This is a genomic window from Streptosporangium sp. NPDC049046 (assembly GCF_040649155.1).
Taxonomy (GTDB): Bacteria; Actinomycetota; Actinomycetes; order Streptosporangiales; family Streptosporangiaceae; genus Streptosporangium.
Map to the genome: position 1 here is coordinate 115,343 of NZ_JBEZEZ010000010.1, position 57,671 is coordinate 173,013.

The window sequence follows — 57,671 nt, forward strand, 5'->3', positions numbered from 1 at the left end:
CCTCGGCCTGCCGGTGACGCTCCTGCTCGCCGTGCTGGTCAGGGACATGCCGGAGACCAACGCGCTGAGCTGGGGCGTGGCCGTCGCGCTCTGGACCGTCTGCGCCGGACCCGGTGTCGAAGGCCCCAGCCGCCAGATGAGACGTACGCTGGCATCACTGCTGCCGTCGCGCGGCGCGGCCATCGTCGCCGCCGTGGGACTGGCCGCGGTGGCGGCGCTGATGGTCTTCCTGGCGATCGGCACCGTGGGAGACGCGGCACGACGAGCGGTGTGGACACCGGTCGATGTCGGAACGGTGGTGCTCGAACTGGAAGACCTACGAAAGAAGGCGGCGTGATGACCGGCGACACGCGGGCGCCCGAGCGGCTGGGTCCGTACCGCCTGCTCAGGAAGATCGGCGAGGGCGGCATGGGCGTCGTCCACCTCGGGCTCGACGAGGACGGGCGCGAGGTGGCCGTCAAGGTCCTGCACCCGCACGTGGCCGCCGACCTCAAGGCGCGCGACCGGCTCACTCGCGAGGTGGAGACCATGCGGCGGGTGCGCAGCCCGCACGTCGCCGAGGTGCTCGACGCCGAGCTGACGGCGAGGCAGCCCTACATCGTGACCAGGTTCGCCCCCGGCCGCACGCTGGAGGAGACCGTCCTGGAGGACGGCCCGCTCCCCGCGGACCAGCTCATCCGGCTGGCGCAGGGCATGTGCGCGGCGCTGGTGGCCATCCACGCCGCCGACGTCATCCACCGCGACTTCAAGCCGTCCAACGTGATGATCGTCAACGGTGACCCGCTCGTCATCGACTTCGGTATCGCGCACCTGGTCAACGCGACCCGGCTCACCCAGACCGGCATGTTCGTCGGCACCCCCGGCTATCTCGCCCCGGAGATCATCCGCGATTCCGAGATCACCCAGGCGGCCGACGTGCACGCGCTGGCCTCGACGGTCTTCTTCGGCGCGACCGGCAAGCCGCCGTTCGGCACGGGCAGCTTCGAGGTCGTCTGCTTCAACATCATGGAGGGCAGGGCCAACGTCGACCTGGCCCCCGCGTGGCTGCGGGGCTGGCTCAGGCGGGCCCTCGCCGTCGACCCCACCGCGAGGCCGTCCGCGCCGGAGCTGCACAGGATGGCCCGCGCCCTCGACCCGAGGGTGACGGCCTTCCACGAGACGCCGCCCACCGCCGTCCTCGACGGCGGCACGAAGGTGCTCAACACCGACGGCACCAGGGTCCTGGACGGTGCCCCGCCGCCGCCCCCGCCCCCGCAGGGCACCCGGGTGCTGCCGCAGGACGACGGTTACGCCGACCTGCTCCCGCCGGTCGAGTACGCCAAGCCGGAGCGGCGCGAGCGCAGGCCCAGACAGGAGCAGGGCCAGGGATCCGCTGCGACGGCACCGCCCCCCTACGTCCCGGCTTCCAAACCGCCGCCCTACGTCCCCGCGCCGCCCTCGGCGCAGGCGAGGGCCGCCGCACCGCCGCCCTTCCCCGACCAGCGGGTGGCCGGATATCCGGCGCCGCCGCCCACCGGTCAGGCTCGGCCCTACCCGCCGCCGGTCCAGGCGCGGCGTGAGGCGCCGACCCAGGACCGGCCCGCGCCCCGCACCCCTCCGCAGGAGCGCTACCGTGCGGGCCATCCGCTCGCCGCGGCGCTGCTGCTCACGATCCTGGTGGCGCTCGCCTGCATGCTGCCCGTGGTGGTGAGCGTGTTCGCGCTGGCCGCCGCGCTCTGCCTGCGGGTGGGCGAGCACCTCTTCGGCGAGCTGGCAGAGCGCCGCTCCATCCGGGGCAGCAGCCCGAGTGACCCGCTGCTCGCGGTGCTCGGCACCCCGTGGGCGTTGATCAGGTCCGCGTTCGGGACGCTCACCAGCGCGGTGCTGTCCGCGATGTTCGGCATGTGCGTGTGGGGCTTCCTCGTCTACGCCGGAGACATGAACAAGAACTTCGCGGCCGCCTACGCCGCGGGCGCCTTCGTGGCGGGGTTGTTCGTCCTGCCCGGTGGCGGCAAGCCGCGCAAGGCCGTCGCCCGCGCGCTGAGCGGGGTCATCCGCAGCCCCGGCGCGGGCATGGTGACCACGATCGTGCTGGGCACGCTGGCGTTCTTCGCGGTCATGACGGCGTGGAGCGTGGTCCCCTCCTTCTCGCCGTGGCAGCCCCCCACCGAGGTGGTCAAAGACCTCACGGCCCAGTGGCGGCAGACGGCGAACGAGGGCACGATGGGCGTGCTCGACCTCGTCGGGGGTCTTTTCGACGACCTGATGACCAGCCTCGGCCTTGGCTTCCTCACCTTCTGGAGATAACGGCACGTCGGGGCCGTCGGCGGGTTTTTCCGGCCGGTGAACCGGTGCGCGATCGTCTTCTCTGCTGCACGATGGAGGTGACCGGCCGGAAGGAGTCGCATGGTCGCGACCGACGGTGAACGTCTTGGCCCCTACCGCCTGTTGTCGCGACTGGGCGCCGGAGGTTTCGGCGAGGTCCATTTGGCGCTGGATCCCAGGGGACGCACGGTGGCGGTCAAGATCCTGCACCCCCACGTCGCGGCGGACGAGACGGCCTTGACCAGGCTGGCCCGCGAGGTGGAGACCATGCGGCTGGTCCAGGGGCCTCGGGTCGCCGAGGTCCTGGACGCCTCCCTGGAGGGGCCCCGCCCCTATCTGGTCACCCGTTATGTGCAGGGCCGGCCGCTCAGCGCGGTGGTCGCCGCCGACGGTCCCGTCGTCGGCGACGATCTCGTACGCCTGGCGCGCGGCCTGGCCGAGGCCCTCGCCACCGTGCACGCCGCCGGGGTGGTGCACCGCGATCTCAAGCCCGCCAACGTGATCCTGACCGACGGCGAACCGGTCGTGATCGACTTCGGCATCGCCTCCGCGCTCGACTCGCCCTCGGTCACCGCCTCGGGGGCCGTGCTCGGCACCCCCGGCTATCTGGCGCCCGAGGTGCTGGAGGGCGCCGAGGCCGGCCCCGAGGCCGACGTCTTCGCGCTCGGGGCGACGCTGGCGTACGCGGCCACCGGGCGGCACCCCTACGGCACGGGGCCGGCGTCGGCGGTCGGCTACCGGGTCGTCCACCACTCTCCCGACCTCGACGGCGTTCCCGGATGGCTGGAGCCGACGCTCGGCAGGTGCCTGCTGCGCGTTCCCGCCGACCGGCCGTCCGCGGACATGATCGTGGAGCGGCTGGACGGTACGCCGGTCGCAGGCCCGGCCGGACACCGCCACGAGGAAGTCGGCGCGAGGAAGAGCGCCCGGGGCAGGGGCGTGCGGCGGCGGAGGGTCGGGTTCCGTGACCCTTCGCCGTTCGTGGAGGCGGACCTTTCTGACGCCGGGGCCCGGCACCGGGACGTCTCGGTGCCGGAGAGCAGACGACCGGCCGACACCGGGATGCAGGATCTCAGCACCCGGGAGTGGCGGCCGGGGGAGCCGCGCCGGGCGGCGGGCAGGCCCTCGCCGGAGGAGGCCTTCGCGCGCCGCAGGGTCGTCCTGCACCGTCGCTGGGTCGTCGGCACCGGTCTGTTCGTCTCCCTGCTGGCCGCGACCGCGAGGGAACCGCTGCCGGAGGTGGCGCTGCTGCTGCTCACCGGGTACGGCTCGGTGATGCTCGTCGACGCGGGCATCGCGCTGTTCGCCCGCCGCGACCGTGGGCGCATGATCCTCGACCTGGCGGCGGGGGCCGGGGCCGTCGCGCTGGGAGCGGTTTTGAGCACGTTCTTCAGTACGCTCACCCTGGCGCTGGTGCTGGGCACCGTCGTCTTCGTCCTGGTCGGGATCCTGGTGGCGAGCTGAGCGGGCGAGGGCCGTCCCGCTGTGTGGAACCCGCCCGCGAGCACCGGAACATAGCTCGGTATGGTAGGGGCGTGTTCCTCGGGGAAGGTTACGGCTGCCCGATGTGAGCCGTGCAACCTGGTGGTTTGCACCTAAGCTACTCGTGGGTAACATAATTGAGGGAGGCCGGGGCGGGCACGTACCGACCGGGCAACCCACTGCCACGCCGCCCGAGAGCATTTGGCAGTCTTGGCAGCGCGTGCACGTACCCCGCGTGCACGTACCGCATTCGGCGTCAACCGCAGCGACGCGGTGGCGTACGCGAACACGGGAGGTCGGCCACCGGCCATGAACATCGTCGTCTGCGTGAAGCAGGTCCCCGACACGGCGACCGAGCGCAAGCTGAGGTCCGATGACAATACGCTCGACCGCGACGCCGCCGACGGCGTCATCAACGAGCTGTGCGAATACGCGGTCGAGGAGGCACTGCGCCTGAAGGAGGCCCACGGCGGTGAGGTGACCGTCCTCACCATGGGCCCCGCCAAGGCGAGCGACACCATCCGCAAGGCTCTGGCCATGGGCGCCGACAAGGCCGTCCACCTGGTGGACGACGCGCTGCACGGCTCGGACGCCCTGGGCACCTCACACGCCCTGGCACAGACCCTCAAGAAGATCGGTTTCGATCTGGTCGTGCTCGGCTCGGAGTCGACGGACGCCCGCACAGGCGTCCTCGCCGCGATGCTGGCCGAGCGCCTCGGCGTGCCGCAGCTCACCTTCGCCAACCAGGTGCAGGTCGACAAGGGCGCCATCTCCATCCAGCGCGTCACCGACTACGGCTATGACAAGGTCGAGGCCTCGCTGCCCGCCGTCGTCTCCGTCGTGGAGAAGATCAACGAGCCGCGCTACCCGTCCTTCAAGGGCATCATGGCCGCGAAGAAGAAGCCGGTCGAGAAGCTCGGCGTCGCCGACGCCGAGATCGACGCCTCCCAGGTGGGCCTGGCCAACTCGTGGAGCGAGGTCGCCGAGTTCGCGGTCGCCCCGCCCCGCGCGGCGGGCACGGTCGTCAAGGACGAGGGCGACGGCGGCGTGAAGGCCGCCGACTTCCTCGCGTCGAAGAAGTTCGTCTGAGAACGGGGGTTAGGTGAAATGTCCGAGATTCTCGTTCTGGTCGAGCACGTCGAGGGCCAGGTCAAGAAGGTCACCCTTGAGCTGCTGACGCTCGCCAGGAAGCTGGGCACCCCGGCGGCGGTCTGGACGGGAGCGGGATACTCTCCCGAGGCCCAGGCCAGGCTGGCCGAGCACGGCGCGGAGAAGATCTACGTGGCCGACTCCGCCGAGGTGAGCGACTACGTCGTGGCCCCCAAGGCGGAGCTTCTCGCCCACCTGGTGGGCGAGAAGTCGCCGGTCGCGGTGCTCGTCGCCGCGACGGCCGAGGCGAAGGAGATCGCCGGCCGTCTCGCCATCAAGATCGACTCCGGTGTGCTCACCGACGTCGTCGGCATCGAGGACGGCCTGGTCGCCGACCAGTCCATCTTCGGCGGCGGCATCAACGTCCGCTCGCGGGTGACCAAGGGCATCCCGATCGTCGCGGTGCGCCCCAACGCCACTCCTGTCGAGGCCGCCGCGGGCGCGGGCGCCGAGGAGCACGTCGCCTTCACCGTGTCCGACGCCGCCAAGGGCGCCAGGATCGTGGAGCGGGTCAAGGAGGAGAAGGGCGCTCGCCCGGAGCTCACCGAGGCCGCGATCGTGGTCTCCGGTGGCCGGGGTGTCGGCTCCGCGGAGAAGTTCTCCATCATCGAGGAGCTGGCCGACTCGCTCGGCGCGGCCGTCGGCGCCTCCCGCGCCGCCACCGACGCCGGCTGGTACCCGCACCAGTTCCAGGTCGGCCAGACCGGCAAGACCGTCTCGCCGCAGCTGTACATCGCGGCGGGCATCTCCGGAGCGATCCAGCACCGGGCCGGCATGCAGACCGCGAAGACGATCGTCGCGATCAACAAGGACCCCGAGGCGCCGATCTTCGAGCTCGCCGACTACGGCGTCGTGGGCGACCTGCACCAGATCGTCCCGCAGCTGACCGAGGAGGTCACCAAGCGCAAGTGACCCGCTCGGGTCACTCGCGTACGACAGGCAGGAAGACGGGAGGGGCCCGCACGTCGTGTGCGGGCCCCTCCCGTCCTTCTTTCCGGTTCTCTCGGAGGGCTCCCGGACCGGAACGGCCCGCGAGGCGCGAGACCCGCGAAGCCCCGCACCCATGGCGCGTGGTTCGTCGGCCCGGCCCCGTTTTCGGGCGGAGGCCGGGACGAGGTCAGGCCGCCATGGACAGCTCGCGCCTGGGGCTCTCCAGCGGGACGGTGACCGCGCGGGAGCGGGGCAGGAACCACGCCGCGGCGGCGATCAGGACGCCGAGCACCACGGCGATGCCGAGGCCCACCCTGAGCGTGACCAGGTCGGAGAGGAAACCGATGATCACGGGGCCGAGCAGCAGCCCCGCGTAGCCCATCGCACCGGTCTGGGCGATGGCGGGTCCGGGATCGCCGGTCGCGCCGCCCGCCAGGGACATCGCCATCGGCGAGACCGTCGCCACGGCCACGCCCACGAACAGCATCGCCGACAGGGCGATCGGCGCCGTGGGGGCCGTGATGACCACGGCGAAGGTCGCGGCGGTGGCCAGACCCGAGGCGACCATCATGCCGCGGGCCCCGAAGCGGATCCGGACCCGGTCGCCGGCGAGACGTCCGGCGAGCATGCCCGCCTCGAAGATCGGATAGCCCAGGGCGGCGAGCGCCTCCGGCGCCCCCAGCACGTTGCGCAGGTACAGGCCGTTCCAGTCGGCGACCGTGCCCTCCACCATGAACGCGCAGAAGGCGATCACGCCGAGGAGGTAGACCACCGGAGGCATCCGGCGCCTCGCCGTGCTCCGGCTCCCGGCCGAACGGCCCGAGGGCGCCGGAGGGTCGGGCAGGTAGGAGCGGCTGAGGAAGACCGTCACGGGGAGCGCGAGCAGCGCGACCAGGGCGAGGTGGACCGTGATCGAGAGCCCGGCCACGATCGCCACGGTGCCCAGCAGGCCCGCCGAGATCGCCCCCACGCACCAGCCGGCGTGCATGCCGTTCATCAGCGGGCGGTCGTAGGCGCGCTCGACCGCCGACCCCTGCGCGTTCATCGCGACGTCCACCGCGCCGAACGCCATGCCGAACAGGCCGCTCGCGACCAGGACAAGGGGGAACGAGGGCGCCACCGCGAGCAGCGCCAGGGTGATCGCGGTCAGGGGGGCCGCGACCCGCAGGATGCTCCGGCTGCCGAAGCGTGCCATCACCCCGCGCATCGACTGCATGGTGATGAGCGCTCCCAGCCCCCACACGAGGAGGGTGACGCCCACCGACGCCTCGGACAGGCCGAGTTTGTCGGAGAGCGCCGGAATGCGCACGGTCATCGATCCGCACAGCAGCCCGGCGAGCACGAATGTGAGAACCGCCCCGGTTCGGGCCGCCCTCAGGTCGCGGGTCATGACGTAATCCCTTCAATAAATGTTTTGACAAACCGGGGAGCGGGCATGCCGAAGACGGTCGCTTTCGCACGCGAAAGCGACCACCAGTTTTTAGGGGCCTACCTGCTCGGTGAATGATCGGAATAGACGCCCACCGATCGGCGCGTCAGGGCGCCAAAATGATCAGGTGGGCAGGGTGTTCAGGCGGGCGGGGTGCTCAGGCGGGCAGCAGGGCGAGAAGGCGCTCTTTCAGCCCCTCGAAGTGCTCGGCGTCGTAGAGATCGGGGTCGTGGCTCGCCACGTCCCACAGTCCCTCGCAGGCCAGGCGCACGATCTGCGCGGCCCCCGGGTCGGGCTCGCGGTCGAGCCCCTCGCGGTGCCAGCGGGCCATCGCCACCCGCAGCGGCGCCAGAAGATAGAGGTTGCCGGAGGCTCCCGTCACCACGGCCCAGCGTCGCAGCCTGCCGCTCTGCACGGCGGCGAACGTGGCCGCCAGATAGTTCTTGGTGTAGGTGTCGTGTCCCTGAGCCGCGATGAGCTCGTCGAACTCCTCGATCAGCCGCTCGACCATGCCCTTGATCAGGGCTTCCTTCGTGCCGAAGTGATAGAGCAGACCGCCCTTGCTGCATCCGGCGCGCTCGGCGACGGTCGCCAGGGTGAGCGCCTGAGAGCCCTGGTCGCAGAGCAGATCCTCTGCCGCGTCCAACAGCTCTTCCCGTCTCATGGCGGTTACTGTACCGTCTGGACGGTTTAGTAGTCAACTCGGGGATCAGGTCCCGGGCGGGCGCGGATACCCTTGGAAGGTTGACAGCGAGTGGGGGAGGGGAATGCGGCCGTGAAGCCCGCCTATCTCGATCATGCGGCGACCACGCCGATGCTTCCCGAGGCGATCGAGGCGATGACAGCCCAATTCGGCCGGGTCGGCAACGCGTCGTCCCTGCACGCCGCCGGTCGCCGCACCCGCCAGGTCGTCGAGGAGTCGAGGGAGACCATCGCCGCCGCGCTCGGCGCCAGGCCCAGCGAGGTCGTCTTCACGGCGGGCGGCACCGAGGCCGACAACCTCGCGGTGAAGGGCCTGTACTGGGCCCGTCGCGCCGGGGGCGCCGACAGGATCCTGATCAGCGCGGTGGAGCACCACGCCGCCCTGGACCCCGCGCACTGGCTGAGCGACCACCAGGGCGCGACCGTCGAGCTGCTCGACGTCGACGAGGTCGGCCGGGTGCACCCGCAGACCCTCCGCGACGCCATCGAGCGTGACCCGGCGAGCGTCGCCCTGGTCAGCGTGATGTGGGCCAACAACGAGGTCGGCACCATCCAGCCGGTCCACGAGCTCGCCGCGATCGCCCGGGAGCACGGCATCCCCTTCCACACCGACGCGGTCCAGGCCGTCGGCCAGCTTCCCCTGGACTTCGCCGACTCGGGGGTCGACGCGCTGACGATCTCCGGGCACAAGGTCGGCGGCCCGATGGGCGTCGGCGCCCTGCTGCTCGCCAGGGGCGTCGACCCGATGCCGGTGCTGCACGGCGGCGGCCAGGAGCGCGACATCCGCTCCGGCACGCTCGACGCCCCCTCCGTCGCCGGTTTCGCCACGGCGGTGCGGGCCGCGGTGGCCAGGCAGGCCGAGACCTCCGCCCGGCTGACCGGGCTCCGCGACGACCTCATCCACCGGGTCCGCCAGGCGGTGCCCGGCGTGATCCTCAACGGCGACCCGGTGAGCCGCCTCCCCGGCAACGCCCACTTCTCCTTCCCCGGCTGCGAGGGCGACGCCCTGCTCATGCTGCTGGACGCCAAGGGCGTGGAGTGCTCGACCGGTTCGGCCTGCTCGGCCGGGGTGGCCCAGCCCTCCCACGTGCTGCTCGCGATGGGCGCCGACGGGGTGCGGGCTCGCGGCTCGCTGCGCTTCTCCCTGGGGCACACCTCGACCGAGGAGGACGTGGACCGGCTCGTCGAGGTCATCGGCCTCGTCGTCGAGCGCGCCCGCCGTGCGGGGATGAGCTGATCCGACGGGGATGGGCGCCCGGCGCGGGTAGGCTCAAGGGGTTATGAGTCTTCGTGTGCTTGCCGCCATGTCCGGTGGCGTCGACTCCGCAGTGGCGGCCGCCCGCATCGCCGAGGCGGGCCATGACGTCACCGGTGTCCACCTCGCCCTCTCCGCCAACCCCCAGTCCTATCGGACCGGCGCCCGCGGGTGCTGTACGGTCGAGGACTCGCGAGATGCCCGCAGGGCCGCCGACGTGATCGGCATCCCCTTCTACATCTGGGACATGGCCGAGCGGTTCCACCGGGACGTGGTCGAAGACTTCGTCAGCGAGTACGCCGCCGGACGCACGCCCAACCCGTGCCTGCGCTGCAACGAGAAGATCAAGTTTGAGGCGGTGCTCGACCGGGCCCTCGCGCTGGGCTTCGACGCGGTGGCCACCGGGCACCACGCGCGGATCACGGACGGTGTCCTGAGCCGCAGCCCCGACCAGGGCAAGGACCAGTCGTACGTCCTGGGCGTGCTCACCAGGGAGCAGCTCTCTCACGCGATCTTCCCACTGGGTGACTCCACCAAGGCCCAGGTCCGTGAGGAGGCCGCGCGACGTGGCCTCATGGTGGCCGACAAGCCCGACAGCCACGACATCTGTTTCATCGCCGACGGCGACACCCGAGGCTTCCTCGCCGACCGCCTCGGCGCGGAGCACGGCCCGATCGTCGACGAGTCCGGCGAGGTCGTGGGTGGCCACGAGGGTGCCTACGGCTTCACGATCGGCCAGCGCAAGGGCCTGCGCATCGACCGCCCGGCCCCCGACGGCCGCCCGCGCTACGTGCTCTCCATCGAGCCGGTCTCCAACACCGTCACCGTCGGACCGCGCTCGTCCCTCCAGGTCACGACCATCGTCGCGGAGCGGCCGGTCTGGAACGGCCCGGTGGACGAGCCGCGCGAGCCACTGTCCTGCACGGTCCAGCTCCGCGCCCACGGCGAGGTGTACGGCTGCCGTGCCCAGCTCTCCGGCCGGGAGGTCCACATCACGCTGGACGACCCGGCCACCGGGGTCGCGGCGGGGCAGGCGGCCGTGCTCTATCTCGGCGACACCGTGATCGGCTCGGCCACCATCACCTCGGCCTCCTGAGGCTAGGGCAGGGTGACCGACTCGCCGGGCTTGAGGCGGCGCATGTCGGCCTTCTGTTTGTCCGACTCCATCTCCAGCCACATGTCGACCAGCCGGAGCCCGATGTCGTTGATCAGGCCGTCGTGGGTGGAGAAGGCACGGGCCGGACGGACCTGGCGGAGATACTCGACCATCTCCGTCGCCTTCATCCACGGCGCGTTGGTCGGTACCAGGAGCGTGGGCACCTCGACACCCGGAGGGGTGAACGCGTCACCCGGGTAGAAGACCTCCTCGTCCACCAGGAAGCCGACGTTGCGCACGATCGGCAGGTCCGGGTGGTTGGGGGCGTGCCACTCACCGACGGCCTTCACCCCGAAGCCGGCCGTGTCGAAGGCGTCGCCGTGCCGTACCACCTGGATCTTCGCGGGAACGTCGGTGAGCGTGGCGGCCACGCTCTCGTTGGTCCAGATCTCCAGGGCCGGGTTGGCCTCGGCGGCCCGGCGCAACCGGTCGGCGTCCACGTGGTCGAAGTGCTCGTGGGTGATGAGTACGGCCTGTGCCCCGTCGAGCGCGGACTCCTCGCTGAAGGAGCCCGGGTCGATCACGAGGACGGAGTCGTCCTTCTCCAGGCGGACACACGCGTGTCTGAATTTCGTGAGTCTCATCCCCTCACTCTATGAGGAGCCGAGATCACGGCCCCTCGGGGAGGGAGGGCGGAACGCGCGCGGGGGCTGCCGGGAAGGCGGTGCCCCCGCGCGGTCCGATCAGTTGATCACGGGCGGTGCGGTACCGCGGTCACCACCCCACACGTCCTCGTCCTCGGTCAGCCAGGTGGAGCGTTCGCGGTCCTGGTCTCCCTGGCCCGCCGCGCCGCTCATGGGCATGAACGGCATGCCGCCCATGCCCATGCCGCCACGGCCGTCGACCCTCGGGCCGCCGACCCCACCGACGCCGCCGAAACCACCACCGGTCCCGGTGGTGCCGCCGTTGCCGACCCAGGAACTCGGCCCCGCGGGACCGTTCTGGCCGAACACGGTGGGACCCGCGCCCCCTCCACCGCCCCCGGTGTAGGGGGGCAGACCGGTTCCGGGGCCGAGCCCGGTACCGGGACCGGCTCCCGTGCCGGGACCGAGCCCGGTTCCGGGGCCGGGCACGGTGGGCTCGAAACCGGCCAGCTTGGTGTTACGCGGATCGTTCGGATCCAGGCCCGCGCGTGGGTCGTTCGGGTTCAAAACCGTCGGGTCGGTGTATCCGGGCGGAAGGTTGCCGTTCCCCGGCAGGCCCGTGCCGGGAACACCCGGACCGGGAAGACCCGTGCCGGGAACACCCGTACCCGGATTACCCGTGCCGGGACCGCCGGGACCGCCGGGATAGGCCGGGACGGAGGGTTGGGAGACGCCGGGATAGTCGCTCCCGCTCGGATAGCCGCTCCCCGGGCCTCCCGGATAACCGCCCGAGAAACCGGGCAGCCCTCCGACGCCACCCCCGCCGTAGCCGCCGGGTATGCCGCCGCCCCCGGGGTAACCCCCGCCTCCCGGGTAGCCTCCCAGGCCGCCGGGGTAGTTCTGGTTGGTGAGCGCGGGGTCGGCCGCGCCGCTCAACTGGGGTAGGTCCTTCTCCACGGTCGCGGGAATGCGCTCGTAGAGGTTGACCAGCTCCTGGTTGAGGGCCATCAGGTCCTCGCGGGCGAAGTCGTTCGTCGACTTGTTGGTGAAGAGATACGTGTCACCGACCTTCCCGACGGCGATGTCGTCTCCCGGAAGGAAGTCGACCCCGTCGAGGAAGCCCATCGAGGGCCTGCTGTTGGCGTACTCGATGTACTTGGGAAGGACCTCCCTGCCGTAGTGGGTCAGTGGTGGCCCGAGCTGGCCGCAGCGGGTGGACAGCTCGTTGACCGTCTTGTGGACCAGTTGGAGCGCGTTCTGCGCCTCGATCGAGGCGTCACCGCTCCAGACCTGGGCGAGTTCTCCGGCGATCTGCCGGATGAGGGTGTGGCTGGCGCGCAGTGTGGACGCGGCGGAACTGTAGGCGTGGCCCGCGTCCTCGATGGCCCGCGGGTTGGTGTTCTGCAACATCACTTTGATCTCTTCGGCGCTGTAGCCGCTGTAGTGGCCACGGCTGCCGATCCCAGGGGGGCCCTCACCGTCGAACTTGATGTGGTGAAGCGCGTGGTCGTTGCCCATCGCGTCTCACCCCGCCTTGTTCGTGGTGCTGGCCTGCTCGGCGTCCTGGTAGTTGTAGGCGGCGACGCGCAGCAGTTCGATCGCGGCCCGGTATTTGACGATGGTGTCCTGGTATACCGTGCCGACCTTCATGTGGGCCTTGCCCGCGGTCCTGGCGACGTCCTTGGCGGTGTCCCAGGTGCCGAAGTGGGCCTCGGTCAGGTTGGTCATGGCCCGCATGTCCTGCAGGGCGCCCTCGTTCGAGCCCTCAAGGCGCGCGACGTCCTCCTCAAGGGCCTTGAGGAGCTGCTTGATCCGGTCGCGCTTGATCTCGACGGCCGGACGGTCCTTGTCGAGGCCTGGCCAGGGGGGCGCGACTCTGTCTTCGGGAGGTAACATGCCTCTCTCCCCGTTACTGAAGGGGCCGCGGCGACGCCGCGACCCGGTTGGCTCTCCCCGGTGACGTGGGCCGCGGCAGCGCCGTGACCCGCCCCGTTCGCGGGGTCAGCGTCCGTCGAACATCGTGACGTTGACCTTCTCGGTGTTCGCGAAGTTCTCCCTGCCGATCTCGATGACGCCACCGAGACGCTGGAGCAGCGCGGCCATCCGGCCGGACGCGGCGTCCCACTGCGCACGGGCGCCGTAGTAGGCCGTGCGGGCGTCGCCCTCCCAGTCGCCGAGCAACCGGTCGAGGTCCCCTTCCAGGTTCTGGAGGGTCCCTTCCAACATCTGCCACTGCCGCGCGAAGTCAGCGGCAGAGCGGTCCATCTGGCCGAAGTCGACAAGAGTGCGGTCAAAGTCGCTAGCCATGGTGATCCCCGTTTCTGAGCTGTCAGCTGTTGATGTCGGCCCCGAGCCGCTGCGAGACGGCGGTCTGGTTCTCCTGGGCCGTCTCGTAGTTCTTCTGGATGTTCTTGAGCTTGATCGACAGGCCCTCGAGCTCGCGCAGGATGTTGGTCATCTCGGTGCTCCAGGCGTTGAACACGCCGTCGAAGGAGACCGCGGACTGGCCGTCCCAGCCGGAGCGCAGCTCGCCCCGGTGGCCGTCGAGCTGGGTCTTGATCTGGTTGATCGTGCCCTTGGCGTCGTCGGTCTTCTGTGACGCCTCACCAAGCCGCGAATGGTACGCGGTGGTCCTCTGAACCACGTGACACCTCCATGGTGTTCGACTGACATGGGTCTTTCGATCATTACAAAGTGGACAACCATCGCATCTCTCACCTGTAACGAACAGATGTACCGTTGATAACGGGGATCACGGTTGTCCCACGGGCACCGGGACTCCCGCCGCCGTCCGGCTGAGCACGGGTCCCTGCGGGATCAGATGCACGATGTGCGCGGGCAGCGGCGCGACGTCCGCCGCCGTGTAGCCGAGGCTCGCCAGCGACTCCGTCGCGGTGATCGCGTGCCGTCGCCCCTGGTCGCTGACGAGGAAGACCGAGGTGACCGCGTCCAGCCTGTCGTTCCCCGGCAGCACGCCCACCAGCGACGCGGTGCCCGGCGGGAGCACGACCTGGTCCACCGAGTCCTGGTCGAAGCGGCCCGCCGGCGGTGCGGGAATGCGCATGGTGCTGCCGACGGTGAGCCGCGCCCGCGTCGATCCGCGCTCGGTCTCGGCGTAGACCGCGCACACCGGCGAGGCGGGATCGGGGGCGACGACCCGGGGCATGGTGGCGGGAAGCCCCGCGGGATCGAAGCGGGTGGCCGAGCGCCGCATCCCGTTCGCGGTCGCGGCGTCGATCTCCACGGCGCGCACCGGCGCCCTGCCGTACGCCCTCTTGCTCGCCGGGTCCTGGAGCAGGAGTTCGGCCTGGGCTGGGGTGAGCGCGGCCAGGCCGTCGGGGAGCAGGACGTACCACTTGGCGGTGTCCCCCGACGTGGCCCGCACGGTGTAGATCCGGCCCGCGGCGGAGCGCCCCCCGTCGGGGCCGCGCATCACCCTGCCGCGGGCCGCGAGCGCCGGGGCGCTGAAGTCGGGGCCGATGGGCAGCGCGTTGAGCCAGGCCGCGGGGACCTGCCGGGGCTGCTCCTCGGTCAGTGCCCGCAGGCTCTTCTGCGGCACCCGCATCCGCCGGTCCGACCAGAGCAGCCAGGTCTGCGAACCCTCCTGCACGACCATCGCGGTGTCCTGGCCGAGCGGGGTGCCGCCGACCGAGAAGCCGCCGACGAGCGAGGTGTGCGGGGTACGTGTCCCCGCGGTGTCCACGCCCTCGACCACGCAGGCCGACCAGGGGGCGCGGACGAGCCGCTCGCGGGGCGGCAGCGACTCGGGGGCGCCGGGGATGCCGACCAGGAGCCCGCGGGGGAAGCTCGCGAGTGACGCCGTGGTGACCGTGCGGACCTTCACCCCCTGCCCGCCGCCGAGCAGCAGCCTGGCCGAGGTCACGTTGGCGACCGGGATCATCTGCCCCCGCGTGGCGCTGTAGACGAAGGTCGCGCCCGACTCCTCCTCGACGATCACCGTTCCCGGCTCGGTGAGCGCGGTGGCGCCGCCGGGACGCAGCAGCCCGTAGACGCCGAACGCCACCGCCACCAGCACCGCGACCAGGATGCCGCAGAACGTCGCGACGTTCTGCCTGCGCATCGGCGACTCCGGCACGTCGGGCTCGCCCTGGAGCAGGGCCATGCCCAGGCGCTGGGTCATCAGCTTGTGCGCCTGATAGAGATCACGACGGGTCTGCATCCCACCTCCGCCTCGTCGGGTGCGCGGTCGCCGACAGCATAGAAGCGTGATCGACGATCAGTGCAAAGAGTGCGAACGGTGAACGGCACCGGTATCTGGCGTTCACCGCTGTCGACGAGCTCGCGGTCGGGATGCGCTGTCGCCGGTCAGCCCGACAGGCCCCTGATGGCCGCGTACACGTCCATCACCCCGAGCGCGAGCGGGATCAGGGCGAGGATCAGGCAGAACTCCAGGATGTCCCCGGCGCGACCCCAGAACGGGGAGGGCCGCCGCTGGGGGAGGAAGAGCGCCATCCCGCCCGCCACCGCCGTCGCGCACACCAGGCCGACCGTGACCGCCGGAGCCGAGCCGGGCGTGGTGAACGCCACGCCCAGGATGAGTGCGAGCAGGCCGGTCAGCCCCGAGCCGAGCAGCCAGAGACGCTGCCCCGTCCCCTGGAAGACACGGGCGCGCATCAGCAGTGCGAGCGAGAGCGTGACCAACGTCGCGGGGGCGGTCCATCCGCTCGCGGTGAGCAGGGCGGGCAGCGTGCCCAGTGCCACCAGGGCGACGCCCGCGGTGAGGCCGGTCGCGAACCGTTCGGCCTCCGTCGCGCGGCGCCGGATGTCCGCGCCGTCGATGTCCTCGGTGTCGGCGCGCAACTCCTCGGCGTTGGCGGGCAGCGCGGGCAGCGGGAGCCGCGCCAGCCGGAAGGACGTCGTCGGGATGAGCGGTGCGCAGGCGAGGGTCACCGCGGCGGCCACCGCGGCCACACCGGCGGCGGGCGCCCCGGTGAACATGACGACCGCCGAACAGATCGTCCCGATGACCGCGGCCAGCCCGACGCCGAAGAAGTTGGGCAGGCCCTCGGCGACGACCCAGCCGGTCACGGTAGCGACCAGCGCGGTCACCGCGAACCCGGCGAGCAGGTTGGGCGCTCCGAAGGCGGCGGAGCCGGCGGGGGGAGCGGGTGCGCAGGCCCCGGCGAGGAAGGCGTGGGGCAGCGCGGTGTAGCCGATGATCGCGCCGGCACGTCCGTCGCCCAAGGCTCTGGAGAGCGCGGCGCCCGCCACGACGGCGAGGATCGCGCACGCTCCGGCGAAGGCGACGACCGGGCTCCAGGGAGGCCCGCTCACCGCGAGCACCGCGGCCGCGGCGACCATCGACAGCGCCGCGGTGCCCAGCCCCACGCCCCTGGTGTGCGCGGGCCGCCAGCGCCCGGTCCTTTCCTTGACGCCGGTCGCCACGGTGTCGGCGACGTCGTCGAAGACCGCCTCGGGCAGCTGGGACGAGCGGGGCAGCAGGTAGAGGACCTCGCCGTCCCTGATGCCCAGCTCGTTCAGGCCCGCGCCGGGGGGCATGGGTGCCGCGCCGATCCGCTGGAGTCCCCATCCTCCGACCGGCGCGACCTCCTCGGCGCTCTCGCCGGTGGCGGCGAGCAGGTCGGGCAGCAGATGGGAGAGGGGGAGGTCCGAGGGCACCGCCAGGTCGACCCGGCGGCGCGGGGTGACGACGGTGATGCGGCACAGGGAGATTGCGGTCACCTGGTTCACAGGGCGCATGGTAGCCACCTCCGCGATCATCCGGCACCCGTCGGGGGGCGAACCGCACGGTGTTCAGCCCGCGACCACCCGGTCCGCGGGCAGTGGAGTCATCCTGATCATCCGGTCACGGGCGGTGGAGTCACCTCCGCGATCATCCGGTCCGCGGTTGGTGGAGTCATCCTGATCATCCGGTCACGGGCGGTGGAGTCACACCCCAGCGATCATCCGGTATCGGTCCCGGGACGTTCTCGAAGACCCCGTCGAACATCGAGGGCGGTTTCGCTACGGTGATCCGGACTGCACGATATTTGCTTAACTCACATCGGGGGCGAAGTGGGCATAGTGGTCGTTCGGCGTCCTGAGCGGCGCCCACCTCCGGCACCACCGCGCGGCGAGATCCTCCTGGAGTCGCCGCCGGAGATCCCGGAGACCACCTCGGCGGGGTTCACGCAGGTGCTCATGTACCTGCCGATGGTGGCGGGCGGCGCCGCGATGGGGCTGATGTTCGCCGGGGGCGGCGGCGGAAACCCGATCATGTACGTGGCGAGCGGCATGTTCGCGCTCTCCATGGTCGGTATGACCGTCGGCCAGATGGGCAGGGCGGGCGGGGAGCGCAAGCTACGGATCAACGGCCAGCGCCGCGACTACTTCCGCTACCTGTCCCAGACCCGCGCCAAGGTGAGGCGCGCGGCCGCCAGGCAGCGTGAGGCGCTCGACTGGAACGGCCCCGCCCCCGACGCCCTCTGGGCGATCGCGCTGAGCGCCCGCCTGTGGGAGCGGCGCCCCTCGGACGCCGACTTCGGCGCCGTCAGGGTGGGCACCGGCTCCCAGCGTCTCGCGATCCAGCTCATACCGCCGGAGTCCAAGCCGGTCGAGGACCTGGACGCCATGTCCGCCGGGGCGCTGCGCCGCTTCGTCCGCGCCCACTCGACGGTGGCCGACCTGCCCATCGCCATCTCCCTGCACTCCTTCGCCAGGGTGAGGCTCACCGGCCCCGAGGCGGCCGTCCGCGACATGGTCAGGGCGCTCGTCGGCCAGCTCGCCGTCTTCCACTCGCCGGACGAGCTCAGGATCGCGGTGTGCGCGTCCAGGGAGTGGATGGCCCACTGGGAGTGGGTCAAGTGGCTCCCGCACGCCCTCCACCCGCACGAGACCGACGCGGCGGGGCCCGTCCGCCTCATGACCGAGGACCTGGGCGAGCTCGACCGGCTGCTGGGCGCCGACTTCAAGAACCGGGCACGGTTCAAGCCGGGGATCTCCCCCGACGCGCTCCCGTACCACATCGTGATCATCGACGGCGGGCACGTCCCGCAGGACTCCCCGCTGGGCGCGGACGCGATCGAGGGGGTCACCCTCATCGACCTCGACGGCACCACCACGCCGGCGGGCGAGAAGACGATGCTCAGGCTGCGCGTCACCGAGGACCTGTTCAGCCGGGTCACCACCGACCAGGCGGGCAAGGAGGTCGTCACCCCGCTCGGCAGGCCCGACCGGTTCTCGTACCTGCAGGCGGACGGGCTCGCCAGGCGGCTCGCCCCGTTGCGTGGCTCACCGGCCGGAGCCGGGGGCGGCGACGCGCTCGCCGCCGACACCACGCTGGCCGAGCTGCTGGGGCTCGGCGACCCCGCGGGGCTGGACCCGGCGCTGCTCTGGCGTCCCAGGGCACCGCGCAACCGGCTGCGGGTGCCGATCGGCGTCGGTACCGACGGGCGCCCGGTGGAGCTGGACATCAAGGAGTCCGCGCAGGGCGGCATGGGCCCGCACGGACTCGTCATCGGCGCCACCGGCTCGGGAAAGAGCGAGCTGCTGCGCACGCTGGTGCTCGGGCTGGCCGTCGCGCACTCGTCGGAGGTCCTGAACTTCGTGCTCGTCGACTTCAAGGGCGGCGCGACCTTCCTGGGCATGGACTCTTTGCCGCACGTCTCGGCCGTCATCACCAACCTCGCCGACGAGCTGCCGCTCGTCGACCGCATGCACGCCGCTTTGCACGGCGAGATGGTACGGCGCCAGGAACTGCTCCGCGCCGCGGGGAACTACGCCTCGTTGCGCGACTACGAGCAGGCCAGGGAGCAGGGGGCCGACCTGCGCCCAATGCCCACGCTCTTCGTGGTGCTGGACGAGTTCAGCGAGCTTCTGTCGGCCAAGCCCGAGTTCATCGAGCTCTTCGTGATGATCGGCCGCCTCGGCAGGTCCCTGGGGGTTCACCTGCTGCTGGCCTCGCAGCGGCTGGAGGAGGGCAGGCTGCGCGGCCTGGACACCCATCTGTCGTACCGGATCGGCCTGCGGACCTTCTCGGCGATGGAGAGCAGGGTGGTTCTCGGCGTGACCGACGCCTACGAACTGCCCTCGGCGCCGGGCAACGCCTTCCTGAAGTTCGACACCACGGGGATGGTCCGTTTCAAGGCCGCGTACGTCTCAGGCCCCTACACTCCCGAGCGGCGGGTCGTGCGGCGCGAGCGCGCCGAGGGGCGGCAGATCGTCCCCTACGGTCCCGCCTACATCGCGCCTCCCCGCCAGGCCGAGCCGGAGGAGGAGCCCGAGAGCGTCGTCGCGGGGCGCGACACGCTGCTCGACGTCGTGGTCCGCAGGCTGCGCGGGCAGGGTCCGCCCGCGCACCGGATCTGGCTGCCGCCGCTGGCCGAGCCGCCCTCGCTCGACCAGCTCCTGCCGCCTTTGTCCGTCACCCCGCAGCACGGGCTGACGACCGCGCACTGGCAGGGGCGCGGGGGGCTGCACGCGCTGCTCGGCGTCGTCGACCGCCCCTTCGAGCAGCGGCGCGACCCGTACTGGCTCGACCTGTCGGGCGCCGCCGGGCATCTGGCCGTGGCCGGGGGGCCGCAGAGCGGCAAGAGCACCGTGCTTCGTACGCTGATCGCCGGTCTCGCCCTCACCCACACCCCCGCCGAGGTGCAGTTCTACTGCCTGGACTTCGGCGGCGGCGCGCTCGCCTCGCTGGAGGGCCTGCCGCACGTCGGCGGGGTGGCCAACCGGATGGACAGCGACCGGGTCCGCCGTACCGTCGCCGAGGTCACCGCGCTGCTCGCGCGGCGAGAGCGGGAGTTCGCCGAGCTGGGCGTCGACTCGATCGCCGCCTACCGGCGCCAGATCGCCGCCGGGGCCGTGGATCCCGGCGGTTTCGGGGACGTGTTCCTCCTGGTCGACGGCTGGCTCACGGTCCGCCAGGAGTTCGAGTCGCTGGAGCCCACGATCACCGAGCTGGCCGCCCGCGGTCTCGGCTACGGCATCCACGTGGTCGCCGCGACCAACAAGTGGTCGGAGTTCCGGCCCTCCATCCGCGACCTGTTCGGTTCCCGGGTGGAGCTGAGGCTGGGTGACGCCTACGAGTCGGAGGTGAACCGCAGGACCGCGATGGCCGTTCCCGAGGGCGTGCCGGGGCGCGGCCTCACCCGCGAGGGCCTGCACTTCCTGAGCGCGCTGCCCCGCGTCGACGGCGGCGACCGGAGCGACGACCTGCCCGCCGCCACCCGGGCGATGGTCGAGTCCGTCGCCGCCGCCTGGCACGGCCCGTCCGCTCCCAGGGTGCGGCTGCTGCCCGCCGTCCTGGCGCCCGAGAGCCTGCCGGGCCCCGAGGAGACCGGTGCGCGCATCCCGCTGGGCATCGACGAGAGCACCCTCTCGCCGGTGCTCGCCGACTTCGACGCCGATCCGCACCTGGTCGTGATCGGCGACAACGAGAGCGGCAAGTCCAACCTGCTGCGCCTGGTGGCCGAGGGGGTCGTGGCCCGCCACGAGCCCTCGAAGGCGCGCCTCGTCGTGATCGACTACCGCCGCTCGCTGCTGGACGCCGCCTACACCGAGCACCGCATCGGGTACGCGGCCTCCTCGACGGCCGCCACCGAGTTCATCGGCGAGCTCAGGGATTCGCTGATCAAGCGGCTCCCCCCGGCGAACCTCTCGCCGGAGGAACTGCGCTCGCGCGGCTGGTGGAAGGGGGCGGACATCTACATCGTGGTCGACGACTACGACGTGGTGGCCTCGGGCGCGAACCCGCTCGGCGGGCTGCTCGACCTGCTGCCCCAGGCCCGCGACATCGGCCTGCACCTGGTGCTGGCCCGCGCGATGGGCGGCGCGGGACGCGCCATGTTCGACCCGGTGCTCCAACGGCTCAAGGACATGGCGACCCCGGCCGTGATGATGTCGGGCCACAAGGACGAGGGTGTGCTGTTCGGGGTGCGGCCCCACGCGCTGCCGCCGGGACGCGCCTATCTGTCCGACCGGAGGAACGGCGTGCGCCTCATCCAGACCGCGTTCGTCTCCCAGCCCGATACGGACAAGTGAACGGGAAGAAACAAAGGAGAACGTTACCCGTAACATCTCGCGTAACAATTGATGAATAGTTTCACCCGGAAAACGTGCGTAACGTTCAGGGGGCTCTCTTGTCATTTCCTTCGGAGCCGACGGATATCAGTCCGGCCGATCTGAAAAGACGTAAGGAAGACTTTCACGCCGAGAGCGACGAGCTCGCCACGGCCTTCGCCAAGGCGATGGCCGACCTCGACGCCCTGGGCGCCTTCTGGGGCAACGACGAGGTCGGCCGGAAGTTCGCGGGCGCCGCGGGGGGCACCGGCTACCTCGCCGCCCGCGACGAGGCGAAGAGCCATGTCGAGGGCATCGGGAACGGCTACCGCAAGATCGGCGACAACCTGGGCCTGGTCGGTGAGAACGTCACCGGGGCGAACTGGGCGACGGTCGGGGAGATGGTCAAAGCGGTCGTCGGCCCCGAGATCGGTGCTCCGGGCAGCAAGGCCGAGCTCGAATGAGTGGCCTGGGCCTGCCCACGGGTCCCCTGGGGGCGGTGGGGGCGTTCGCCAAGGCCAACCCGGTCAAGACCGCGATGGGGGCGGGTTCCCTCGGGGCCGCCGCGTTCGTCACGTCCATGCTCGGCGTGGGCTGGCCGGAAGGCGATCCCGACAAGCTGCGCACGGCAGCGGATATCTGGGACAACCTGGCCAACACCATCGAAGGCTCCGGCACCGACGCGAACGGTGTCGCCGAGCAGGTCTGGAAGAACAACGGCGGCGCGGCCGTCCGGGAGTTCAACACGCTGTGGACGGGCACCTTCCGGCCCTATCCCGGTGAGGTCGCCACGTTCTGCCGGGCGATCGCGAAGGCCTGCCGCGACTACGCGCAGGCCGTGGAGATCACCCGGTACGTGCTGATCGTGCTCGCCGTCCAGGCGTGGATGAACATGGTCTACACGGTGGCCTGGGGCTGGGCCACGGCGGGCATCGGGGCGGCCGTGCAGAAGCAGATCATGGACAGGTTCTTCAAGGGCCGCGCGATCCTGCAGATGAAGATCTTCAAGATCAGCGTCGAGAAGATCATCTACAACTCGTTCTACTACCTGGGTGACAGCGTGGGCTACGCGGGCGGCCAGCAGGTGCTGCAGTGGAGCATCTTCGATCTCGCCGGGGTGAAGAAGGACCTCACCGGCAACGACGTCACCGGGGAGGGGGAGAACACCAAGCAGTTCGGCCGGGGCTTCGTCAGCAACATGGCCTTCAACGCGGCCTTCGACCTGACCAAGATCGGCCCATGGGGCAGGGCGTTCCCCAACGACGCGGCGGGCAACCTGATGTCCCGGCTGGTGGGCTCGGGCACGTACACCGTGGCGGACAACACGGTCCAGGGGGACCCCGCCCTCCCCACCTGGGAGCAGTGGGTCTCCAAGGTGATCGTGCACGGCTCCCGCGCGGCCAAGCCACCGGTCTGAGCGGGGCCCTGCCCTCGTCGGCCCTCGTCGGCCCTCGTCGGCCCTCGCCGTGCTCCCGTCGTGGATCCGGCCCCGGGCGAAAGCCCGGGGCCGGATCCACGACCAGGGTGAACCGGGGCCGACCGGTCACCTGGTCAGAGGGGTTGGTTCCCGAAGGGGTCCTCCAGGAGGGAGTTCAGCAGCGCGCCGCTCTGTTCGGCCGCGTCCCTGACGGCCTCGCCCGAGGCCTCCAGGATCGCCTCCGCGAGGGCCTCGGAGCCCAGGCGGAGAGCACGCGGGTCGATGCGGAGGGCGGCCAGCGCGCCGCTGGCCAGCACCTCCACCGACACGTGGCCGTCGGCCGCCCGGCCGTGGCCCCTGGCCTCGGCCAGGTTCCGGCCGACCTCCTCCATCCGGGTCGTCTGCTCCCCGATCACCGTGAGGAGCCGGTCCGCCTCCGGGTCCCCGGTCGGTGAGTACGATTTGCCGGACATGCCCGGCATGCTCTCCCGCTGGCCGCGCATTACCGGCAGTTCCCCCAGTCGACGGAGGCGGAGCCGGCGGATCCACCGCCGCTGAAGCGCACGCACTTGCCCTGGGCGGAGACGATGATCGGTCCCAGGTAGTACTCGTGGCTGCCTCGTTCGGTCTTGGCCCGGCTGCCCTGCACCTCAAGGGTGGCCCAGAGCGGGGACGCGACCCCCACGTTCTCGTTCTTCAGGGTGGCCACGCAGGTGTTCTTCGTGGCGGCGTTGAAGAGCTGGTAGACAGTCCCGCCCGTGAACGGGGACTGCCGCTGCACGACGAAGCCCGGCCCGCAGACCTTCTCCGGCGTGTAGGGGTTGGCGCGCCGCGCCGGCGCGGACGACGAAGGACTCGGGGGCGAGAACGTCCACGAGGGCCTGGCCGTCTGCGAGGGCCTGAACGTCCATGAGGGCCGTGCGGTGTGCGAGGGCTTCCAGGACGGTGGGGCAGGGGACGACGTCGGTCTCGCGGCCGGACGGGTCGGCGCGATGGTGGGGGTCGGCGTCGGGGTTCCCCTGGGCGCGGTCGGCGTCGGTTCGGGGGTGCCGGGCGGGGCCGGGGTGGGGGTGGGACTCGGCTCGGGGGTCGGCGTTCCGGTCGGGGGCCCCTCCGGCTCGACGGTCAACGACGGTGTCGGTGTCGGCGTCGGCTGGGCCGCGGGGGCGGACGTCTCCGCCGCCGAGGGCACCCCGGCCGTGGGGCTCGGCACCCCGGGCACGTTCGGAGCCTCGGTGAGCGGTGCCGTCGGCACGGGCGGAGGGTTGGTGTACATGCCGATGTCCGGGACCTGAGGCAGCTCGGTGGGTGCGTCGCTCGGCAGTTGCAGCGGCCCCACCTCGGCGACCTCGGGGTCGGGCGTCGTACCCCAGGGCACGGTCACCTTGCCCGAGGGGTTCTCCCCGGTGTTCTGCACGGGGTCCTGCCCCTGCGGCTCGTTCCGTGACCGGTCCACCAGCCCGAGCGAGACCTCGGGGAGCGCGCCGTCGGCGGAGGCCCGCTGCTCGCTCAGGGCGGTGTATCGTCCGGCGGCCCAGATCCCGAGCCCGGAGAGCAGGACGATCACACCGACGCAGGCGGCGAGCGCCATCGAGAAGTTGCCCGTCCTCGGACGGTCCTTGACCGCCTTCGCGGGTGCCGGGTCCGGGGCTCCGGGAGCGGCCGACGCGACCTGGGGAAGCTGCGGAGCTCCCCAGACCGACGTCGCGGGCTCCGCCTGTCGCGGTGCGGCGGCACCGGGAACCTGCTCGCCTCGTGATGAGTCGTCTTCCCCCGTGATCCCCGTGATCCCCGTGCCCGGCCGCGCCCCCGCGCCGGTGTCCGGTGCCCCGATCTCCGTTCCGGCATCCGAGACGGTGCCGGGGACGCCCGGGAGCCCCAGGACGCCGGAGACAGGGCCGGGAGGAGAGGGGATCGCGGGACCGGTGGCGATGCCGGGGAGAGGAGCCGGTGCGTCCGTGACCTCCGGCTCGCCCAGCAGGCGCAGCATGGCGGCCTTGGCGTCCGGGCGCTCCCGGGCTCGCGCGTCCAGGCAGGAGGCGAGGAGTGGCCTCAGCTCCGCGGGCAGGCCGGTCAGGTCCGCGTGGCCTTCCCGGACCTTCTCGGCAAGTCCGCCGAAGGGCGGCCGTCCGGTCGCGGCGTAGACGACCGTGGCCGCCCAGGCGAAGAGGTCGGCGGGCTTGCTCGCCTCCGGCGCGGAGGTGGCCTCCTCGCGAATGTGCTCGGGGGCCCGGTAGTCCGGCTCCCGCTCGCCCGTGACGGGTTCGAGCCCGATGTCGAAGACGCGGGGACCGTCCGGGCCGAGGAGCACGGTGTCGGGGGTGAGGGACCCGTGGGCGAGGCCGGACAGGTGGAGGGCGGTCAGCGCGGTGAGCGTGCCGGTGGCGAACCGCTCCAGCGCGTCCCCGGTGAGCGGCCCGCCCTCGGCCACCGCCTGCCGCAGCGTGGGTCCCTCGATGTGCTCGCGGACCACGTACGGGCGGTCGTCGAACCAGCCGACCTCCAGCAGTCTCGCGGCGTGGGCTCCGGACGCGCGCTTGGCGGCGTGCAGTTCGTTGGTGATCCGCTCCCGTGTCCTGGGGTCGGGAGCCCCGGGTTCGGCGGGGAGGAGGCGGATGACGCGGATGATGTCGTCGTCGGGAAGATGTCCCAGGTAGGCGGCGTGTCCTGGATCCTGGTCGAGCCGGCCGACCAGGATGTACACACCGATGCGCTTGGGATCTTCGGGTAGTAATGGGTGTAAATACCCCATTGCATTCCTTCCAGCACAGCTGTCAATAAAGCCGCTTTAAACTAATCGGGCACCATCCAACCAAATTTGCCGCACCAGATCGTATTTTTAGTCCTGTTCGTTACGTTTGGCGGTCAATGGTGCCCGGTCGCCAACCCCTGCGGCGTCCCATCGGTATCGCGATGCCCGCCACGGTCACCAGAACGCCCACGACGAGCGCTCCCAGCGCGACCCAGATCGAGATCGAGACGGCCCGGGAATCCTCGGGAGGTGCGGGCCGCACCACGTTTCCCGGCAGCGGGGCGGCGAGGCGCGGCGCGAGCGCCACCTGCTCGGACGGCAGGATCGCCGAGACCGCCAGCAGCGGGTTGACCATCCCCGCGCCGGTACCCGCCCCCGCGCCGCCGTCGGCGGTCAACTCGACGCGCCGCCGTACCCGCACGTTGTCCAGCCCGGGATGGCGGGCCCGGACCAGCGCGACCACACCGGCCACGTACGGGGCGGCGAAGCTGGTTCCCTCCAGGTCCTCGCGGTAGGTCCGCCCGGCCCAGGTGCTCGTCACGTTCCGGCCCGGAGCCAGGACGGAGACGGGGGTGACGGCGTTGGAGGAGTCGGCCCTCGCGCCGTCGGGACCGGCGGCCCCGACCGAGAGGACCCCCTCGTAGGCGGCCGGGTAGGCGGGCGCGGGGGTGCCGTCCTCCTTCTGCACGTTGCCGGCCGCGGCCACCACGACCGCGTCCATGGCGAGGGCGTAGGCGACCGCGTCGCGCAGGTCGGCCTGGTCGCCCGCCTGGACCGACACGTTGATCACGTCGGCGCCCAGCTCGGCGGCCCGCACGATGGCCGCGGCCAGCCGGCCCACGTCGCCGGTACCGTCCGAGGTCTGCTTGATGGAGATCAGCTTCGCCTGCGGCGCGACCCCGGTGAAGGGCACCCCCTTGATCTCGGCCGCCGCGATGATGCCCGCCACCGCGGTGCCGTGGCCGAGACAGTCGCGGGCACCGGTCGCGGTCAGGTCGATCGACCGGGTCCTCCTCAGCTGGGGATGCCTGGTGTCCACCCCGCTGTCGACGACCGCGACGGTCACCCCGGCCCCCTTGGTCAGCTCCCACACCTCGGGGAGGCTGAGCCGGCGCTGGGCCCAGGACTCCCCGATGCTGGTCGTGCCGCGCCGGGGGTTGCATTTGGCGGGCGCGGACGTTCCCGGGGTTCCCGCCCCGCCCCTCGCCGTCGAAGCGCCCACGGTCGCCGTACCCGCGCTGCCCACCCCGCCCTTCGCCGTCGAAACGCCCCCCGCGGTCGCCGTACCCGCGCTGCCCGCCGAGGCCGTCCCCGCCGTCGCGGCGGCCCGTGCCGCGGTCTCCGCCTCCGTACCCTTCGCCTCTGTACTCTTCGCCACGGCCGGTGGCGCGGCGACCGCCGCCAGCACCAGCATCGTGACGAGCATCCGACCGATCACGAAACGCCCCCAGAACGAACCAGCACGAACGGTCCCCCGAGCGAAACGGCCCCGCACCGAGACGCTTCCGGAGCGATAAGGCCCCAGAAAAGGGTGAATACCGGGCAGCACCCTACTCAGCTTGATCGCACGCCGTCACGGTGCGGCGGGATCGCCACGGCCGGAGACGCGATCCGGCGGCCATAGGCTGGCCTGGGCGGGGGAGCCGAGCAGGCGCCGGCGGGTTCCCGCCCACGTCCCCACGCGAAACCAGGAGCAGTTTTGAGCCAGTACCCATGGGGCGAGGCCACCGCGACCGGCATCGGGTCGCATCCGGGTGAGGATCACGCCGAGGCGGTCAGGGTCGCCTTCGGGGAGTCACCCGCGCTGCCGTACCTGCCGGAACTACCGGCCCGCGGTGTCGGCGCCGACATGATCGGGCGCACCGCGTCACTCCTGCTGGACCTGCCCGTCGAGGTGCAGCCGTCCGGCTGGCGCTTCGCCGACCGGCCGGGACGCGACTTCAAGCGCGCCCGCGACCATCTCGTACGCGACCTCGACGGCCTGGAGGAGGTGGCCCAGGGATACGAGGGGCCCTTCAAGATCCAGGTGTGCGGGCCGTGGACGCTGGCAGGGGCGATCGAGCTCAGGCACGGCGACAAGACGCTCGCCGACCCGGGAGCGGTGCGCGACCTGGTGGAATCCCTGGCGGAAGGGCTCACCGCGCACGTCGCCGACGTGCGCCGCAGGGTTCCCGGCGCCTCGCGGATCGTGGTGCAGATCGACGAGCCGGGGCTGCCCGGCGTCCTGCGGGGTACGGTGCCGACGGCCTCGGGCTTCGGGCGGCTCGCCGCCGTCGACCGTCAGATCGTCGCCGACCGGCTCGGCGCGGTGTTCCCCGCGGAGACGTTCACGGTCGTGCACTGCTGCGCCCCCGGCGTGCCCTTCGGGGTCCTGCGCACGGCGGGTGTGGGAGGCGTCTCGCTGGACGCCCACCTGATGAGGAGACGCGACGAGGACGCGATCGGCGAGACCGTCGAGGCCGGGACCGCCCTGTTCCTCGGCGTCGTACCGGGCGTGGACTCCGCGATCCCGGACGTCGGCGCGGTCGCCGAACCCGCCGTCGGGCTCTGGCGCCGCCTCGGCTTCCCCTCCTCGACCCTCGCCTCGCAGGTCGTGCTCACCCCCGCCTGCGGGCTGGCCGGGGCCTCGCCCGCCTACGCCAGGGCTGCCCTGGCCGCCTGCCGCAAGGCCGCCGCCGTGCTGCGGGACGACCCCGGCGAGTGATCTCGCGCGGGCGCCCGGACGGGGGTGGCTCGGGCTTGTCCAACTCGGGGCAATGACGGGGTCGCGTTGTCGGTGCCCGAAGATACGTTTGTCATGGGCCACGACTGTCTCGGGTCACGACGAGGGGAGAAGCGGGCGATGGGCGCTGAGGTCGAGGGTGTGCCGGTGTCGGCGCTGGAGCGGCACGCGGAGCTGACGGAGCTGGTCGAGGAGGCCAACTGGCGTTACCACGTGCTCGACTCGCCGACCGTGAGCGACGCGCAGTATGACGGGTGGATGCGTGAGCTGCGCGAGCTGGAGGAGCGGAGCCCGAGCCTGCGCACGCCCGACTCGCCCACCCAGAAGATCGGCGCGCCGATCTCCAGCGACTTCACCCCGGTCAGTCACCTGCAGCGCATGGAGAGCCTCGACAACGCCTTCAACGCCGACGACCTCGCCTCCTGGCGGGCGAGGGCCGAGCGGCTGGCCGAGCGCGACCCCGCGCCCTACCTGTGCGAGCTGAAGATCGACGGCCTGGCGATCGCGCTGCTCTACGAGAAGGGGCGCCTCACCAGGGGTGCGACCAGGGGCGACGGCCGCGTCGGCGACGACGTGACGGCCAACGTCCGCACGATCGCCAACATCCCCCACCGCCTGACCGGCGACGACGTGCCCGACGTGGTGGAGGTGAGGGGCGAGGTCTACATCCCCGTCGAGGAGTTCGAGAAGCTCAACGAGCAGCTGGTCGAGGCGGGCAAGGCGCCGTTCGCCAACCCGCGTAACTCCGCGGCGGGCTCCCTGCGGCAGAAGGACCCACGCATCACCGCCCAGCGGCCGCTCTACATGATCGTTCACGGGATCGGCAAGTGGGAGGGTGCCGCCGCGCCCCGCACCCAGTCGGAGATCTACGAACGGCTCGGCGGGTTCGGCCTGCCGGTCAGCGACCTCTACCGGGTCGTCGACGATCTCGACGGCATCAACGGCTTCATCGAGTTCTACCGCGAGCACCGCCACGACCCGGCCTACGAGATCGACGGCGTCGTGGTCAAGGTCAACCGCATCGAGCTGCAGCACAACCTGGGCTCGACCAGCAGGGCCCCGCGCTGGGCGATCGCCTACAAATACCCGCCGGAGGAGGTCAACACGAAGCTCCTCGACATCCAGGTCGCGGTGGGCCGCACCGGCAGGGTCACCCCGTACGGCGTCATGGAGCCGATCGTCGTGGCGGGTTCCACGGTCGAGCGGGCCACGCTGCACAACGCCTCCGAGGTGGCGCGCAAGGGCGTGCTGATCGGTGACACCGTGGTGCTGCGCAAGGCGGGCGACGTCATTCCCGAGATCGTCGGCCCGGTCGTCGACCTGCGTGACGGCACCGAGCGTGAGTTCGTGATGCCGGAGCACTGCCCGGAGTGCGGCACCCTGCTGGCGTACGAGAAGGAGGGCGACGCCGACCTGCGCTGCCCCAACACCAGGGCGTGCCCCGCCCAGCTCCGCGAGCGCATCTTCTTCGCGGCCGGACGCAGGGCGTTCGACGTCGAAGGGCTCGGCTACGTGGCGGCCACCGCGCTGACCCAGCCGCTGCCGCCGCAGGAGCCGCCGGTCCGCACCGAGGCCGACCTGTTCGACCTGACGATGGATCGGCTGCTGCCGATCAGGTCGGTGGTCCGCGACCCCGACACCGGCCTGCCCAAAACCGATCCGGAGAGCGGCGAGCCGAAGGTCGTCACCTTCTTCGCCAACCAGAGCGGCGAGCCGAGCAAGAACGCGGAGAAGATGCTGGAGCAGCTGGAGAAGGCGAAGACCCAGCCGGTCTGGCGGGTGCTCGTCGCGCTCTCCATCCGGCATGTCGGTCCTCCGACGGCCCAGGCGATCGCCGACGAGTTCCGCTCGATCCCCGCGATCGCGGAGGCGTCGGAGGAGGAGCTCGCCGCCGTCGAGGGCGTCGGCCCGCGCGTGGCCGCGGCGATCCACGACTGGTTCACGGTCGACTGGCACCGGGAGATCGTCGACAGGTGGGCCGCGGCCGGAGTCCGGATGGTCGACGACCCTCCGGCCGAGCAGCTCCCGCAGACCCTGGCCGGTCTCACCTTCGTGGTGACCGGCACGCTCGCCGACTTCACCCGTGACGAGGCGGGCGAGGCCCTGGCCGCCCGCGGCGGCAAGGTCTCGGCGTCGGTGTCGAAGAAGACCTCCTTCGTGGTGGTGGGGGAGAACGCCGGTTCCAAGTTCGACAAGGCGGTCAAGCTCGGCGTGCCGATCCTCGACGAGGCGGGCCTGCGGGTTCTGCTGAGCGAGGGGCCCGAGGCGGCGTCGGAGGTCACGGTGAAGCCTGAGGAGTAGGGGTCACCCCAGACTTGTGTCTCAAAAACGTGCGAATTGATAGTGACAGAACGTGCGCAATCGGTTCCGCGAAGTGGCCCGTAGGCCGTACTCTCCCATAGTGAACTAATGGGGGTTTTGTTACTCATGGCCGACCCAACCGACACTCGCGACACCGGACCGCGACCGGGGACGCCCCTGTGGGCCTATCTCGCCGTCGTCATCACGATCGGGTTCACCGCGCTCGCCGTATCCCTGCTGAGCATGAACGTGGCCGAGGCCGCGGAGCTCGTCCGCAGCCCGCTGTTCTGGATGCTCGCGGCCCTCATCGTGCTGGGCGAGTTGCGGCCGGTGGTCCTGTCGTCGTCGATGACGGTGGGGGGCACCTACCCGTCGACCATGTTCACCTTCGCCGCGCTGCTCCACTACGGCCTGCCGGTCGCCGTGCTGCTGCAGGCGGTCGCCATGATCGTCAACGGGGCCGTCACCCGCAAGGCGATCCATCGGATCATGTTCAACATCGCGCAGGTGACGATGGCCTGCGGTGCGGCCGGGCTGGTGCTCGGGCTGTTCGGCGACCGGCCTGTCACGGCGACCGCCTGGGTGCCGACGGGCTCCGACCTACTCGCGATCGGGCTGGCCGGGCTCGCCTACTTCGTCATCCGGGCCCTGCTGGTCTCCGGCGCGGTGGCGCTGCACGAGCGCAGGTCGATCTACCGGGTGATCAGGACCACCGTCGGCCACCAGAGCCTCGTCTACACGGGGCTGCTCGGCCTCGCCCCGCTCGTCGTGGTGGTGATGAACCACTCACCGGCCCTGGTGCCGCTCTTCCTGGCGCCGATGGTGGCGGTCTACTTCACCGCCACCATGTCGGTCCGCCGCGACCACCAGGCGACGCACGACGTGCTGACCGGGCTGCCCAACCGCAAGATGCTCGTGCTCAGCACGGAGGAGGCGCTCGCCGAGGCGCGCGACGGCGAGCGGGTCGGCCTGTTCCTGCTCGACCTCGACAGGTTCAAGGAGATCAACGACACCCTCGGGCACCCGGTCGGCGACCGGCTCCTGCAACTGGTCGCGCACCGCCTCACCCACAGCGTCCGGCCCGGCGACGTGGTCGCCAGGCTCGGCGGCGACGAGTTCGCCGTCCTGCTGCCCTCGGTGCGGGACGCCACGGCGGCCAGGGAGGTGGCGGCCCGCCTGCGGGTGGCGATCACCGAGCCGGTCCGGCTGGAGGGCATGAGCTTCGACCTGGACGCCTCGTTCGGCATCGCCATCTACCCCGACCACGCCCCCGACTTCGAGATGCTCCTGCAACGCTCCGACGTGGCGATGTATCTCGCGAAGGAGAGCAGGAGCGGGGTCGAGATCTACGCCGCCGACAAGGACCGCAACAGTCCGGAACGCCTCAATCTTCTCGGCGACCTGCGCAGGGCGATCGACCGCTCCGAGCTCCGGCTGCACTACCAGCCCAAGCTCGACCTGGAGGGAGGGCAGGTCAGGGGCGTGGAGGCACTGCTGCGGTGGCGCCACCCCGAGCGGGGGATGATCCCTCCGGGGGAGTTCGTGCCGATGGCCGAGCAGTCCTATCTGATGCGCCACCTCACCGGATACGTCATCGACGCCGCGCTGGAGCAGGCCGCCCACTGGTGGCACACCGGCCTGCACGAGCAGATCTCCGTCAACGTCTCGGCCCGCGACCTGCTCGACTGCGCTCTCTCCGACCAGCTGGGGGAGGGGCTGGCGCGCTACCGGCTGCCGCCCAAGGCGATCCAGCTGGAGGTCACCGAACGCATCCTGATGACCGACCAGGCGTACACCGACGGGGCCGTCCGAGCCCTCACCGCGCTGGGGGTGCCGCTCGCGCTGGACGACTTCGGCACCGGCTACTCCTCGCTGGTGCGCCTGCAGCGCCTTCCCGTCTCCGAGGTCAAGATCGACTCCTCGTTCGTCCGCCGCATCGGCGAGTCCAAGGACGACGAGCGGATCGTCCGCTCCATCATCGACCTGGTCCGCTCCCTCGGGTTGCGCTCGGTCGCCGAGGGTGTCGAGTCGGAGGAGGTGGCCAAGCGTCTGGCCGACATGGGCTGCGACCTCGGCCAGGGCTGGTTGTTCGCCGAACCCATGTCCGCTGCCGACGCGACCGTATGGTTGCGCGAACATCGAGCCATCGCCACCCATGACCTGGGCTTCCTGCGCCGCACCGAGATCCTCGATCCCCAGAGGGCCTAGGTCGTCCTTGGGGCGGGCCGCCATGCAGTCGGGGGACGTCCACGCACCCTGATGTCCCGGCCGCACCGCCCCGCGTGCCCCCCGATCGGCCCGGGGGTGATCACCCGCCGCGCCGGAGCGAACACGGCCGCCGACTCGCGACGATGAGGTACCTGCCGGCAACGGGGTCAGCTCCACGCCCGGATGAGATCATCGGGGCCGTACGCGGCGGTGAGGCCGGCGCAGGAGACTCCGCCGCGCGAGACCGCGACGAGCGGGACGGGCTCGTCCGTCAAGGCCGCTCGGTGTCCGGCCAGGGCGGCGAGGTCGTGGTCGTCGAACGAGGCGTTCTCCAGCCACTTGATCGACCCCAGGAAACACAGCCGCCGGGCGATCGGCCCCCTGTCCGCACCCACGATGTCGATCTCCACGTCGTTGCTCCTGGTCCAGTAGGAGCCGATCGCCGGCGCCTCCGGCAACCGGTCGTCGGGGAGCAGCCGGGCCAGTGACTCGCGGATGAGAGGTTCCACGGCTCGGCCTCGCCAGCTGCTCCACTGCGAGGCGACCCGCCGCATGGTCAGGTCACCCCTGCGACGCTCTATCTCGGGCATGTGCGGCCGGACGAAGTGGAGCCAGAAGCGCAGGTACGGGTCGGTCACGCGGTATCGGCGCTCTTTGGAAGGGCGGGTGGACAGCGGCAGGTCACCGGTGACGATCCCCTTGGAGGTGAGAAGCTCGGCCGCCCTGGAGAGGGTGCTGTGCGAGATCCCGCCCGCGCTTCTGGCGATGTTGGTGAACGTGCGCTCGCCGCTGCCGATGGCCCGGAGCACCTCACTCGCCTGGGCGGCGGAGGGGAACTCGGCCGCGAGGGAGCGCTCGGCGGACACCAGAAGGGCCGAGACCGGGTTTGTCAGGGCGGCGTGCAGATATTCCCAGAGCGACGCCCCACGAGGCCACTCCCCGCAGACGAGCGGGAGACCGCCGGTGACGAGGGCCGCGTCGAACGCGTCGGCGGCCGTGAGGCGGAGCATCTGCTGGATCTCACCGGGGTTGAGCGGCCCGACGATCATCTCGGTGCCACGCTGGTGGAAGGGGCGCTCGTAGCTGTTCAGCGCCTCCATCATGGACAGGTCGGATCCGATGAGGATCAGCAGCACGGGCTTGCGGCTGAGAAACCGGTCCCAGGCGCGCTGGAGCAGTCCCTCGAAGGCGTCGACGCGGTCCATGAGATAGGGGACCTCGTCGATCACGACGATGGACGGGCTGTCGTCGGGAAGCGCGTCCGCCAGCAGCTGCAGTGCTCCGTTCCAGGTGCCGGGTGCCGCCTCCAGGAACGTGTTCCTGCCCGGCAGGTCCGACATCGCGACATCGGCCATGATCTGGTGGAGCTCGCTCTGGGCGTCCGCCCGCGCAGAGGTGTAGAAGAGCGACGGCAGGCCGCTGCGGGCGATGAACTCCTCGGCCAGGGCCGACTTGCCGATCCGCCTGCGTCCCCGGATCAGCACGCACCGCCCGGGACGCCCGGTCGTCGCCTCCGTCCGGACGCGGTCGAGCAGGGAACCGAGAGCCGCCAGCTCGCGCTCCCTGCCGATGAACTCGCCCACGCCTCCCCCAATACTTCCATCGGCGATACTATCGCCGACAATACTATCGCTGGCGATAGTATTGTCGGCGAAGGAAGATGGAAGCGTACTTCTAAGAAGTACGCTTCTACGCGATGAGGAGCGTGCTCCGCGATCTCCTCAGGAAAGGCGCACGGCCGACCGTTCGCACGGGACGAGACGGGCCGCTCCCTCCGGCGCGTAAGGTTCTCGCCGGACGTCGCCCGAGTCCGTGACGGAAGCCGATTCGCGATCGACGGCCCGTCGGGATCGTGGTCGCGACCCCGTCCGGACCCGCACCGGCGGACTTCGGGGGGTTTCCCGCGAGGGGTGACGGCCCGGACGCGGTCTGACCGCCCTGAGTAAGAGATCTTCGCTCGGTTGCGGCCGTGTTAATGAGTCGGGACCCTCAGGTCGCGAGCCATAGGATGACAGTGTCCAATTGCCATTCCACGAAACGGGTTCAACGACTCATGTCCGCCATAACCCGCGACGAGGTCGCTCACCTCGCCCGGCTGTCCCGGCTGGCGCTGGCCGACGAGGAGCTCGACCACTTCGCCGCCCAGCTCGATGTGATCATCGGTGCGGTCGCCCGCGTCGCCGAGGTGGCGGCCGACGACATCCCGCCGTCCTCGCACGCGCTCCCTCTCACCAACGTCTACCGTCCCGACGAGGTGCGACCCAGTCTGACGCCGCAGGAGGCGCTGTCCGGCGCCCCGGCGGTCGAGGACGACCGCTTCCGCGTCCCGCGCATCCTCGGGGAGGAAGCATGAGCCTCATCCGCAAGTCCGCCGCGGACCTCGGCGCGCTGATCGCGAGCGGTGAGGTCTCCGCCGTCGAGGTCGCCCAGGCCCACCTCGACCGGATGGCCGCCGTCGAGCCGAAGGTGAACGCCTTCCTCCACGTCGACGCCGAGACGACCCTGGAACAGGCGCGCGCCGTCGACGCCCGCAGGGCCGCCGGCGAGGAGCTCGGCCCGCTGGCCGGGGTGCCGATCGCGCACAAGGACGTCTTCACCACCAGGGACATGCCGACCACGGCCGGATCGAAGATCCTCCAGGGCTGGAAGCCGCCGTACGACGCGACCGTGACCCGCCGCCTGCGCGAGTCCGGGCTGGTGATCCTCGGCAAGACCAACCTCGACGAGTTCGCGATGGGCTCCTCCACCGAGAACTCGGCGTACGGCGTCACCCACAACCCCTGGGACCTCTCCCGCATCCCCGGCGGCTCCTCGGGCGGCTCCTCCGCCGCGGTCGCCGCGTACGAGGCCCCGCTGTCCACCGGCACCGACACCGGCGGTTCGATCCGCCAGCCCGCCGCGGTCACCGGCATCGTGGGCATGAAGCCCACCTACGGTGGTTCGTCCCGATACGGCCTGATCGCCTTCGCGAGCTCGCTCGACACCCCGGGCCCCTTCGCCCGCAACGTGCTCGACGCGGCGCTGCTGCACGAGGCGTTCTCCGGGCACGACGTCATGGACTCCACCTCCGTCGACGCCCCGGTGCCCTCGGTCGTCGAGGCGGCGCGCAACGGCGACGTGGCCGGGCTGCGCATCGGCGTGGTCAAGGAGTTCGGCGGCGACGGCTACCAGGCGGGCGTGCTCGCGCGCTTCCACGAGACCGTGGAGCTGCTGGAGTCGCTGGGCGCGAAGGTCTTCGAGGTCTCCTGCCCGTCGTTCACCACCGCGCTCCCGGCGTACTACCTCATCGCCCCCTCGGAGTGCTCCTCCAACCTGGCCCGCTTCGACGCGATGCGCTACGGCCTGCGCGTCGGCGACGACGGCACCCGCAGCGCCGAGGAGGTCATGGCCCTGACCCGCGCGCAGGGCTTCGGCCCCGAGGTCAAGCGCCGCATCATCCTGGGCACGTACGCGCTGTCCAGCGGTTACTACGACGCCTACTACGGGCAGGCGCAGAAGGTCCGCACGCTCATCGCGCGCGACTTCGAGGCCGCCTTCCAGCAGGTGGACGTGCTCATCTCGCCGACGACGCCCACCACGGCGTTCCCGATCGGCGAGCGCGCCGACGACCCCATGGCGATGTACCTGGCCGACCTGTGCACCATCCCGACCAACCTGGCGGGCAACGCGGCGATCTCCGTGCCGTGCGGCCTGGCCGACGAGGACGGACTGCCCGTCGGTCTGCAGATCATGGCCCCGGTGCTCGGCGACGACCGCTGCTACCGGGTCGGCGCCGCGGTGGAGAAGGCGCTCCAGAGCCGGTGGGGCGGCGACCTGCTGTCCAAAGCACCGGAGCTGTAGGGCTTTTCCGGGATCGTGGGGCGAGGGGGAGACAGGTGACAGGGAGAACGGTGGCATGATCACTCGGATCGAGATCGACGGGTTCAAGTCCTTCTTGAGCTTCGATCTCGATGTGCCGCCCTTCCTCGCGCTGGTCGGTCCCAACGCGAGCGGCAAGTCGAACCTCTTCGACGCCGTGGGGTTCGTGGCGGCCGAGATCGAAGGTTCCGGGGGGCTGCTCGGGGCGACCCGAGGGCTGCCCGGGGAGCAGTTCCACCGGGTCGCCCACGGCTCGGCGGTGCCGGGGTTCGTCGTCTCGGTGGAGGCGCTGGTCACCCCGGAGCCGGGCTCCGTGGTCCCGGTCAGGTTCGACGTGGGCGCGGAGATGGTGCTGAAGATCCCCAGATCCAGCGGTGCCGTCGTCAGCCACGCGGTCCAGCGGATCCCCGAGGAGCTGCTGGAGCTCATGGTCGAGGACCCCGACCCGGAGGGCACGCCTCGCCGTACGGTCCAGTCGTGGCGGCGATACTCGCCGTCACCCGCGGCGATGCGCCGCCGGTGCCCCTCGGCCGACCGGGGGCCGCTCGCGGCCGACGGCGCGAACCTGGCCGCGGTGCTCGGGCGGATGGCGGGTACGGGGGCGCTGGCCGACCTCGCGGCCGATCTCGCCGGGGTGGTTCCCGACGTGATCGACCTGGTGCCGCGCGTCGAGCGCGGGGAGTGCTCCTTCGAGCTGCTCGTCGACGGCCAGGGAGCGGTTCCCGCAGCGCTGCTGTCCGACGGCACCCTGCGGATCCTCGGCCTTCTCACCGCCCTGCACGATCCCGACCACCCGGGCACGCTGCTGGTGGAGGAGATCGAGAACGGTGTCCACCCGGCCCGCCTCGGCGAGCTGCTCCGGCGGGTGCGCCGCCGGATCACCGTGCCCGGAGGTCCCGAGCCGTTGCGGCAGCTCATCCTCACCAGTCAGTCCCCGATCGTCGTCGCCGAGGTCTACCGGACCGAGCCGGACGCGCTCACGTTCCTCGACACCGCGGTCCGCGTCGACCCCGACAACGATCGGGTCTCGCGGGTGACCGTGGCCAAGTCGATCCAGCCGGACGGCGAGCCGGGAACGTTCGTCTCGCCCCGGCAGGTCCGCGAATACCTGGGAGCGGCGGCATGAGCAGCCGCCCCCTGGTGCCGGGACTCATCGCGGAAGGGGAGGTCGACGAGGGCTTCCTCGGCGTCCTGATCTCCAGGCAGCTGCGCGAGCTCACCTGGATGTCGCCGTACGCCGTGGACGTCGAGGCGACGGAGGTCGTCTCCTGTGACCGGGATCACCTGGTCACCGCGCTGGAGGAGCTCGCGGCCGACTGCCACCTGCTCTTCACGCACGAAGACGAGCGGGAGCGCCGCCGCAGAGAGGGGGTCCGCTACCACTCGCACTACCTCGTGCCGGTGATCGGAATGGGCGAGACCGAAGGCTGGATGCTCGCCGACCCCGCCGCGTGGGCGAAACTGGAGGGCAGCGACCTCAGCAGGCTGCCCGCGCGACCTCGCGACGTCGAGAGGATCTCCGACCCCGCGGGGGTGCTGGCCACGACCGTCCCCCAGCGCGGCAAGCCCGCCCGCGACTACTTCGAGTACATAGGACGCAACATCGACCTCGCCGTTCTGGCCCAGGTGCCCGCCTACGCGAACTGGGTGGCCGAGACGAGGAACGCGTTGAAGGGACTTGGATATCTGTGACGTTTTCTATGGAAATGGTGAACGACAATGAGCGCTGAGAGAGCCCGACGCAGTGAGCGGAGTGGCGCGCGAGGGACGAGCGCTCCGCGTAGCGAGCGAGGAGCGGTGAACGACAATGAGCGCTGAGACGTTGATGCCGTACGACGAGGCGCTGGAGCGCTTCGAGCCGGTGCTCGGCCTGGAGACGCACGTCGAGCTGGGTACGGCGTCGAAGATGTTCTGCGGCTGCCCGACCGCGTTCGGCGCACCGCCGAACACGCACGTCTGTCCGGTCTGCCTGGCGCTGCCCGGCTCGCTGCCGACGGCGAACGCCGCCGCGATCGAGGCGACGATCCGCATCGGTCTCGCGCTCAACTGCTCCATCGCCGAGTGGTGCCGCTTCGCCCGGAAGAACTACTTCTATCCGGACATGCCGAAGAACTACCAGATCAGCCAGTACGACGAGCCGCTCTGCTTCGACGGCTACCTCGACGTCGAGGTCGACGGCAAGACCGTCAGGATCGAGATCGAGCGCGTCCACCTGGAGGAGGACACCGGCAAGTCCACCCACGTGGGTGGCGCGACCGGCCGCATCCACGGCGCCGACTACTCGATCGTCGACTACAACCGGGCGGGCATCCCGCTGGTGGAGATCGTCACCAAGCCGATCCCGGGGACCGACAGGCTCGCCCCTGAGGTCGCCCGCGCCTACGGCACCGAGCTGCGTGAGCTGGTGCGCGGTCTCGGTGTCTCCGACGTGCGCATGGAGGAGGGCTCCATGCGCTTCGACGTGAACGTCTCCCTCATGCCGCGCGGCTCCTCGGAGTGGGGCACCCGCACCGAGACCAAGAACGTCAACTCGCTGCGCAGCGTCGAGCGTTCCGTACGGGGTGAGATCGAGCGTCAGGCCGCGATCCTGGCCGACGGCGGCCGGATCATCCAGGAGACCCGTCACTTCCACGAGAACACCGGCACCACCACCTCGGGACGGTCCAAGGAGGAGGCGCAGGACTACCGCTACTTCCCCGAGCCCGACCTGGTGCCGATCGCCCCCGACCCCGCGTGGGTCGCGACCCTCAAGGCCGCCCTGCCCGAGCTGCCGGGCGCGCGGCGCAAGCGGCTCCAGCAGGAGTGGGGCGTCTCCGACCTGGACATGGCCTCCATGCACAACGCCGACGCCATCTCCCTGGTCGAGGCGACGGTCGCCGCGGGCGCCCCGCCCGCGGACGCCCGCAAGTGGTGGATGGGTGAGCTGGCCCGCCGCGCCAACGAGGCCGGGCTCCCGCTGAGCGCGCTGAGCATCACCCCCGACCAGATCGCCAGGGTGTGCGCGATGGTCGCCGGGGGAGCGCTGAACGACAAGCTGGCCCGCCAGGTGCTTGAGGGCGTGCTGAACGGTGAGGGCTCGCCCGACGAGGTGGTGGCCGCCCGCGGCCTGCAGATCGTCAACGACGAGGGCGAGCTCATGGAGATCATCGACCAGGTCCTGGCGAGCAACGCCGACGCGGCCGACAAGGTCCGCAGCGGCAAGGTCGCCGCCGTCGGCGCCCTGGTCGGCGGTGTCATGAAGGCGAGCAGGGGCAAGGCCGACGCGGGCCGCGCCCGCGAGCTCATCCTGGAGCGCCTCGGCGTCTCCGGCTGACCGGGCGATCCGCGTGCGGGGTCTCCCGGAGGCTCACGCGACGGGCTGAGAGTGGCCCGCGCGTGAGGCTTCCGGGAGGCCCACGCGGAAGGTTCCGCGAGGAGCCCGCGCGCCGGCGTCCGGGAGGTGGCCGCCGGAGGTTCCGTGAAAAGACCGCGCCGGCGTCCTGGAGGTCGCGCCGGAGGTTCCAGGGCCGGTCCGCGCGAAGGTCTCTTCGATGTCGCGCGGGGTGTGTGAGGTTAGTTCGATGTGGTCTGGGCGGTTACGAGTTCGGCGTACTTGCCGGCGGCGGCCATCAGTTCGTCGTGGGTGCCGCGTTCCACGACGCGTCCGGAGTCGATCACCAGGATCAGGTCGGCGTCCCTGATCGTGCTCAGCCGGTGGGCGATCACGATGCGGGTCTGGGTGAGCCAGAACAGGTTGGACTCGATGGTCGCCTCGGTGGCGCTGTCCAGGTTGCTGGTGGCCTCGTCGAGCAGCAGGATCTTCGGTCGCGGCAGGATCGCGCGGGCGAGCGAGAGCCGCTGACGCTGGCCGCCGGAGAGACCGCCGCCGTCGGTCAGCACCGTCTCGTACTTCATCGGCATGGCCATGATCTCCTCGTGCAGTGCCGCCACCTCGGCCGCGGCGACGACCCGCTCCAGGGGGGCGTCGGGGAGGTTCAGTGCGATGTTCTCCCTGATCGATCCGCTGAACAGGGAGGAGTCCTGGCCGACCACGCCGAACTGGCGGCGCAGGGTGCGCAGGTTGAGCTCGGAGGCCGGAACGCCGTCGTACAGGATCTCGCCCTCCACCGGGGTGTGCAGGGTGAGCAGCAGCCTGGCCAGCGTGCTCTTGCCGGAGCCCGAGGCGCCCACCAGCGCGACCTTCTGCCCGGGCCGGATGGAGACCGAGACGTCCCTCACCACCCACGGGCCGCGGGGGTCGTGCCGGAAGCTCACGCCGCGCAACTCCACCGCGCCGCGCAGCCGGAGCACCTCGATGCCTTCGCTGGGTTCGGGTTCCGAGGCCAGGATGTCGGAGAGCCGGTCGAAGTGCGCGCCCGCCTGCTGCAGGCTCTGCAGGCCGGTCATGAGCGAGCCCAGCGGGGTGAGGGCGCCGAGCGCGATGGCGTTGAGCGCGATCAGCGCGCCCACGGTCAGCTCCCCGTCGAGGACCCGCCAGGTGCCGAGCCACAGCAGGCCGAGCGGGGCGACCACCCGGATCGCGGACAGCGCGGCCTCCACCAGGCCCCGGGTGAGGCCGCTGCGCACGTCGGCGTTGAGCTGCTCGGTGAAGTGGGCCGACCACTGCTCCACCGCCCGGCTCTCGGCCCCGGATGCCTTCAGCGTCTCGATGCCGGTGATCGCCTGGATGAGGCTGCTCTGCGACGCGGAGTAGGCGGTCAGCTCCCGCTGGGTGAGGAGGTTGATCCGGCGGGTGGTGGCCAGCACCAGGAGCCCCTGAGCCACGACCACCCCGGTCAGGGCGAGCCCGAAGACGGGATCCCAGATGTAGACGAGCACGAGGTAGCCGATGGCGAGCGGGCCGTCCAGCAGCGCCGCCACGATCTGGCCGGTGAGGATGTCGCGCAGTGTGGAGACGCTGGCGGCCCTGGTCAGCAGGTCGCCCTTGCCGCGCTGCGCGAAGTACCGGTACGGCAGCGTCACCAGGTGGCCGATCACCCCCTCGGTGAGTTCCTGGTCGGCGCGGGCCCGTACCGCCACCAGCAGCGCCGCCCGCAGGTAGCCGATCACGAACTGGGCCACCCCGGCCAGCAGCACGGCCCCGCCGAGGAGGGGGAGCAGGTCCGCTCCCCGGGAAGGGATGACCTTGTCGATCAGCAGCTGGGAGAGCAAGGGCAGCGCCAGGCCCAGCAGTTGCAGCAGCAGCGAGGCGGCGATGACCTGCGCGAGCAGGCCGCGGCGGCGCCGGAACAGGGTGCGGACGAACTCGCGCCGCCAGGCGCTCGCCATCGAGGACGTGCCGCGATGGAACCCCTCGCCGGGTTCGAAGACCAGCAGTACGCCGGTGAACCCGGCGCCGAACTCCTCCGCGGTGAGGCGGCGGCGGCCCCGCCCGGGATCGACGAGGTCAACCCGGTCGGGTGACCAGCGCTCGACCACCACGAAGTGGTTGAACTCCCAGTGCGCGACCGCGGGCAGCGGCACACGCGCCAGGTCCTCGGGCGCGAGGGAGAAGGCACGCGCCTTCAGGCCGTGTTCGCGGGCGCCCTCCACGATGGCCTTGGCGCTCAGCCCGTCCCTGCCGACCTGCAGCCGTTCGGACACCTGGTGCAGCGTGGTGCGGTGGCCGTGGTGGCAGAGCACCATCGCCAGGCACGCCGCGCCGCACTCGGTGACGCTGTTCTGCAGCAGGACCGGTACGCGGTTCCTCATCCGCCCGCTCCCAGCACGAGCGTGATCAGCGTGGCACCGGCCGCGAGGACGGCGGCCACCACGATCCACAGCAGCAGGAACGACGGACCGCTGATCACCAGCGGCATCTTGGCGGCGGCGCGGGAGTCGGCGTGCCGGCGCAGCGCCTCCTCCCGGTAGATGGGCCGCCCGTGACCGCTCCCCGAGGGGGGACCGGCCGGTGCGGACGGCGTCGGCGCGGCGGGGCCGGCCGCGGAGGAGGGCACCCCGGGGCCGGTGGTGGCCGGGGGGCGCGTCCGGGGGTCGGTGGCGTCGGCGGTGGTGGAGGGCTGCGTCCGCGTCTCGGTGGCGTCGGCGGTTGCGGGAAAACGCGTTCGGGGGTCGTCGGCGTCGGCCGCGGGGTGCGGAGGGGAGGCGGGAGGGGCGTAGGGGGGCCGCGTACGGTACCCCTCGCTGTCCTCCCAGTGCCGCACCCGGTGCCGGCCGGGCGCCGGGACGGCCTGTGTGCTGTCCGGATCGATCACGACCAGTGCCACTCGATCGTGGCCGAGGCGCGACGTTCCGCCAGCCAGCGGGCGAACGCGGCGCGTCCGGCGGCGGCGAGGGTCTCGGCGTCGCCGGTGGCCGCGCTCCTGGACAGGACGGCTCCGGTCAGGAAGCCGCCGTCGGGCAGCTCCACCGGGCCGACGACCCGGCCGGGCGCCGCGCCGCGCAGTGCCTCGGGCAGATCCGTCTCCCAGCGGGTCGCGAAGGTCACCACCGTCTCCTCCGCCGACGTCCCCTCCCCGAACGAGGTCAGGGCGGAGAGGAGGTCGGTCGTGCCGGCGGCGGACACCTTCTCCTCGCCGGTGACCCACACGGCCCTGACCCGGGCGAAGGCGCCGGGGTTCGCGGCCAGGTGGCCCGGGGCGAGTTCCGCCTCCTTGTCCCGGCGGAAGCGGCGGCGGCGGGCGATCTCGGTGATGTACGCCTCGAACCGCTCGCCGGACATCCCGGCCTCGGTCATCCAGGCCAGGGTCGACGCGCGGTCGTGCAGCCCTCTGCTCCTGCGGAACTCGTCGGCCGTCGCCTGGAGGTCGGCGGCGGTGAGCGGCTCGGTGCCGGCGGCCTCTTCGGTGGCCTCGACGAGCAGGCACTGGTCGACGATCTCCTGGTACGGCGACGCGTCCCTCCGGGAGAGCGAGCGCAGCATGGTCAGCGCCTGGGGAACCGTCACGTCCACGTCGTTGACGCTGACCAGATACCCGGCCGCCCAGTGCGTCGAGTGGTCGATCAGCCAGGGCACCCCGTCCTCGGCAGGGGCGGTCAGTGCGACCGTGCCGCCCTCGGGATGGTCGAGGAGCAGGTCGTAGTCGACCACCGGGGTTCCGGGGCGCCGGTCGACGACGAGCTGTGCCCGGATCTCCGGGTGCCGCGCCGCCCACTCGCCGACGGCACGGTGGGCGTCGGCGACGCCCGCGTCGCGGCGGGGCAGCGTACGGAGCAGGGAGACCCCGGATCGCAGGGCCTGCGCGAAATCGGTCACGGTTTCTCTCCGTCCATGAGCCAGCCCGCGATCGCGTCGCTGACGGGCAGTCCGCTCCACAGTTCGACGAACCCCCACGCGCCGTTGGAGTTCAGCTCCAGGAAGACGTACTCGCCGCCGGGGGTGACGATGAGGTCCAGGGCCGCGTAGGTGAGGCCGACGTCGGCGACCAGCCGGGTGCAGCGCGACGCCACCTCGGCGGGCAGTTCGTGTACGCCGTACCTGACCCGGTCGTTGTCGTAGTGCCGCCAGTCGTCCCTCGCCGCCCGGGAGGCCGAGGCGTCGATCTCCGCGGCGAACACGCGCTCTCCCACGACGATCACCCGCAGCTCGACCGCCTTGGGAACGTAGGGCTGCAGGATCACCGGCTCGTCCTGGAGGCGGTGCCGGGAGGTCAGGTGGCGGCGGGTGACCACGGTCGTGAACGCGCGGTGCTCGGCGCCGTCGACCTGGAACGGCTCGGCGGTGATCTGCTTGGCGACCAGCCGTTCCGCCGATTCGTACGCGCCCGCGAGTTCGGCGGGATCGTTGGTGTAGACCGTGTCGGGTACGGAGAAGCCCAGCTCGATCGCACGCGCCATGTGGAAGATCTTGTTGTGCGCGCGGCGTTCGTCCGCCCGGCGGCCGGGCAGCCAGCGCGCGGGCAGGAGGCTCCACACCCCGTCCAGCATGAACTCCGCCTGCCGGTCGACGTGCGCGCGGTGACTCGGCTCGGTCACGGTGTCGGCCGCGGAGGGCGCGCTCGGACGGCTGCGCCAGACCGCGGTGATCCGGGACAGGTCGATCGTCTCCGCGCCGGTGTCCAGCAGAAGCCGTCGTTCCCCGCCGGCGAACGACGCGGTGATCCGGCTGCGGCTCGGGAAGTCACCGGTGTCCCACCACAGTACGGGCGTCCCCGAGCAGGTCGCGGTGGTGTTCGCGTCGCCGTCCGCTCCCACCAGGTGAGCGCCGCGCCGCCGGAGTGCGGCCACGACCCTCTCGACCGCCCCGTCACCCCGCCTGCTGATGATCAGAATCACTGTCCGGTCCCGTCTCGAAGGCGCGGCGGAACGGGTCTCCCGTCCCACCGCGCCGTGTTCGTCCGATGCGCCCGTCCGCCGAAGGGTCCGGCCCGCCTCACCGGGGGGAAGGTCCCGTCGGTGGGCCGGCCCGATCAGCCGCTGGATCCGCGGACTAGTACTGCCACCACTCGCACGGCAGGTCCTTCTTCCACGCGCTGACCGACCACTTGCCGCCGGACACCTCGCCCAGCTCGGCCTCGGCGAGCTCGGCACCCTCGAAGGGCAGGTCGTCAATCGTGATCTTCGACATGATCATTCCTCTCGGCCGCGTCGTCGCGACCCCGGCTGGTCCTCCGGCCTCGGTGTCGAGAACCGGTCACCGGGTTGCCGCTTTCGGCCCCCGGTTCTACGGAGGAACCTAGGAACGATCACTTGTGGACCACTTGTGTTCCGCTTGGGAGCGCGAGGGGCCGGGCGCCGTGGCCGCCCGGAGCGAGGCCTGCGACGCGACCTGGACCGTCGGCGGGACCGGCCCGGTGACGGATGTCGAGGATCCTTCCGGTCGCCTGCGTGCCCTTAATCGGAAGGGCCTCTTTTATGTGGTAATTCACATTTCTGAAACTGAACAGGTGTTGACGAAATTCTTGATGGCTTGCACAGTAATCACTGCAGTCTCACCTTTAACTCCGGCATGACCTGACCTCACGATCGGAAGAACGTCCAATGAAAAAGCTTCTGGCATTCGCCGCCGCGACGTTGACGGCCGCCGCGGGGATGGCCGTTGCGGCCGTTCCCGCTCATGCGGGCCCGGTGAGGAGCGCTTTCGTCCTGTCGGCGGCCCCGGGCGTGGACGCGGTGGTGGTGGCGGACGGGGTGCGCCTGCGATCGAGCGCGGGAGGCTCAACGGTCATCGGCTATCTCTACTACGGCGATTACGGGCAGATTCTCAACCCGAACTCGACGGGCGGCTGGTGTAACTTCCGGCTGGGCGCCAGGTCGGCCTCGGGATTGCCCTCCGGCACCACGGGATGGGTTTCGTGCAGCTATCTGGCGAGGGAGGACGGCTTGAAATTCAACGGACCGGCCGTCGACACCCTGCGGGAATAGCCTTTTCCCTGAACTTTCCCGGACAAGACCCGGCCGCCCGGCTCCCCACAACCGGGCGGCCGTTTCCCGTTTTCCCGTCACGGACCCGTCGTCTTCCCCGGCGCAGGCCCGGCGCGGGCCCGGTCAGGCCGTGGTGCCCGCGTCGACGGTGAGGGTGGCGCCGGTGATGTTCCTGCCACCCTCTCCGGCCAGGTGCGCGACGGTGGCGGCGATGTCACCGGGGTCGCAGTAGCGGTCCAGGGCGGTGAGGCGCCGTTCCTCCTCCGCCTCGGGGGCGTCGGCGGGGTTCATCTCGGTGTCGGTCGAGCCGGGTTGGACGAGGTTGGCCGTGATGCCCCGCGGGCCGAGGTCCCTGGCGAGACCCTTCGTCAGGCCGACCAGCGCGGACTTGCTCATCGCGTAAAGGGTCCACCCCGGGTACGGCACGCGTTCGGCGAGGCTGCTGCCGATGCAGATGATCCGGCCGCCCTCGCCCATGTACCGGGCGGCGGCCTGGGCCAGCACGAACGAGGCGCGCGAGTGGATGGCGAGGGTGTGGTCGACCTCGGCGAGCGTCACCTCTTCCAGGGGGCCGAACGGGGCGATGCCGGCATTGCTCACCACGATGTCGATCCGCCCGAACTCGGTGACGGTCCGTTCGACCGCGGCGACGAGCGCGTCCGCGTCGGTGGCCTCCGCCGCCACGGCGAGCCCGCGGGCGCCGGCGGCCTCGATCTCCTTGACGACCGCCACCGCCCGCTCCGCCGAACGCGCGTACGTGATCACCACGTCGGTGCCCTCCGTGGCGAGGCGTGCGGCGATGGCGGCGCCGATCCCACGGCTTCCCCCGGTGACGAGGGCGACCCTGCGTGTCATGGTGTGCTCCTTAAGCGGAATCAGTTCCGCTTAACCATAAAGCGGAACTGATTCCGCTTACAACCCTCCAGTAGCCTGTGATCGTGGACGTCGTCACGAATCCCCGCCGCGAACGGGTCGACGCGGCGCGCAACCGGGCGAAGATCCTCGCCGCGGCCGCCGGCATCGTCGCCGATCACGGCGTCGACGGGCTGTCGATGGCGGAGGTCGCCGCCGCCGCGGGGGTCGGGGTCGGCACGCTGTACCGCAGGTTCGGCGACCGCTCAGGGCTGGCGTACGCGCTCATCGACGAACGGGAACGCGAGTTCCAGGCGGCCTTCATCGAGGGACCGCCGCCGCTGGGGCCAGGGGCCGACGCGCCCGCCCGCATCCGCGGCTTCCTGCACGCCCTCGCCGACAGGACGGTGGAACAGCTGGACCTGCTGGTGATGGCCGAGACGGCGACACCGTTCGCCCGCTTCGGGGGCGCCTACGAGGCATACCACGCCCACCTGTCGATGCTCGTCACCCAGGTCGGCCCCGGCTCCGACGCCTACGTCCTCGCCGACGCCCTGCTCGCCCCGCTCGCCGCGCCGCTGCTCGCCCACCGCCTGCGCGAGCACGGGGTGACGGTCGAGCGCGTCAAGGCGGGGCTGGACGACCTGCTGGCCGCCTTCACCCCCTGAGCGCCCGGGCGCCTTCCGACGGTCCGCGCGGGCGTACGCTCCGGGCGGAGACGGAGCGTACGCCCGCGCGACAGACGGGAGAACGGGGCCGGAACGGAAACGGGCACGGACCTCCGTCCGTGCCCGCGTGTGCCGCACCCGGTGCGGCCGGTTCCGGTCAGGCGCCGCGGCGGGCGGCCACCTTCCTGATGAGGGGCGTGAACAACGCCAGAAGCGAGATGACCAGCAGCGTCGCCGCGATCGGGCTCCTGACCAGGACCGTCACATCACCCGCGCCGATCGCGAGGGCCCGGCGGAGCTGGATCTCGGCCATCGGGCCCAGGATCAGGCCGATCACCGCCGGGGCCACCGGCAGGCCGAAGCGGCGCATCGCGAAACCGAGCATGCCCAGGACGTAGAGGATGACCAGCTCCACCCAGGAGGAGTTCAGCGCGTAGACGCCGAGCGCCGCGAACAGCACGATCCCCGAGTAGAGGTAGGGCCGGGGGATCTGCAGCACCCGCGCCCAGAGCGGGGCGAGCGGCAGGTTGAGCACCAGCAGCATGGTGTTGCCCACGAACAGTGAGGCGATCATGCCCCAGACCAGCGCCGGGTTGTGGTCGAACAGCTGAGGGCCCGGCTGCAGCCCGTACTGCTGGAAGGCCGCGAGCAGGATCGCGGCCGTCGCCGAGGTGGGCAGGCCCAGCGTGAGCAGCGGGACGAGCGTGCCCGCCGCCGAGGCGTTGTTCGCGGCCTCGGGACCGGCGACCCCCTCGATCGCGCCCTTGCCGTACTCCTCGCGGGCGACCCCGCGCGCCAGCCGCTTCTCCACCGAGTACGACAGGAACGTGGGGATCTCCGCGCCGCCGCCGGGCAGCGCGCCGAACGGGAAGCCGAGCGCGGTGCCGCGCAGCCACGGCCGCCAGGAACGCGACCAGTCGGAGCGGCCGAGGAACGCCCGGCCGACCGGGATCACCTCCGGCCGGTCGTGCCGCAGCCGCGAGGCGACGTAGAGCACCTCGCCCATGGCGAAGAGCCCGACCGCGACGATCACCACGTCGATGCCGTCGAGCAGCTGGGGGACGCCCAGGGTGAGCCTGGCCTGCCCGGTCTGCTGGTCGATGCCGATGAGCCCGACGACCAGGCCGAGGCCGAGCGAGGCGAGCCCTCGTACGACGGAGCGGGACAGCACCGACGACACCGCGGTGAAGGCGAGGACGGCGAGCGCGAAGTAGTCCTCGGGGCCGAAGGAGATCGCGAAGTCCACCACCAGGGGCGCCGCGACGACCAGCAGCGTGGTGGCGATGGTGCCCGCGACGAACGAGCCGATCGCGGCCGTCGCCAGCGCCTGGGACGCCCGGCCGCGTTTGGCCATCTTGTTGCCCTCAAGGGCGGTGATCATCGAGGAGCTCTCGCCGGGCGTGTTGAGCAGGATCGAGGTGGTCGACCCGCCGTACATGCCGCCGTAGTAGATCCCGGCGAACATGATGAACGCGCTCTCCGGAGGGACGGTGAACGTGATCGGCAGCAGCAGCGCCACGGTCATGGCCGGGCCGATGCCGGGCAGCACGCCCACCAGCGTGCCCAGCGTGACGCCCACCAGCGCGTAGAGCAGGTTCACCGGGGTGAGCGCGGTCACGAAGCCGTCCAGCAACAGCCGCAGAGAGTCCACTCAGATCACCCCGGACAGCAGCCCGGCCGGCAGCGTCACGCTGAGGCCCTTGACGAACAGCAGGTAGGTGAGGAAGGACACCAGGATCGCGACGACCCCCGCGCGCAGCCGCCGGGTCGCCCCGAGGGTCACGGACAGGCCGAAGAAGAGCAGCGCGCCCGCGATGATCCAGCCGAGCAGGTCGAGCAGCCCGGTGAAGGCCAGGAAGATCACGCTGACCAGCGCGACCGTACGCCAGTCCGCCCGCGCGGCCGAGTCTGCGTCCTCGCTGTCCTCGGCGTCCTCGGGGTCGCCGTGACCTCCCCTGAGCACGTCGATCACGTAGAACAGCCCGATCAGCAGCATCGCCCCCCCGACGAGGGCGGGGAAGAACCGGGGGCCGAGACCGAGGACGGAGCCCGCGGCGGTGACGTCGGCGGTACCGACGATCACGAACGCTCCCAGCGCGAGGACCAGCACCGCCAGCCCCAGCTCGGGCCGCCGCCACGACCACCCGGCCGCGGTCGCCACCCCGCCTCCCGAAGGCGAGCCGGAATCCAGGGCGGGATCGGGGCCGGAACCCGAGCCGGAACCCGAGCCGGAATCCAGGGCGGGATCGGCGCCGCCGTCGCCCACGCGGGTGACGGCGGCCGGTTCGGGTCCGGTGCCGGCCGTACCGGCACCGGTCGCGCCGGTGCCGGTACGGCCGGACGGGTCTTCCACGGGAGGCATCAGGAGACGAGGCCCATCTCCGCGATGATGCCCTTGACCTTGGTCTGCTCGGCCGCGAGGAAGTCGGCGAACGGCTGACCGGTCTGGAAGACGTCGGCCCACCCGTTCTTGAGCACCGCCTCCTTCCACGCGGAGGACTCGTGCATCTTGGTGACCAGGTCGGTGAGGCTCTTCTTCGCCTCGTCGTCCAGCCCGCCGGGCGCGACGAAGCCCCGCCAGTTGGCCAGCTCCACGTCCAGACCCCCCTCCTTGAGAGTGGGCGCGTCGACATTGCCGAGCCGCGCCGGAGAGCTGACGCCGAGAGCGCGCAGCTTGCCGGACTTCACGTGCTCGGCGAACTCGCCGATGCCGGAGATCCCCATCGCGACCTTCTCGCCGAGCAGCGCGTTGAGCGCCTCGCCGCCGCCGGAGTGGGCGATGTAGTTGACCTGCCTGGGGTCGATGCCCGCGGCCTTGGCCATCAGGCCCGCCACGATGTGGTCGGTGCCCCCGGCGGAGCCGCCCGCGATGGCGATCTTCGTCGGATCCGCCTTCCACGCCGTCACCAGCTCGCCGAGCGTCTTGTACGGCGACCCCGCGGGGACCACGACGATCTCGTACTCCTCGGTGAGCTTCGCGATCGGCGTGGTGTCGGCGAGGGTGACCTTCGACTTGTTCTGCTCGATCGCGCCGACCATGACCAGGCCCATGGTCATCAGCAGGTCACCGTTGCCCTTCTCGCCCGCGAGCTGGGCCAGGCCGATGGTGCCGCCCGCGCCGGGCACGTTGTAGACCTCGATCTTGCGCGACGGCTCGGCGGTCTTGAGCGCCTCGCCGGCGACGCGGGAGGTCTGGTCCCAGCCGCCTCCGGGTGAGGCCGGAGCCATGATTCTCAGCGCGCTCGTTCCCGAGCCACCATCGGAACCGCAGGCGGTGAGGGCGGCGAGGGACAGCACCGCGAGGGCGGCCAGTCTCCGAAGTCGCATGGTCAGCTCCAAACAAACGTCAATAAAGCGTGGTGAGGATGCTGACCTCAGGAGGGCAGCCTGTCGATGCTTTGCGTGGTTGCCGTCGTATCGGTCGTATTGGTCACGCGTCCTCGACCGCGCCGTTATCTCGGACTGCTTTCATCGAGGTCTCCGACCAGGAGTCAACTCGTGCGACGCTTACTCGACGCCTCGCTCGGCACCCAGCTCTTCGTGCTGCAGACCGTCATCGTGTTCCTCGCGGTCGCCGGCACGGCGGGTGTCTGGATGGAGCACACCCGCGCCCTGCTGGACCGTCAGTACCAGCAGCGTGCCCTGGCGATCGCCGAGTCGGTGGCCGGGCTTCCCCAGGTGCGCGAGGCGTTCGCCCTGCCCAGACCCGAGCTGAGCCTGCAGCCGATCGCGCTCGGGGTGCAGGCGGCGACCGGCGCCGACTACGTGGTGATCGCGAACCGCGACCAGATCCGCTACGCCCACCCCAACCCGAGCCTGATCGGCAAGAGGCTGTCCACCGACGGCTCGGAGATCCTCACGAACGGGCGGCGCTGGACCGGCGTCCAGACGGGCACCCTCGGCCGCTCGGTACGCGGCAAGGCCCCGATCTTCGACTCCTCGGGGCGGGTCATCGGCCTGGCCTCGGTCGGGATCCTGGAGGAGCGTCTCGCCGACCAGCTCGGCGAGGCGCTCCCGCCGCTGCTGTGGACGGTCCTCGCCGTCCTCGTCGCCGGGTCGGGCGCCGCCGCGCTGATCGTCCGGCGGGTACGCCGCCAGACGTTCGGCCTGGAACCGGGAGAGATCGCTGCCCTGCTCGAACAGCGCGAGGGCGTGTTGCACGGCGTCAAGGAGGGGGTGCTCGCCCTCGACCTCCAGGGAAGGGTCACGCTCGTCAACGACGCGGCGCGCGAACTGCTCGGCCTCTCCCGGCACGACGTCGGCCGGAGCCTGCGGGAGATGCCCCTGTCCGACCGGATGCGGGACGTGCTCGACGGGGTGGACCCCGGCGACGACAGGGTGGTGCTCCACCGAGACCGGGTGCTCGTACTCAACCGGACCCCGGTGGCGGTACGGGAACTGCAGAGCGGCTGGGTGGTCACCCTGCGGGACCGTACCGAACTGGTGCGCCTGACCCGCGAGCTCGACCGGGCCAGCACCACGACCGGCGCGCTGCGCGCGCAGGCCCACGAGTTCGCCAACCGGATGCACACCGTGGTCGGCCTGCTGGAACTCGGCGAGTACGAGACGGCCGTCAGCTACATCACCCAGACCACCGAGGCCTACAGCAGGCACGCCTCGGGCATCAGGGAGAAGGTCGCCGACCCGACGCTGGCCGCCCTGCTGCTGGCCAAGTCGGCCGAGGCGGCCGAGCGGGGCGCCACCCTGGTGCTGTCCGACGACTCCCGGGTGGAGGAGGGCATGCTCGGCGACCCGCACGACGCGGTCCTGGTCGTCGGCAACCTGGTCGCCAACGCCCTCGACGCGCTGCAGGAGACCGGCGGAACGGTGGAGGTCTCGGTCCGTACCGAGGCGGACGGGCTGCGCGTCCGGGTCGGCGACTCCGGTCCCGGGATCACCCCCGGCCTGGTCCACGAGGTGTTCAGGGAGGGCTTCACCACGAAGGCGGCCCACGCGGGACCGCGCGGCCTGGGCCTCGCCCTCACCCGCCAGACGTGCGCACGCCGGGGCGGCTGGGTGCGGGTGCACAACGCGGGCGGCGCCGTCTTCACCGCGCTCCTTCCCACCGGGGAGCCCGCACCGCCCGCCGCGGAAGGAGCCCTCGGTGGGTGGGGCGATCGAGCGCGGCCGGCGCCCGCACCGCCTCTCGCGGAAGGAGCGGGGGAATCCGCCTCCACGGAACGGAAGGTGCCGAGTTGACCGGGGACACGCACATGGGCGACATCCGCGTCCTGGTCGTGGACGACGACTTCATGGTGGCGAGGATCCACGGTGGCTACGTCACCAGGACGCCGGGCTTCACGGTCGCCGGTGTCGTCCACACCGGGGGCGCCGCGATCGCCTCGGCCGCGGCGCGCAGGCCCGACCTGGTGCTGCTCGACATCTACCTGCCGGACATGTCGGGACTCGACGTCCTGAGGAAGCTCAGGGGGGCCGCGCAACCGGTGGACATCCTGGTGATCACCGCCGCGCGCGACGTCACCACGGTCCGGGCGGCGATGCGCGGTGGCGCGGTCAACTACCTGATCAAGCCCTTCACCGCCCGCGCCCTGACCGAGCGCCTCGAACAGTACGCCGAGATCCGCAGACGGCTCGCCACCCTCGGGGACGAGGCCCGTCAGGACGAGGTCGACAGGCTCTTCGGCGCGGTCAGGGGGGTTCCGCCACCGCTGCCCAAAGGGCTGTCGGGCACCACGTGCTCCCTCGTCGCCGAGGCGCTCAGGGAGAGCGGCGGCGACCTGTCGGCGACCGAGACGGCGACGGTGACCGGTCTGTCCAGGGTGAGCGCCCGCCGGTATCTGGAACACCTGTGCGCGGTGGGCCAGGCGGAGCTCCGCCCGAAGTACGGCACGGCGGGAAGACCCGAGCATCGCTACCGATGGACAGGATGATTTGTTATTTCATTTTGGGCGGAGGCTGACCAATGTGGTTTAAGGTTGCCGGAGGTGGAAGCTGCGAAGCAGGAGGATGCGGAGGCCGTGCGGAACGCCGGAGCGTCTGTGGACCCACCGACGGACCCCTTTGAGGCAATGCCCCTTCCTTCACGCCCCGTACCACCGGGCGCCCGCGACCCGCGACGAGCTCCCGGCACTCAGGCCGCCCAACCCCAGGGGGGTTCGCGCCTTCCCCCCGGTGTCTCGCCCGACATCTTCGGCCCCACCGGCCACGGAGGATCTCCGGGTGCAGGAAGGCCCGGCCCCGGTGGTCAGTCCGCACCGTCCCGCGGGACGACGCTTCCCCCCGCGGCCCAGCCCCCGCAGCCCTGGCAGATGGCCACTCCGGAACGCCCCTTCCGGCGCGACGAGCCGACGCTCGTCCCCGGTGGCGACGGCGGGTTCCCGCAACCGGACGGGCTCCGCTACGAGGAGCCGCCTCCGCGTCGCCGCGGGGCCCGCAGGCTCTTCCTGATCGTTTTCGCCGTACTCTTCGTCGTCGCGCTCGCCTACGCGGTGCCCGCCGTCATCATGTCCGGAAAGATGCTGCCGGGCACCACCGTGCGGGGCATCGACATCGGCGGCCTGACCGCGACCGAGGCGGCCGACAAGCTCAGGGACCGTCTGTCGGGCAAGGCCGGCGAGAAGATGAACCTGCTGGCGGCGGGCAAGCGTTACGACTTCGACCCCGCGAAGTCGGGCCTGGAGTTCGACGTGGTCGCCACCATCGCCCAGGCGCCCAGCGGCTTTCCCAGCCCCGCCGAGGTCTGGCGGGCCTTCACCGGCACCACCGACCTGGAGCCCAAGGTCTCCTCCGACCTTGAGAAGATGAGAGCCGCGGTCGCCGGCCTGGCCAAGAAGGTCGATCTCAAGGTCCGTGAGGGCTCGGTCACGTTCGAAGGCGTCAAGCCCGTCGTCGTCACGCCCCGCGACGGCCGGGAGCTGGAGAGGGAGGCCGCGGTCGCCGCGATCACGAAGGCCTTCCTCGGCCCGGAGAAGGAGGTCCGCCTCCCGGTCTCGGTGATCAAGCCGATGGCCGGGGCGGAGACGGTCAAGCAGGCCGCGGCCAGTGCGCGGAAGGCGCTGTCGGGGCCGGTCACGCTGACCTTCGCCGGCAAGCAGACCCAGCTGCCGGTGGAGACCCTCGCCGCCCACCTGTCCTTCGAACCGGACAGCTCCGGCGGTATGAGCCCGAAGTTCGACGCCAAGAACGCCGTGGCCTCCGTGGAGGGGGACCTGATCGACTCGGCCCTCGCCCCCCGCGACCCCACGTTCCAGATCGTCGGGGGAAAGCCGAAGCTGGTGCCCGGACGCAAGGGCAAGGGCGTCGACGACGAGCGGCTCGCCACCGACGTGGCGAACATGGTCGCCCGTGACGGCGACCGGACGATCCCGGTCCTCCTCGCCACCGTCAAGCCGAGGATGTCCGACGCCGACGCGCGCAAGCTCGGCATCAAGGAGCGGATCAGCCAGTTCACCACCCCCTACACCTGCTGCCCGCCGCGGGTCACCAACATCAGGACGATCGCCAAGCTCCTGGACGGTCACCTGGTGAAGCCGGGTGAGACCTTCTCGCTCAACGGCGTCGTCGGCCAGCGCGACACGGCACGCGGCTTCGTCCCCGCCCCCATGATCCAGGGCGGCAGGCTGGTCGACTCGGTCGGCGGCGGCATCTCCCAGTTCGTCACCACCATGTACAACGCGGTGTTCTTCGGCGGCCTCGAGGACGTCCAGCACATGGCGCACGAGTTCTACATCTCCCGCTACCCGGCCGGACGCGAGTCCACGGTCTCCTGGCCCCAGCCCGACTTCCGCTGGAAGAACGACTCGCCGTACGGGGTGCTGGTGAAGACCTCCTACAACGACAGCGGGGTCACCGTCGCCTTCTGGAGCACCAAGCGTTACGAGATCGAGTCGATCTCCTCGGAGAGATACAACGTCACCCCGTTCAAGAGCGAGACCGACAGCGGCCCCACCTGCATCCCGATGGTCGGCCAGAACGGGTTCACGATCGATGTCTGGCGCGTCTTCAAGCAGGACGGCAAGGAGATCAAGCGCGTCAAGAAGACCACGGTCTACCGCCCCGAACTCGACCTGAAGTGCGTGTCCGAATAATCACGGCGCCGGCGCGTCCCGCACGGCCGGACGGTGCGGTCGTGAGGGGCGGCGCCACCGGCCGTACGGCTGGATAATGCGCACATGAAGATCTGGGTACCTTCCAAAGCCATCGCCGATGTCCTGTGTGATCTCCCGGAAGTGGAGTGCGTCGTCTACGACGGCACGGAGCCGGTGCCCGAGGGCGTGGAGGAGGCCGAGGTCTGGATCCCGCCGCTCACGCCGCTGGCGGATCTTCCCGGTCTGCTCGCCCGCATGACCGGCCTGCGGCTGCTGCAGACCGTCACCGCGGGTGTCGACGCCTACCGGCCGCACGTGCGGGAGGGGGTGACGCTGTGCAACGCCAGGGGGGTGCACGACGCGGGCACCGCCGAGTGGGCGGTGGGAGCCATGATCTCCGTGCTGCGGGAGTTTCCCGGGTTCGTCCACGCGCAGCGCGAGGGCGAGTGGACCTACCACCACACCGGGGTGCTGGCCGACTCCACGGTCCTGATCGTCGGCTACGGCTCGATCGGTGAGGCGCTGGAGCGGCGGCTCAACGGCTTCGAGGTCGACGTCGTCCGGGTGGCCAGGACCGCCAGGGCCGGTGTGCACGGCCTGGACGAGCTGCCGGGGCTGCTGCCGGGGGCGGACGTGGTGGTGCTGCTCGTCCCCTCGACGCCCGAGACCACCGGCATGGTGGACGCCGGGTTCCTGGCGGCGATGAGGGACGGCGCCCTCCTGGTGAACGCGGCCAGGGGCACGGTGGTCGACACGGACGCGCTCGTCGCCGAGCTGCGGGCGGGCCGGATCCTCGCCGCGCTCGACGTCACCGACCCCGAGCCCCTGCCGGAGGGCCACCCGCTGTGGACGGCGCCGGGGGTTCTCATCACCCCGCACGTCGCGGGCAGCACTCCGGCGTCCGTACGGCGCACGCTGAAGCTTCTGCGCTCCCAGCTGTTGCGTTACCTTGCGGGGGAGCCGCTCAAAAACGTGATCACGGGTTCGTACTGACGGGTGGGGCCCCTGTGGCAAGCCCTCGCTCCCAGCCGTCGCGTCACCTCGCGAGGGAGCCGCTCAAAGATGTGATCACGGGTTCGTACTGACCGGCAAAGGAATCCGGGCCGTGGCTGCCCCGTGACCTGCGGTGCGTACCGTCGGTAAAAGCGATCACCGTTGCTCGCGTGGTTATCAGATCGGTGACGACTACGGCGTTGTCACCACCCGCGCGGGTCGGACGGCACACACTGGCCCTGTGCCGGTACGAGCGCCGAGGACGAAGGACGACGCGCTCGCACCGGCAGCGCGGGCGCAGCGAGCAAGGGAAGCTGCGAAAGCGAAAAACACCAAACGACATTGATGGGCAGACGACATTGATCCGCTGGCGTGACCCCCGGGTACCGCTGACCGCCGCCGCCGCGGGCGTGGTGGGGCTCGTTGCCGCGCTCGTCAGCGGCGCTCCGGCCGTGGTCGTCGAGGCGGTGGCGGGCGTCGTCACCGCCGCGGCGGCCGCGGGCTCGCTGTTCGCCGCCGCCTCCAAAATCACCGACCGGCGCAGGGCGCTGGCCTGGCGCTGGCTGGCCGGAGGATCGCTCACCTGGCTGGCCGGGGTAGGGGTACGGCCGATCGCGGAAGGCACACCCTTCGTGGTGACCTTCGCCGACCTGGTGCTCCTGGCCGGTACGGCGATGCTCGCGGTCGGCACCGCGCTGTCGGCGGCCAGACCCGCGCGCGGGCACGCCCTGCTGCGTGACCTCGCCGACTCCTACGTGTGCGCCGCGGCCATCATGGTGATCGTCTGGGTGTCGCTGGTGGGTCCGCTCTACGGCACCGGCGGTGACGCGGGCGACGCCGCGGTCACCTTCGCCTCGCCGCTGTTCTGCCTGATCCTCGCCAGCGTCGTGGGCCCGGCCGTGGTGCCGATCCGGCGCTCGGCCTGGCCGGTCGGTCTCGCCGCGCTCGCCGTGCTCGCCGCGATCGCGACCTCCGAGACGATCACCGCGGTGGCCCGGGTGAACGGCGACACACCGTCCCTGACCTGGGTGTGGCTCGCCCCCGCCGCGTTCCTGGTGCTCGCCGCGGTCCCGTGGAGCGGGCCCGCGACGCGGTCTGTCGCGCCCAGGGACGACGAGCCGTTCGTCAGGGAGAGCACGTCCTCGCTGATCGCGGCGGTGCCGCTGTTCCTCGTGGGAGCGGCCACCGTCGTCGTGCTCCTGCGCGTGATCAGCGGCGGGGTGCAGGGCCCCCCGGCGGTCCTCGCCTCGGTGTGCGCGTCGATCGTCGCCGTCCTGGTGGTGCGCCTGTTCGTGATGCTGATGGAGACCGGGCGGATGCGGAGCCTGCTGCATCTCGGCGAGCTGCAGCTGCGGGACCTCGCGGAGAGCGCGGGGGACGTGGTCATGCTGTGCGGCTACGACGGCGTGGTGCGGGAGATCGGCGAGGGCGTCGAGATCACGTACGGCTACCGTCCTGACGACCTGGTCGGCCGGAAGATCTTCGACTACATCCACCCCGAGGACGTGCCGGGGATCCAGGCGGCGCTGAGCGCGATG

47 protein-coding genes (2 of these 47 running past the window's edge) are annotated in these 57,671 nt (G+C 71.3%); 25 read left to right on the plus strand and 22 right to left on the minus strand.

Annotated features, from left to right (window positions below):
* The 5 genes from AB0B96_RS16295 to AB0B96_RS16315 all read left to right on the plus strand — a co-directional run.
* Positions 1-337, plus strand: the final stretch of a protein-coding gene (locus AB0B96_RS16295; protein WP_362899364.1) for a protein kinase. The gene continues 2,075 nt to the left of window position 1, outside the view; only the last 337 of its 2,412 coding nucleotides appear in the window; its start codon lies beyond the left edge, outside the window; the stop codon is at positions 335-337.
* Positions 337-2,286, plus strand: coding sequence for a serine/threonine-protein kinase (locus tag AB0B96_RS16300; protein ID WP_362899366.1), 1,950 nt, complete (start codon positions 337-339; stop codon positions 2,284-2,286). Before AB0B96_RS16295 ends, AB0B96_RS16300 begins: the two co-directional genes overlap by 1 nt.
* A gap of 99 nt (positions 2,287-2,385) precedes the next feature.
* Positions 2,386-3,768 carry a serine/threonine-protein kinase gene (locus AB0B96_RS16305; protein ID WP_362899368.1) on the plus strand — a complete coding sequence of 461 codons (1,383 nt, stop codon included), beginning with the start codon at positions 2,386-2,388 and terminating at the stop codon, positions 3,766-3,768.
* Between the two features lie 327 nt (positions 3,769-4,095).
* Positions 4,096-4,875, plus strand: a complete 780-nt coding sequence (locus tag AB0B96_RS16310; RefSeq protein WP_350947580.1) for an electron transfer flavoprotein subunit beta/FixA family protein — start codon at positions 4,096-4,098, stop codon at positions 4,873-4,875.
* An 18-nt stretch (positions 4,876-4,893) separates the two neighbouring features.
* A complete protein-coding gene (locus tag AB0B96_RS16315) occupies positions 4,894-5,847 on the plus strand; it encodes an electron transfer flavoprotein subunit alpha/FixB family protein (protein ID WP_362899371.1) in 954 nt (317 codons plus the stop codon).
* Positions 5,848-6,052: 205 nt separating this feature from the next.
* On the opposite strand, the gene AB0B96_RS16320 is transcribed toward AB0B96_RS16315, so the two are convergent.
* Together AB0B96_RS16320 and AB0B96_RS16325 are read right to left on the minus strand one after the other, a co-directional pair.
* Positions 6,053-7,255, minus strand: coding sequence for an MFS transporter (locus tag AB0B96_RS16320; RefSeq protein WP_362899373.1), 1,203 nt, complete (start codon positions 7,253-7,255; stop codon positions 6,053-6,055).
* A 196-nt stretch (positions 7,256-7,451) separates the two neighbouring features.
* Positions 7,452-7,958 carry a TetR/AcrR family transcriptional regulator gene (locus tag AB0B96_RS16325; RefSeq protein ID WP_362899375.1) on the minus strand — a complete coding sequence of 169 codons (507 nt, stop codon included), beginning with the start codon at positions 7,956-7,958 and terminating at the stop codon, positions 7,452-7,454.
* A 111-nt stretch (positions 7,959-8,069) separates the two neighbouring features.
* Here AB0B96_RS16325 and AB0B96_RS16330 point away from each other — a divergent pair, with 111 nt between their 5' ends.
* Together AB0B96_RS16330 and mnmA are read left to right on the plus strand one after the other, a co-directional pair.
* Entirely contained in the window at positions 8,070-9,233 is a 1,164-nt protein-coding gene (locus AB0B96_RS16330; protein ID WP_362899377.1) for a cysteine desulfurase family protein, read from the plus strand.
* Positions 9,234-9,276: 43 nt separating this feature from the next.
* Entirely contained in the window at positions 9,277-10,347 is a 1,071-nt protein-coding gene (gene mnmA, locus AB0B96_RS16335) for a tRNA 2-thiouridine(34) synthase MnmA (RefSeq protein ID WP_362899379.1), read from the plus strand.
* A 2-nt stretch (positions 10,348-10,349) separates the two neighbouring features.
* Here the strand turns inward: mnmA and AB0B96_RS16340 are convergent, their stop codons facing one another.
* The 7 genes from AB0B96_RS16340 to eccD form a co-directional block, all read right to left on the minus strand.
* Positions 10,350-10,991 carry an MBL fold metallo-hydrolase gene (locus AB0B96_RS16340; RefSeq protein ID WP_362899381.1) on the minus strand — a complete coding sequence of 214 codons (642 nt, stop codon included), beginning with the start codon at positions 10,989-10,991 and terminating at the stop codon, positions 10,350-10,352.
* A 99-nt stretch (positions 10,992-11,090) separates the two neighbouring features.
* Positions 11,091-12,509, minus strand: coding sequence for a WXG100 family type VII secretion target (locus tag AB0B96_RS16345; RefSeq protein WP_362899383.1), 1,419 nt, complete (start codon positions 12,507-12,509; stop codon positions 11,091-11,093).
* Positions 12,510-12,515: 6 nt separating this feature from the next.
* Positions 12,516-12,887 carry a hypothetical protein gene (locus AB0B96_RS16350; protein ID WP_362899385.1) on the minus strand — a complete coding sequence of 124 codons (372 nt, stop codon included), beginning with the start codon at positions 12,885-12,887 and terminating at the stop codon, positions 12,516-12,518.
* 105 nt (positions 12,888-12,992) lie between these two features.
* Positions 12,993-13,298: a WXG100 family type VII secretion target gene (locus AB0B96_RS16355; RefSeq protein ID WP_350947589.1), complete on the minus strand. Its 306-nt coding sequence runs from the start codon at positions 13,296-13,298 to the stop codon at positions 12,993-12,995.
* A 22-nt stretch (positions 13,299-13,320) separates the two neighbouring features.
* Positions 13,321-13,635 carry a WXG100 family type VII secretion target gene (locus tag AB0B96_RS16360; protein ID WP_350947590.1) on the minus strand — a complete coding sequence of 105 codons (315 nt, stop codon included), beginning with the start codon at positions 13,633-13,635 and terminating at the stop codon, positions 13,321-13,323.
* Between the two features lie 108 nt (positions 13,636-13,743).
* A complete protein-coding gene (gene eccB, locus AB0B96_RS16365; RefSeq protein WP_362899388.1) occupies positions 13,744-15,171 on the minus strand; it encodes a type VII secretion protein EccB in 1,428 nt (475 codons plus the stop codon).
* Positions 15,172-15,317: 146 nt separating this feature from the next.
* Positions 15,318-16,703, minus strand: a complete 1,386-nt coding sequence (eccD, locus tag AB0B96_RS16370) for a type VII secretion integral membrane protein EccD (RefSeq protein WP_362899390.1) — start codon at positions 16,701-16,703, stop codon at positions 15,318-15,320.
* Positions 16,704-17,027: 324 nt separating this feature from the next.
* Here eccD and eccCa point away from each other — a divergent pair, with 324 nt between their 5' ends.
* The 3 genes from eccCa to AB0B96_RS16385 all read left to right on the plus strand — a co-directional run bounded on the left by eccCa (position 17,028) and on the right by AB0B96_RS16385 (position 22,428).
* On the plus strand, positions 17,028-20,993 hold the full coding sequence (gene eccCa, locus AB0B96_RS16375) for a type VII secretion protein EccCa (protein ID WP_362899392.1): 3,966 nt from the start codon (positions 17,028-17,030) through the stop codon (positions 20,991-20,993).
* 98 nt (positions 20,994-21,091) lie between these two features.
* Complete coding sequence (locus tag AB0B96_RS16380) at positions 21,092-21,475, plus strand: hypothetical protein (protein ID WP_362899394.1); 384 nt, start codon at positions 21,092-21,094, stop codon at positions 21,473-21,475.
* Complete coding sequence (locus AB0B96_RS16385; protein WP_350947595.1) at positions 21,472-22,428, plus strand: hypothetical protein; 957 nt, start codon at positions 21,472-21,474, stop codon at positions 22,426-22,428. The genes AB0B96_RS16380 and AB0B96_RS16385 overlap by 4 nt, the downstream gene beginning before the upstream one ends.
* Positions 22,429-22,562: 134 nt before the next feature.
* Here the strand turns inward: AB0B96_RS16385 and AB0B96_RS16390 are convergent, their stop codons facing one another.
* The 3 genes from AB0B96_RS16390 to AB0B96_RS16400 all read right to left on the minus strand — a co-directional run bounded on the left by AB0B96_RS16390 (position 22,563) and on the right by AB0B96_RS16400 (position 26,618).
* Positions 22,563-22,901: a YbaB/EbfC family nucleoid-associated protein gene (locus tag AB0B96_RS16390; protein WP_362899396.1), complete on the minus strand. Its 339-nt coding sequence runs from the start codon at positions 22,899-22,901 to the stop codon at positions 22,563-22,565.
* A 29-nt stretch (positions 22,902-22,930) separates the two neighbouring features.
* Positions 22,931-25,180, minus strand: a complete 2,250-nt coding sequence (locus tag AB0B96_RS16395; RefSeq protein ID WP_362899398.1) for a serine/threonine protein kinase — start codon at positions 25,178-25,180, stop codon at positions 22,931-22,933.
* A 100-nt stretch (positions 25,181-25,280) separates the two neighbouring features.
* Entirely contained in the window at positions 25,281-26,618 is a 1,338-nt protein-coding gene (locus AB0B96_RS16400; protein WP_362899400.1) for a S8 family serine peptidase, read from the minus strand.
* Between the two features lie 261 nt (positions 26,619-26,879).
* On the opposite strand from AB0B96_RS16400, the gene AB0B96_RS16405 reads away from it, so the two are divergent.
* The 3 genes from AB0B96_RS16405 to AB0B96_RS16415 all read left to right on the plus strand — a co-directional run bounded on the left by AB0B96_RS16405 (position 26,880) and on the right by AB0B96_RS16415 (position 32,411).
* Positions 26,880-27,884: a methionine synthase gene (locus AB0B96_RS16405; protein ID WP_362899402.1), complete on the plus strand. Its 1,005-nt coding sequence runs from the start codon at positions 26,880-26,882 to the stop codon at positions 27,882-27,884.
* Between the two features lie 138 nt (positions 27,885-28,022).
* Positions 28,023-30,203, plus strand: a complete 2,181-nt coding sequence (ligA, locus tag AB0B96_RS16410; RefSeq protein ID WP_362899404.1) for an NAD-dependent DNA ligase LigA — start codon at positions 28,023-28,025, stop codon at positions 30,201-30,203.
* Positions 30,204-30,329: 126 nt separating this feature from the next.
* Positions 30,330-32,411, plus strand: a complete 2,082-nt coding sequence (locus AB0B96_RS16415) for an EAL domain-containing protein (protein WP_362899406.1) — start codon at positions 30,330-30,332, stop codon at positions 32,409-32,411.
* 167 nt (positions 32,412-32,578) lie between these two features.
* On the opposite strand, the gene AB0B96_RS16420 is transcribed toward AB0B96_RS16415, so the two are convergent.
* Complete coding sequence (locus AB0B96_RS16420; RefSeq protein ID WP_362899408.1) at positions 32,579-33,994, minus strand: ATP-binding protein; 1,416 nt, start codon at positions 33,992-33,994, stop codon at positions 32,579-32,581.
* 470 nt (positions 33,995-34,464) lie between these two features.
* On the opposite strand from AB0B96_RS16420, the gene gatC reads away from it, so the two are divergent.
* From gatC to gatB, 5 genes are all read left to right on the plus strand, one after another.
* Complete coding sequence (gatC, locus tag AB0B96_RS16425; RefSeq protein ID WP_350947603.1) at positions 34,465-34,764, plus strand: Asp-tRNA(Asn)/Glu-tRNA(Gln) amidotransferase subunit GatC; 300 nt, start codon at positions 34,465-34,467, stop codon at positions 34,762-34,764.
* On the plus strand, positions 34,761-36,251 hold the full coding sequence (gene gatA / locus AB0B96_RS16430) for an Asp-tRNA(Asn)/Glu-tRNA(Gln) amidotransferase subunit GatA (protein WP_362899410.1): 1,491 nt from the start codon (positions 34,761-34,763) through the stop codon (positions 36,249-36,251). The genes gatC and gatA overlap by 4 nt, the downstream gene beginning before the upstream one ends.
* A 55-nt stretch (positions 36,252-36,306) precedes the next feature.
* The gene (locus AB0B96_RS16435) at positions 36,307-37,395 is read left to right on the plus strand and encodes an AAA family ATPase (RefSeq protein ID WP_362899412.1); all 1,089 of its coding nucleotides are present in this window, start codon (positions 36,307-36,309) and stop codon (positions 37,393-37,395) included.
* Positions 37,392-37,961, plus strand: a complete 570-nt coding sequence (locus AB0B96_RS16440) for a hypothetical protein (protein WP_350947606.1) — start codon at positions 37,392-37,394, stop codon at positions 37,959-37,961. The genes AB0B96_RS16435 and AB0B96_RS16440 overlap by 4 nt, the downstream gene beginning before the upstream one ends.
* Positions 37,962-38,076: 115 nt before the next feature.
* Positions 38,077-39,582 (plus strand): Asp-tRNA(Asn)/Glu-tRNA(Gln) amidotransferase subunit GatB, encoded by a 1,506-nt coding sequence (gene gatB, locus AB0B96_RS16445; RefSeq protein ID WP_350947607.1) that lies wholly within the window; start codon positions 38,077-38,079, stop codon positions 39,580-39,582.
* Positions 39,583-39,821: 239 nt separating this feature from the next.
* Here the strand turns inward: gatB and AB0B96_RS16450 are convergent, their stop codons facing one another.
* The 5 genes from AB0B96_RS16450 to AB0B96_RS16470 form a co-directional block, all read right to left on the minus strand.
* Positions 39,822-41,960 (minus strand): peptidase domain-containing ABC transporter, encoded by a 2,139-nt coding sequence (locus tag AB0B96_RS16450; RefSeq protein WP_362899415.1) that lies wholly within the window; start codon positions 41,958-41,960, stop codon positions 39,822-39,824.
* A complete protein-coding gene (locus tag AB0B96_RS16455) occupies positions 41,957-42,475 on the minus strand; it encodes a hypothetical protein (RefSeq protein WP_362899417.1) in 519 nt (172 codons plus the stop codon). Before AB0B96_RS16455 ends, AB0B96_RS16450 begins: the two co-directional genes overlap by 4 nt.
* Positions 42,460-43,464: a TIGR04500 family putative peptide maturation system protein gene (locus AB0B96_RS16460; protein ID WP_362899419.1), complete on the minus strand. Its 1,005-nt coding sequence runs from the start codon at positions 43,462-43,464 to the stop codon at positions 42,460-42,462. Before AB0B96_RS16460 ends, AB0B96_RS16455 begins: the two co-directional genes overlap by 16 nt.
* A complete protein-coding gene (locus AB0B96_RS16465; protein WP_362899421.1) occupies positions 43,461-44,483 on the minus strand; it encodes an MvdC/MvdD family ATP grasp protein in 1,023 nt (340 codons plus the stop codon). Before AB0B96_RS16465 ends, AB0B96_RS16460 begins: the two co-directional genes overlap by 4 nt.
* 154 nt (positions 44,484-44,637) lie before the next feature.
* Positions 44,638-44,775: a putative ATP-grasp target RiPP gene (locus AB0B96_RS16470; RefSeq protein WP_350947614.1), complete on the minus strand. Its 138-nt coding sequence runs from the start codon at positions 44,773-44,775 to the stop codon at positions 44,638-44,640.
* Positions 44,776-45,188: 413 nt separating this feature from the next.
* Here AB0B96_RS16470 and AB0B96_RS16475 point away from each other — a divergent pair, with 413 nt between their 5' ends.
* Positions 45,189-45,572, plus strand: a complete 384-nt coding sequence (locus tag AB0B96_RS16475; protein WP_362899423.1) for an SH3 domain-containing protein — start codon at positions 45,189-45,191, stop codon at positions 45,570-45,572.
* Between the two features lie 123 nt (positions 45,573-45,695).
* On the opposite strand, the gene AB0B96_RS16480 is transcribed toward AB0B96_RS16475, so the two are convergent.
* Positions 45,696-46,427, minus strand: a complete 732-nt coding sequence (locus AB0B96_RS16480) for an SDR family oxidoreductase (RefSeq protein ID WP_362899425.1) — start codon at positions 46,425-46,427, stop codon at positions 45,696-45,698.
* Positions 46,428-46,510: 83 nt separating this feature from the next.
* On the opposite strand from AB0B96_RS16480, the gene AB0B96_RS16485 reads away from it, so the two are divergent.
* Complete coding sequence (locus tag AB0B96_RS16485) at positions 46,511-47,092, plus strand: TetR family transcriptional regulator (RefSeq protein ID WP_362899427.1); 582 nt, start codon at positions 46,511-46,513, stop codon at positions 47,090-47,092.
* Between the two features lie 157 nt (positions 47,093-47,249).
* Here AB0B96_RS16485 and AB0B96_RS16490 read toward each other — a convergent pair whose 3' ends face one another.
* The 3 genes from AB0B96_RS16490 to AB0B96_RS16500 are packed head-to-tail and all read right to left on the minus strand — an operon-like array spanning position 47,250 to position 50,419.
* Positions 47,250-48,743, minus strand: coding sequence for a tripartite tricarboxylate transporter permease (locus AB0B96_RS16490; RefSeq protein ID WP_362899429.1), 1,494 nt, complete (start codon positions 48,741-48,743; stop codon positions 47,250-47,252).
* Positions 48,744-49,445 (minus strand): tripartite tricarboxylate transporter TctB family protein, encoded by a 702-nt coding sequence (locus tag AB0B96_RS16495; protein ID WP_362899431.1) that lies wholly within the window; start codon positions 49,443-49,445, stop codon positions 48,744-48,746.
* Between the two features lie 8 nt (positions 49,446-49,453).
* The gene (locus AB0B96_RS16500; protein ID WP_362899433.1) at positions 49,454-50,419 is read right to left on the minus strand and encodes a tripartite tricarboxylate transporter substrate binding protein; all 966 of its coding nucleotides are present in this window, start codon (positions 50,417-50,419) and stop codon (positions 49,454-49,456) included.
* Positions 50,420-50,590: 171 nt separating this feature from the next.
* Between AB0B96_RS16500 and AB0B96_RS16505 the strand changes: the two genes are divergently transcribed.
* The 5 genes from AB0B96_RS16505 to AB0B96_RS16525 form a co-directional block, all read left to right on the plus strand.
* Entirely contained in the window at positions 50,591-52,291 is a 1,701-nt protein-coding gene (locus tag AB0B96_RS16505; RefSeq protein ID WP_362899435.1) for a sensor histidine kinase, read from the plus strand.
* Between the two features lie 14 nt (positions 52,292-52,305).
* Entirely contained in the window at positions 52,306-52,983 is a 678-nt protein-coding gene (locus AB0B96_RS16510; protein ID WP_350947648.1) for a response regulator, read from the plus strand.
* Positions 52,984-53,361: 378 nt separating this feature from the next.
* The gene (locus AB0B96_RS16515; RefSeq protein ID WP_362899437.1) at positions 53,362-55,140 is read left to right on the plus strand and encodes a VanW family protein; all 1,779 of its coding nucleotides are present in this window, start codon (positions 53,362-53,364) and stop codon (positions 55,138-55,140) included.
* A gap of 84 nt (positions 55,141-55,224) precedes the next feature.
* Entirely contained in the window at positions 55,225-56,133 is a 909-nt protein-coding gene (locus tag AB0B96_RS16520; RefSeq protein WP_362899439.1) for a 2-hydroxyacid dehydrogenase, read from the plus strand.
* 359 nt (positions 56,134-56,492) lie between these two features.
* Positions 56,493-57,671, plus strand: the start of a protein-coding gene (locus AB0B96_RS16525) for a GGDEF domain-containing protein (protein WP_362899441.1). The gene runs 1,482 nt beyond the window's last position; 1,179 of the gene's 2,661 nt are visible here — the first part of the coding sequence; its start codon is at positions 56,493-56,495; its stop codon lies off the right edge, out of view.

What these genes read in the sequence shown, in the direction of transcription:
- mnmA (WP_362899379.1), top strand. Translation starts at nt 9,277, where the DNA reads ATGAGTCTTCGTGTGCTTGCCGCCATGTCCGGTGGCGTCGACTCCGCA.
- AB0B96_RS16350 (WP_362899385.1), bottom strand. Translation starts at nt 12,887, where the DNA reads ATGTTACCTCCCGAAGACAGAGTCGCGCCCCCCTGGCCAGGCCTCGAC.
- AB0B96_RS16450 (WP_362899415.1), bottom strand. Translation starts at nt 41,960, where the DNA reads ATGAGGAACCGCGTACCGGTCCTGCTGCAGAACAGCGTCACCGAGTGC.
- AB0B96_RS16325 (WP_362899375.1), bottom strand. Translation starts at nt 7,958, where the DNA reads ATGAGACGGGAAGAGCTGTTGGACGCGGCAGAGGATCTGCTCTGCGAC.
- AB0B96_RS16475 (WP_362899423.1), top strand. Translation starts at nt 45,189, where the DNA reads ATGAAAAAGCTTCTGGCATTCGCCGCCGCGACGTTGACGGCCGCCGCG.
- AB0B96_RS16395 (WP_362899398.1), bottom strand. Translation starts at nt 25,180, where the DNA reads ATGGGGTATTTACACCCATTACTACCCGAAGATCCCAAGCGCATCGGT.
- AB0B96_RS16480 (WP_362899425.1), bottom strand. Translation starts at nt 46,427, where the DNA reads ATGACACGCAGGGTCGCCCTCGTCACCGGGGGAAGCCGTGGGATCGGC.
- AB0B96_RS16315 (WP_362899371.1), top strand. Translation starts at nt 4,894, where the DNA reads ATGTCCGAGATTCTCGTTCTGGTCGAGCACGTCGAGGGCCAGGTCAAG.
- AB0B96_RS16470 (WP_350947614.1), bottom strand. Translation starts at nt 44,775, where the DNA reads ATGTCGAAGATCACGATTGACGACCTGCCCTTCGAGGGTGCCGAGCTC.
- AB0B96_RS16440 (WP_350947606.1), top strand. Translation starts at nt 37,392, where the DNA reads ATGAGCAGCCGCCCCCTGGTGCCGGGACTCATCGCGGAAGGGGAGGTC.
- AB0B96_RS16340 (WP_362899381.1), bottom strand. Translation starts at nt 10,991, where the DNA reads ATGAGACTCACGAAATTCAGACACGCGTGTGTCCGCCTGGAGAAGGAC.
- AB0B96_RS16320 (WP_362899373.1), bottom strand. Translation starts at nt 7,255, where the DNA reads ATGACCCGCGACCTGAGGGCGGCCCGAACCGGGGCGGTTCTCACATTC.
- eccB (WP_362899388.1), bottom strand. Translation starts at nt 15,171, where the DNA reads ATGCAGACCCGTCGTGATCTCTATCAGGCGCACAAGCTGATGACCCAG.
- gatB (WP_350947607.1), top strand. Translation starts at nt 38,077, where the DNA reads ATGAGCGCTGAGACGTTGATGCCGTACGACGAGGCGCTGGAGCGCTTC.
- AB0B96_RS16500 (WP_362899433.1), bottom strand. Translation starts at nt 50,419, where the DNA reads ATGCGACTTCGGAGACTGGCCGCCCTCGCGGTGCTGTCCCTCGCCGCC.
- AB0B96_RS16310 (WP_350947580.1), top strand. Translation starts at nt 4,096, where the DNA reads ATGAACATCGTCGTCTGCGTGAAGCAGGTCCCCGACACGGCGACCGAG.
- AB0B96_RS16390 (WP_362899396.1), bottom strand. Translation starts at nt 22,901, where the DNA reads ATGTCCGGCAAATCGTACTCACCGACCGGGGACCCGGAGGCGGACCGG.
- AB0B96_RS16385 (WP_350947595.1), top strand. Translation starts at nt 21,472, where the DNA reads ATGAGTGGCCTGGGCCTGCCCACGGGTCCCCTGGGGGCGGTGGGGGCG.
- AB0B96_RS16415 (WP_362899406.1), top strand. Translation starts at nt 30,330, where the DNA reads ATGGCCGACCCAACCGACACTCGCGACACCGGACCGCGACCGGGGACG.
- AB0B96_RS16510 (WP_350947648.1), top strand. Translation starts at nt 52,306, where the DNA reads ATGGGCGACATCCGCGTCCTGGTCGTGGACGACGACTTCATGGTGGCG.
- AB0B96_RS16305 (WP_362899368.1), top strand. Translation starts at nt 2,386, where the DNA reads ATGGTCGCGACCGACGGTGAACGTCTTGGCCCCTACCGCCTGTTGTCG.
- AB0B96_RS16300 (WP_362899366.1), top strand. Translation starts at nt 337, where the DNA reads ATGACCGGCGACACGCGGGCGCCCGAGCGGCTGGGTCCGTACCGCCTG.
- AB0B96_RS16355 (WP_350947589.1), bottom strand. Translation starts at nt 13,298, where the DNA reads ATGGCTAGCGACTTTGACCGCACTCTTGTCGACTTCGGCCAGATGGAC.
- AB0B96_RS16345 (WP_362899383.1), bottom strand. Translation starts at nt 12,509, where the DNA reads ATGGGCAACGACCACGCGCTTCACCACATCAAGTTCGACGGTGAGGGC.
- gatC (WP_350947603.1), top strand. Translation starts at nt 34,465, where the DNA reads ATGTCCGCCATAACCCGCGACGAGGTCGCTCACCTCGCCCGGCTGTCC.
- gatA (WP_362899410.1), top strand. Translation starts at nt 34,761, where the DNA reads ATGAGCCTCATCCGCAAGTCCGCCGCGGACCTCGGCGCGCTGATCGCG.
- ligA (WP_362899404.1), top strand. Translation starts at nt 28,023, where the DNA reads ATGGGCGCTGAGGTCGAGGGTGTGCCGGTGTCGGCGCTGGAGCGGCAC.
- AB0B96_RS16435 (WP_362899412.1), top strand. Translation starts at nt 36,307, where the DNA reads ATGATCACTCGGATCGAGATCGACGGGTTCAAGTCCTTCTTGAGCTTC.
- AB0B96_RS16515 (WP_362899437.1), top strand. Translation starts at nt 53,362, where the DNA reads ATGGCCACTCCGGAACGCCCCTTCCGGCGCGACGAGCCGACGCTCGTC.
- AB0B96_RS16520 (WP_362899439.1), top strand. Translation starts at nt 55,225, where the DNA reads ATGAAGATCTGGGTACCTTCCAAAGCCATCGCCGATGTCCTGTGTGAT.